This is a genomic window from Kocuria palustris, from assembly GCF_007666205.1.
GTDB classification, from domain to species: Bacteria; Actinomycetota; Actinomycetes; order Actinomycetales; family Micrococcaceae; genus Kocuria; species Kocuria palustris_A.
This window is the reverse complement of record NZ_VDOR01000013.1, coordinates 1-57,328: the sequence shown is the minus strand read 5'-3', so window position 1 is coordinate 57,328 and position 57,328 is coordinate 1. Positions and strand designations below refer to the sequence as shown.

Sequence of the window (57,328 nt, the reverse complement as noted above, 5' to 3'; positions counted from 1 at the left end):
GGCACCGGCCACGACCCGGTTCCGCACCGACAAGATCGACGCCACGGGCAAAGTCACGCTGCGCTACGACGGCCAGCTCTTCCACATCGGCATCGGCCGAGCCCACGCCCGAACCCACGTCGTTCTGATCGTTGAGGACCGCGAGATCACCATCGTGGCCAAGGCCACCGGAGAGATCCTCCGCGAGCTCACCCTGGACCCCACGCGGAAGTACCAGCCACAACGAAAAACACCCCGAACCTGAGGGTTCGGGGTGTTTCCGATGTACTGAGACATCACAATGGTGGGCCCTGTGGGGATCGAACCCACGACCCATGGATTAAAAGTCCACTGCTCTGCCAGCTGAGCTAAGGGCCCGTCGTCGCTCGCAGGCGGCCCGGGCGGCGCCGTGCCCCCTGCCGCGAGAGCGACGGCCACCATCGTAGACCAGGCCGTCGCGACGCCTCTCTCCGCGTCGTCGTCGCCCGGGGGCCGCTGCACCGGACTTCGGCAACCGGGGTCCGCCCCGGTACGGTCGTCGTCGTGACCTCCCAAGAAGCTCAGCAGCGCCAGCATGCCGTCCCGCAGCCCGATGACACCGACTCCGCCTACGAGGTGGACGAGAACGGCGACCCGCTCGGGTGGGCCGACACCCAGCGCCCGAGCCCCGAGTGGTCAGAATCCGAGAAGCTCTTCGGCCCCTCCCCCATCGAGGGCGCGCTGGCGGCCGTGCTGGACGAGGTCCGCGAGCTCACGGACGGCGAGCCGTCGTCGTCCATCCCGGCCCTGGCGAATGCGGATCCGGAGAAGCTGTCCGTCGTGGTGGCCACCGCGGACGGGCACATCTACGAGGCCGGCGACAGCCGCGACCCGTTCTCCATCCAGTCCCTGTCCAAGGCCTTCGTGTACGGCCTGGCCATCGAGGACCGCGGCTTCGAGGGCGTGGACGCCAAGATCGACGTCGAGCCCAGCGGCGAGTCCTTCAACCGCATCTCCCTCAACCCGGACACCAATCGCCCGGCCAACGCCATGATCAATGCCGGCGCCATCACGGCCTCGTGGCTCGTCGACCCGCACCGCGGGCAGTCGCGCCGCGAGCGCGTGCGCCGCCTGTTCTCCGACTTCGCGGGGCGCGATCTGGAGATGAACGCGGACATCTACGCCCAGGAGCACCAGAACGGGGACCGCAACCGCGCCCTGGGCTGGATGCTCAGCTCGGTCGGCATCATCGAGGGGGATCCCACCCAGGCGCTGGAGGACTACTTCGCCCAGTGCTCGGTCATGATCGACACGCGCGATCTGGCGATCATGGGCGCGACGCTGGCGGCCGGCGGGCTCAATCCGTTCACCGAGCAGCGGGTCATGGACGCGGTCACGGTCGAGCGCGTGCTCTCCGTGATGAACTCCTGCGGCATGTACGACGACGCCGGCGAGTGGTTCGTGCGCGTCGGCCTGCCCGGCAAGTCGGGCGTGGGCGGCGGGATCATCGCGGTCGTGCCGGGCCAGCTGGCCGTGGCCACCTTCGCCCCTCCCCTGGACCGGCACGGCAACAGCGTCCGCGGCACGGCCGCCTGCCAGCGGATCTCCCAGGCCATGGATCTGCACTTCGCCCGCGGCCCGCGCCCGTCCAAGCGCACCGTGCGCTCGATCCACTCCCTGGCCGACGCCCGCTCGCTGACCCACCGCGACGAGGACTCGCGCCGGGCCCTGAGCGAGCTCGCCGCCGACGTGGCCGTGATCGAGATCCAGGGCAACCTGCTCTTCCCGGGCACCGAGGAGACGGTGCGCGCGCTGCGCCAGTCCGCGCAGACGGCGAGCTCCGTGGTCCTGGATCTCAGCGACGTCGACCAGATCGCCGGGTTCGGCCGGCACCTGATCGCCGTGACGGCCACCGAGCTGTGCGCGGCCGGGCGGGACGTGGCGCTGGTCGTGGGCGATCCCTGGACCGGGGACTGGCACGACGCGTGGGACACCGTCTGGGAGGACATCTGGGAGGACGAGTCCGACGACGACGCCGATCCCGACGCCGACGGCGGCCCGTCGAACCCCTACACCGACTCCCTGCCGGCGATCTCCGCGGCGCGCAAGATCACCTCGACGACGAAGCCCGACAACCTGACCGTTTTCGGCACCCGCGAGGAGGCCCTGGCCCACGTCGAGGACCAGCTGATCGAGCAGCTGCGCAGCCAGGAGGACGGCTCGACCTCGGTCGCCGCCGACGAGCTGCCCGATCTGGACGCCGCCTCCACGGTCGAGGCCGCGAAGGCCACCGACCTGCTGCGCGATGCCGCCGACGATCTCGCCGAGACCATCTGGTCCAATGCCGAGCGCCTGCGGGTGCGCAAGGGCGAGCCCGTCCTGGACCCCGACAAGGAGGGCGCGGCCGTGGTCCTGGTGGTCGAGGGCATCGTGGAGATGGTGCCGCACGGGGTCGAGGAGACCGGCACGGTCGTGCGGCGCATGCGCCCGGGCACGGTCTTCCGCTCCTCCGGCGTGACCGACGAGCGCCTGAGCGTCCAGGCCGTGGCCGGGACCGACCTGGTGGTCCGCGCGCTGGATGCCCCGGCGCTGCGCCGGCTCGAGCAGGAGCATCCCGATGCAGCCCTGGAGCTGTGGCGCTCGATGGCCCGAGCGGCCTCCGAGGACCTGGAGACCGCCCTGTGCGCCAACATCGGCTGGGAGCCCGGCGACCACTGGAACGACGAGCCGATCGAGGACTGAGCATCCCCGCTCCGCCGAGCGCTGAGCGCCCCCGCCCGGGCTGATGCCGGGCGGGGGCGCGGCCGTACCCTGGGGGCATGTCTCCCGCACGCGATCATCACCGCCCGGTGAAGTTCGACCCCGCGGCCTTCGAGCAGAGGGTCGGAGGGGTCGATCCCGCCGTGCTGGCCGAGGCCGCCCACGTGACCGCGGCTGCCGTGCTGCATCGCGGCCGCGGGCACGAGGACCCGGAGGTGCGCCGCCGGCTCGTCGAGTTCACCGACACCGAAGGGCTCGACGGCCTGGCGGCCCTGTGGTCGGAGGCCCCGGCCGTGAGCCTGCCCGGCGCCCTGTGGCGGCTCTACGCCCTGCGCTCGGCGGTCCAGGCCGATCCGGTGCGCCTGAGCCGCTGGTTCGACGCGGGCCGGCACACCGCCCAGGTCTCCTACGTCGTGGCCGGCGTCGCCGATCCGCCCCGGGCCGCCGAGATCCGGGCCATGGCCGATGCGATCCTCTCCGGCGCCTGGAGCGGCGACTTCGACGTCGCCCTGGAGCGCTTCGCGGCGTTCTGCCGGGTGACGGCCCTGGGCCGGGTCCGCCTGGGCGACCCGTGGACGCCGCGCAGCGGCCGCGATCGGCTCCCGGACAGCCCCGCCGCCGGCGAGCTCGGAGTCGAGGCCGCCGCACTGGCCCACGACGGCGAGCGCGCGGCCCGCGCCGAGATCACCGGCGCGCAGCGCCTCGAGCGCACCGCCGAGGACCTCGAGGCCGCGGCTCGGGCGTGGCGCGCCGGGACCCTGGACTGAGCCGCCGGACCCGCCCGCCCGGCTGCGATCAGCGGCTTTGACCCATCTGAGGGGGCGGCTCGTACAATGGGTGGCAGGTGCCGGGCTGCGGCAGCCCCGGGCTCCATCTTGAAGCCGCTGCGAGCGGCCACACGCCGAGAGGCGCTCCCGGTCCGGCACCCCAGACCACTGACCGGCCCGACGGCCGGTCCGATCACAGCATCGCGCCCGCAGCAGAGCCGCTGCGGGCTCTTCATCTCCGGCGACCGAAGGCGTGGGCTCGATGGCACTGCGGGTCTTCCCCGAGGACAGCGGGGTGCTGCACACCCTGGCGCAACTGGTCGATCAGGTGCAGGAGGCCGTGCGCTGCTGCTCCGAGCTGCTCGGCGCGGACGAGGACCGGCTCGGCGAGCTCACCGGCCTGGCCGAGTCCATCGGGACGCGCACCGCTGATCTGCACTTCGGAGCCATGACCTCCGCCCGCACGACGTACGCGCTGCCCCTGCCGCGCTCGGACATCTACATCCTGAGCAGCCACCTGGCCCGCGCGACCGAGCACCTGCTGCTGGCCGCCGATGCCCTGGCGGCGTCACCGCACCGGACGGCGCAGACCCGGTACATCACCGAGCAGCTCGCGACCATCAGCCACATGGCCTCCCTCTCGCGCACGGCCGTGCTCCGGCTGTCCTCGCTCAAGGGGCTCGACGCGTACTGGTTCGACCTCCATCGCCTGCGGAAGCAGACCGAGCGCACCTATCTGGTGCACCGGCAGCAGCTCTTCGGCGACCTCGACGCCGCGGAGGCCTTCCAGGCCCTGCAGATCGCCGATCAGCTGCATGACGCGGCCCGCTCCATGGCCTCCCTCTCCCACGAGATCGGGCGCATCAGCGTCTCCGAGGCCTGATCCGTGCTCCTCGCCGCCACGGTCGTCGCGCTGCTCCTGGCCGTCGCCTTCGCCGTCATCAGCTCGGGGCACGACGTCTCCAACGCGATCGCGGTCCCCGTGCGCCACCGTGCCCTGGGCCCCCGCACCGCCCTGTGGCTGGCCGCCGCGCTGAACGCCGTGGGCGTCGGGCTGGCCATGCTGCTCATGCCCGTCCACGAGCTGACCGCGCGCGGCGCGCAGCTGATGCCCGCCCGGGGGCCGGGGCTGCTGATCGTCTGCTCCGCCCTCGTGGTGAGCATCGGGTGGGCCCTGGAGACGTGGCGCCGCGGCATGCCGGTGTCCATGGGCGCCACCCTGACCAGCGCTCTGCTGGGGGCCTCCGCCGCCTCGGCCGCGATCGGGCTCGCACCGGCCGGCGTCGATTCCGCGCAGCTGCTGCTCAGGCTCTTCATCCCCGTGCTCGTCGGCCCGCTGGCCGCCTTCGCGCTGGCGTGGCTGGTGCTCATCCCGGTGGTCCACGTGGCCAGCCGGTTCGAGGCGGATCAGGTCACCATGGGGGCGCGCGCGGCCCTGGCCATCGGCTCGACCGCCGTGAACCTGAGCCACGGGGCGCTCCACGGGCCCCGCATGATCGCTCTGATCACCGCCATCGTGCTCAGCACCGGGGCGGTGGCGGCCGAGGCCCCGGCCCTGCCGATCTCCGTGGCGCTGGCGGTCGCCCTGGCCCTGGCCGGGGGCAGCCTCCTGGGCGGCTGGCACATCGCCCGCACGATCTCCTCCCGGATGGTCCGCCCCGACGCCGTCCGGGGCGCCACCGCGCAGCTGGTCGCCGGCGCCCTGGTGCTTCCCGTGGCCCTGGGCTCCGACCTCGAGCTGTCGACCTCGCAGACCACGTCCTCGGCGGTGCTCGGCGCCGGCATCAACCAGCGGTTCCGCTCCACGCATCACGTCGTCGTCGTCAGGATCCTGCTGTGCTGGCTCCTCACGGTGCCCGTCTGCGCGCTCGCCAGCGCGGTCCTGGTCACCGCCGCCTCGCCGCTCCTCGCGGGCTGACCACGCCCGCGCCGCGGACCGCAGATCCCGGCCCGGGCCCCACGGCTGCGCCTGCCTCGGGACGATCGTTCCTGCCCCGCACCGCAGACCTCCGACGACGAAGCCCCCGCCCGGATGATCCGAGCGGGGGCTTCGCGTGGCTGCGTCGACGTGCGACCCAGCGGAGGCCGATCAGCCGAAGCGGCCGGAGACGTAGTCCTCGGTGGCCTTCTCCTGCGGGTTCTGGAAGATGTTCGTGGTGTCGTTGTACTCCACGAGACGACCAGGCTTGCCCGTGGCCTCCAGGTTGTAGAACGCAGTGCGATCGGCCACGCGCTGCGCCTGCTGCATGTTGTGCGTGACGATGACGACCGTGAAGTCCTTCTTCAGGTCGTGGATCAGGTCCTCGATCGCGATCGTCGAGATCGGGTCCAGAGCCGAGCAGGGCTCGTCCATGAGGATGATGTCCGGCTTCACGGCGATCGCGCGGGCGATGCACAGACGCTGCTGCTGGCCGCCCGACAGGCCCGAGCCCGGGCGGTCCAGGCGGTCCTTGACCTCGTTCCACAGGTTCGAGCCGCGCAGCGAGGTCTCGACCAGCTCGTCGGCGTCCTTCTTGGAGATCGACTTGTTGTTCAGCTTCACGCCGGCCAGCACGTTGTCGCGGATGGACATCGTGGGGAACGGGTTCGGGCGCTGGAACACCATCCCGATCATCGAGCGCACCGTCACGGGGTCCACGCCGCGGCCGTAGATGTCCTCGCCGTCGATGAGGACCTTGCCGGTCGTGTAGGCACCCGGGATGACCTCGTGCATGCGGTTCAGCGAGCGCAGCACGGTCGACTTGCCGCAGCCGGACGGGCCGATGAAGGCGGTCACGGTGTTGGGGTCGATATCGATGTTCACGCCCTCGACGGCGCGGAAATCTCCGTAGTAGACATCGAGGTTCTCGACGTCGATTCGCTTCGACATGATCTCAGAGCTTCTTTCTCGGTCGTCGGCTGGCTCAGCGGCCGGCGGTCTTGGGTGCGAAGGCGCTGGCGATGAGCCGGGCGGCCAGGTTCAGCAGCATCACGAACACGATCAGCACCAGTGCGGCGGCCCAGGCGCGGTCCGTGGACGGATCCGGCGTGGTCGGCGAGATCGGTCGCATGAGCTGCTGGTAGATGAAGGTCGGCAGCGAGGACATCCAGTCGTTGAACGGGTTGAAGTTCATCTCGTCCAGGAAGCCGATGGTGACCATCAGCGGGGCCGTCTCGCCCACGACTCGTGCGATCGCCAGGGTGACGCCCGAGGCGATGCCCGAGATCGCGGTGGGGATGACCACCTTGAGAATGGTACGCCACTTGCGCACGCCCAGGGCGTACGAGGCCTCGCGCAGCTCCATGGGCACGACCTTCAGCATCTCCTCCGTGGACTTCACCACGGTGGGGATCATCAGGACGGTCAGGGCGACGGCGCCGATGATGCCCATGCGCACGCCCTCGTCGCCGAGGATCAGCACGAACAGGGCGGAGGCGAACAGGCCGGCCACGATCGACGGGATGCCCGTCATGACGTCCACCAGGAACGTGATGATGCGCGAGAGGAGATTGCCGTTGGAGTACTCGACCTGGTAGATCGCGGTGAGCAGGCCGATCGGCACGGAGATGATCGTGGCGCACAGGGTGACGATGATCGAGCCGACGATCGCGTGCAGGATGCCGCCGGGGACGGAGCCCTCCTCAGCAGCCTGCTGGTCCTGGTAGCCGGTGATGCCGTCCATGGTGGTGGTCAGCAGCTCGACCGACATGGTGGGGATGCCGCGAGCGAGCACCGTCCACACCACGGAGATCAGCGGGATGACCGCCAGGATGAATGCCGCGTAGACGAGGTAGGTCATGGCCGCGTTCTTGCCCTGACGGCCGCCCTCGATGGCCCCCACGGCGATCGGAGCGGCGATCAGGAAGATGACGGCGGCGAGGATCGCCCACAGGGCGATGTTGAACGAGATCAGGGCGGCCAGCGCGGCGCCGATCACGATCGCGGCGACCATGATCGCCGGCACGAGCCACTTCGGGCGCTGGCCCGAGGTGAGGGAGTTCTGCTTCGAGCTCTTGACGCTCGACTGTGCGATGTTGGTGGACATCAGTTGGCCCCCGAGAAGTCCTTGTAGCGGGACGTGATGGCACGCGCCGCGAGGTTCACGATCAGAGTGATGATGAACAGCATGAAGCCGGCGGCGATCAGCTCGATGAAGCGGGTGCCGAAGGCCTCCGGGTAGTTGAGCGCGATCTCGGCGGCGATCGTGTTGTTGCCCGTCTTGATGAGCGAGGCCTGCAGGCCGCCGGTGGACAGGACCATGGCCACGGCCATCGTCTCGCCGAGGGCGCGGCCCAGGGCCAGCATGACGGAGGAGATGATGCCGGCGCGCGCGAAGGGCATGACGGCCTGGCCGATCATCTCCAGGCGGGTCGCGCCCAGGGCCAGGGAGGCCTCCTCGTGCAGTTTGGGCGTCTGGACGAAGAGCTCGCGCGACATCGAGGTGATGATCGGCAGGATCATGATCGACAGCACGATGCCGGCGGTGAGCATGGTGCGCCCGGTGCCGGAGGCGGGACCCTCGAAGAGGGGGATCCAGCCGAAGTGCTCGGCGAGCCAGTTGTAGAAGGGCACCAGCGCGGGCGCGAGCACCGTCATGCCCCAGGCGCCGTAGACGACCGAGGGGATGGCCGCGAGCAGGTCGATCACGTAGCCGACGGGCTTGGCGACCTTTGCCGGGGCGAAGTGCGAGATGTACAGCGCGACCAGGATGCCGAGCGGCGTGGCGATCAGCAGCGCGATGATCGCCGCCATGACCGTGCCGATGATCAGCGGCATCACATAGCTCAGGAAGCCCTCGCCGCCGCTGATGGCGGACTCGGGGATCTGCAGGATCTGGAGGGACTCGAATCCGAGGAACGCGAAGACGGCCAGCAGGATGACGAAGATCAGGAGGCCGGCCGCGAGGCTCAGGCCGGAGAAGAGCTGATCGCCGAAGCGGCCCGAGGCAGAGCTCGACGAGGCGAAGGAGCTGCCGCCCCCGGGCTGCTTCTCCTGCGGTCTCTTCTCAGAGACATTGGTGGACATGGTCGACCCCTTCAGGTTCAGGTCCTGTGGACGTGGTGCGGCTGCCGTGCGCGGCGGCCGAAGCCGCGCTCATGGCAAGGGGCTCGCTCTCCGCCGGATCGTGGATCCGGGGGAGCGCGAGCCCGGGGGTGCGCCCGGCTGCCCGTGCTGGCGGCCGGGCGCACACGAGGTCACTCGCCGGAGGTGATCCCGTCGAGAGCGGTCTCGGCCTCCTGGCGCATGGACTCGGACAGGGGCGCGGAGCCCGCGGCCTCGGCGGCGGTGTTCTGGCCGTCCTCCGAGACGACGTACTTGCCGAAGGTCTTGGCGGCCTCGGCGGTGTCCGCGTTGTCGTACTGGTTGCAGTAGATGTGGTACGACACGAGCACAATCGGGTAGGCGCCCTCGGCGTCCGTCTCGCGGTCCAGCTCGAGCGCCATCTCGGCCTCCGAGCGGCCCTCGATCGGGTGGGACGCCTCGACCGCGGTCGCGGCGGCCTCGGGCGAGTACTCGACGTACTCGTCGCCCACGCCGACGGCCACGGTGCCGAGGTCGCCGATCGCGGAGGCGTCCGCGTAGGTGATGGCGCCGTCGGTCTCGGACGCGGTGGAGACCACGCCGGAGGTGCCCTGCGCGTTCTCCTGGCCGGAGATCGGCCAGGACTCGGCGGCCTCATCGGTCCAGGTGTCCGGGGCGGCGGCGTTGAGGTACTCGGTGAAGTTCTCGGTGGTGCCGGACTCGTCCGAGCGGTGCACGACCGTGATGTTGGTGTCGGGCAGATCGACGTCCGGGTTCTGCTCGGCGATGGCCGGGTCGTTCCAGGTGGTGATCTCGCCGCTGAAGATGCCCGCGAGGGTCTCGGCATCGAGGTTCAGGGAGTCGACGCCCTCGAGGTTGAAGCCGACGGCGATCGGGGAGATGTAGGCCGGGATGTGGAAGGCGCCGTCCGGGCCGCACTGCTCCTTCGAGGACTCGTACTCCTCGTCGTCCATCACGGCGTCGGAGCCGGCGAAGTCGGCACCGCCGGCCAGGAAGGCCTCGCGGCCCGCACCGGAGCCGTCCGGGGAGTAGCGGACCTGGACACCGGAGTCCTGCTCCTCGATGCCGGAGGTCCAGGAGTTCATGGCGGCCTCCTGGGAGGACGCGCCGGCACCGGTCAGCGTGGTGGTGCCGCCGCCCCCGCCGCCCTCACCGCCGCCTCCGCCGCAGGCGGTCAGTGCGATGGCGCCGATCGAGAGAAGTGCGGCGCTCTGGCCGATGCGTGAAGCCTTCACGTTTGCCCCTGTTCCAGTTGAAGCTGCTGCGCCGTCCCGCAGACCGGTCCGGCGTCGAGCGCCGGTGAGGTCCGGCGCGTCAGGATGTCGGAAGCTGCTCACCAGCCCCGTCCACGGTCGATGACTCTAGGATCGCGACGTAGCCGGACAGCGCTCACTCCGTGAACGCGAGGTGAACTTCCGCGGCTCGATGACGGTTCTCATGCGTTTCGCCGCACATAGCAGGGGCGCTCCCAGGGCCCCTGCGTCCCCCGCCGAGCCGGGCCGCCCCTGCTGGCGGGCGGGCGCCGCCGCCTAGGATGTCCGGCATGAGCGACGCGAGCGAGGGCCCCGGACTGCTGCGCCGCGTCGGCACGGATCTGTCCGAGCGCGTGCGGAAGGGCTGGATCCGCGCCCGCGGCGACGTCCTGCAGTCGCTGCAGCTCACCGCCGCCGCGATCGGCGCGTTCGTCTTCGCCGAGGCGGTCCTGGGGCACACGGGCCCCATCTTCGCCGCCACCGCCGCCACCGTGGCTCTGGGCTTCTCCAAGGGGGGCCGGCGCTATCGACGCGTCCTCGAGGTCGGCATCGGCTGCACGCTGGGCATCGCCCTGGCCGAGGTCCTGATCCACCTCATCGGCACCGGCACCTGGCAGGCGGCCGTCGTGATGCTGACGTCGATCCTGCTGGCCCGGTTCCTGGACAGCGGAGTCCTGTTCACGACGCAGATGGCCCTGCAGTCGCTGCTCGTGGTCGTGCTGCCCCCGTCCGGCGACGGCGCCTTCGCCCGGTCGACCGATGCCATGGTCGGCGGGATCTTCGCCCTGATCATGGTCTACCTGGTGCCGTCGGATCCGCGCCGCGCGCCGCGCACCCACGTCCGGCGGCTGACGACGGAGATCTCCGGGGTCCTGCGCGAGGCCGCCGAGGCGATCGTCCAGGACGACGCCACGAGCGCCTGGCACTGCCTGGTGCGGGCCCGGCGCACGCAGTCCGAGATCGACTCGGTGAACACGTCGCTGGAGGCGTCGCAGGAGATCGCCTCGGCCTCCCCCGTCCATCGCCGGCATCGCTCGGAGGTGGATCAGATCGCCTCCTCGATCCGCTACCTGGATCTCGCGGCCCGGGACAGCCGGGTCCTCGTGCGGCGGCTGGCCGGGGTCATCAACCACGTCACGCTGGCCCCGGAGGCGATCACCTCGATCTCCGAGTGCCTCGTGGACATGGCGGACTCCGTGTCCACGGTGGGCAGCGCGCTGGCGGTCCCGCAGCGCGAGTCGCGGGAGTCCTACCTGCGCCAGGCCCGCAACGAGCTGATCACCGTGGCCCAGCGGCTGCACCCGCAGGATCTGGGCGTGCGGACCCTGGAGGGCCAGGCGCTCGTGCTGCTCATGCGCCCGCTGGTCGTCGACCTGCTGGAGGCCACCAACATGGAGCACGAGGACGCGACGGCCCACCTCCCGGCCCTCGACGACTGGGACCGCATGTGAGCTGCGCGGAGCCGCTGTGCTGTCGTACCGGCTCCCTAGCGTGAGGCCCATGAGGTCGAACGCATGAGCACCAGGTCCAAGCGCAGCTCCCCCGGCTACCGCTGTGCGGAGTGCGGCTGGACGACCGCCAAATGGGTCGGACGCTGCGGCCAGTGCCAGGCCTGGGGCACCGTGGAGGAGATCGGCGAGCACCGCGCCCGGACCACTCCGGCCCGCTCGATCGCCGAGCCGGCTCGGCCCATCGCCGAGGTGGACGCCACCCAGGCCGCCTTCGTCCCCACGGGCGTCGGCGAGCTCGATCGCGTCCTCGGCGGCGGCCTGGTCCCCGGCGCCGTCATCCTGCTGGCCGGCGAGCCCGGGGTCGGGAAGTCCACCCTGCTGCTGGACGCCGCCGCCCGTGTGGCCGAGGGCACCGCGCCGCGCGGGCCGCGCTCCGTGCTCTACGTGACCGGGGAGGAGTCCGCCGCCCAGGTGAAGATGCGCGCGGATCGCGTGGGAGCCCTGGCCGAGACCCTCTTCCTCACCGCGGAGACCGATCTGTCCACGGCGCTCGGTCAGGTCGAGGCCGTCTCCCCCGAGGTCCTCGTGGTCGACTCCGTGCAGACCCTGGCCAGTGCTGAGGTCGACGGCTCCGCCGGGGGCGTGACGCAGGTCCGGGAGGTCGCCGCCTCGATCATCGCCGCGGCCAAGGCCCGGAACATGACCGTGCTGCTCGTGGGGCACGTGACCAAGGAGGGCGCGATCGCAGGCCCCCGGCTGCTCGAGCACCTGGTGGACGTGGTCTGCCAGTTCGAGGGCCAGAAGCACTCCAGCATCCGGCTGCTGCGCGCCGTGAAGAACCGCTACGGCCCCACCGACGAGGTCGGCTGCTTCGAGCTCGTCGACACCGGTATCCGCTCGGTCTCGGATCCCTCCGGCCTCTTCGTCTCGCGCACCGCGCACCCGGTGTCGGGGACCTGTCTCACCGTGACCATGGAGGGCCGCCGCCCCCTGCTGGCCGAGGTGCAGGCGCTGCTCGATCAGTCGTCCACCGCGCAGCCGCGACGCGCCACCTCCGGGCTGGACAGCTCCCGCGTGGCCATGCTCCTGGCCGTGCTGCAGCGCCGCGCCGGGGTGGGCCTGGCCGCCATGGACGCCTACGTCTCCACGGTCGGCGGCGTCCGCCTGGCCGAGCCCGCGGCCGATCTGGCGACCGCTCTGGCCCTGGCCTCGGCCGCGCAGGACAAGCCGCTGGCCCAGCGCCTCGTGTGCTTCGGCGAGGTCGGGCTCGCCGGGGAGGTCCGGCCCGTGCCGGGGATCGAGCAGCGGATCCGCGAGGTCGCGCGGCTGGGCTTCACCCACGCCGTGGTCCCGGCGAGCCCGCAGGGGCTGTCGAGCATCCCCGACGGCTTCCGCGTCCGCGAGGTCACCAGCCTCCTGGAGGCGCTGCAGATCTTCTTCCCGCCCTCGCAGGGCTGACCCGCCCGGACGCAGCCCGCAGGACCCGAGCGCGGAGGTCAGGGCCCCGGCCCCGGGGTTCGCCCACGGGGCACGGGATTCGGGCCGACGGCCCGGACTCAGGCCTCGGGAGACCCGCCGGGCTCCTCGGCGGAGCCGTCATCGGCGCCGTCCTCCAGCGTGAACTCGACGGGCGCGGCAGAGGCCTCCCCCAGCGAGACCTCCAGCTCGTAGCCGCCCGCAGCGGCCGGCTCGGGCTCTCCCGAGCAGCCCGGGGCCGAGCGCTGCCGATCCCACTGCATGCGCGCCGACTGCGTCTCCCCGGGCTCGAGCTCGATCGGGCGGTCCTGGCCCTCGATCTGGCAGTGCTGCGAGTCGAAGACCGTGTCGGAGCCGGACACCACCCGGAAGTCCATCCGCGCCGTCCCGGCATTGACCATGCAGGGGTCCTCGCCCGTGTTCTCCAGCGTCATGATCAGGACGGGATCCTGGTCCTCCGGATAGCTCTGCTCGTCCGTCGAGGCCTCGAGCGACAGCGCGTCACCGCAGGCGCGCGCGGCGGGACCGCTGGCGCCGTCGGTCGTCTCGTCCTCGGGACGGGCGGAGAAGCCGTCGAACGGGTCCTCCGAGGACTCGGCGACGGCCGCGGGCTCGTCAGCGCCCTGCTCCTCCTCGCCGCCCCCGGTCAGCGCGTTCAGGATCCAGATGAGCAGCGCGATCACGAGCAGCAGGATGGCCGCGGGGATCAGGATGCGGGTGAGCCGGCCCGGATCGTCCAGCAGGCGGCGCCACAGCGGGGCCGGGGCGACCTCGTCCTCGTCCGCCGCCCAGCGGTCGTCCCAGCCGTCCCGATCATCCCAGGAGTCCCGATCGTCCTGATCCCTCCGACCGCCCCGATGGTCCTGGGCGTCCGGCTCGCTCCGGTGACGACGGGCGCCTCCGCCGGGTCGAGCTCCCTGGGCGGGGGCCGAGTCGGGGTCGTCGAGGAAGGCGCCGCGGCCGGCATCCCCCGCCGCAGCGGGTCCGGATCGGCCCTGGCCGCCCGGCGTCCCGGCGGTGCTCCGCGCGCGGCGCCGGACGGATCGGCCGGTGGCCCAGGACGGCAGGAGGTCGTCATCGGGAGCGGTGGGCCGACGCCGGGGGCTGTCGCCGCCGGGTCGCCCGGGGGCGTCGCGGTCGTCGGGCACCTCGTCCGGCAGAGTCGGGCCGGAGGCGCCGGGGCCGTGCGTGGAGAGGTCGTCCGCGGACGGCGGGACGAGCTGATCGTCGCCCTGATCGACGGGCTCGGCGTCGAGGGCCTCGATATCCAGCGGCTCATCCGCCAGGCGCCGCCCGCCCGCGGGGCCGGGCGTCCCGGAGGACGAGGCGGAGGCCCGGGTGCGCGGACGGCCGCGGCGATGGTGCTCGGGGGTCGTCGAGGCTCCGAGATCCGGCAGATCGAAGTCCCAGGGGGCGTCCCCGCGCCCCTCGCCTGCGTCGTCCCGTGCCATGGGCTCCAGGCTACAGTGGCGCGATGCCCCGCTCGCACACCGCTGATCCCAGCGCCGCGGATCCGCAGCGCCTGGCCGAGATCCGGGACCGGATCGCGTCCTGGTACGCCGAGGCCGGCCGCGACCTGCCCTGGCGCGCGCCCGACCGCTCGGCCTGGGGCGTGCTCGTCTCGGAGATCATGCTCCAGCAGACGCCCGTGGTCCGCGTGCTGCCGAGGTGGCTCGACTGGCTGCGGCGCTGGCCGTCGCCGGCCGATCTCGCCGAGGCCGACACCGCCGACGTGCTGCGCGCCTGGGACCGCCTGGGCTACCCCCGCCGCGCGCTGCGGCTGCAGGCCGCCGCGCAGGCGATCGTCGCCGAGCACGACGGGCAGGTCCCCCGGGACCACGCGGCGCTGCTGAAGCTGCCCGGCATCGGGTCCTACACGGCAGCCGCCGTGTCCGCCTTCGCCTTCGCCGACCGGCAGACGGTGATCGACACCAACATCCGGCGCGTGCACGCGCGCCTGTTCTCGGGCCGGGCCCTGCCCAGCCGGGCACTCACGGCCGCGGAGACCCGCCTTGCCGACTCCCTGCTGCCCGAGGATCGGGCGCAGTCGGTGACCTGGAACCAGTCGGTCATGGAGCTGGGCGCGCTGGTGTGCACCGCCCGCGCGCCGTCGTGCGGCGCCTGCCCGGTCAGCGAGGCATGCGCCTGGGTCGCGGCGGGACGCCCCGAGCCGGACGAGGCCCCGCGGGGGCAGTCGTGGAAGGGCACCGACCGCCAGGTGCGCGGCGCGGTCATGGCGGTCCTGCGGGCAGCCCGGCACCCGGTCCCCGAGTCCTGGCTCACGCGGGACCAGGAGGTCGCCCTCCCACGCGGGAGCTCCCCGGACCTGGCCCGCCCGCTCGAGGCGCTGCTGCGGCTCGAATCGCCGCACGAGCAGCGTCGGCGCGCGGTCGACGGGCTCGTGGCCGACGGCCTGGCCGATCGCTCCCCCGAGGGCATCGCCCTGCCCGGACGCCGCTGAGCAGGGCCGGCACCCCCGGGCTTCGGGTCGCCGGCAGCCGGGCGGTCCCGGCACGGGAGTCCTCGGTCTCGCGGCTCCGCAGCGAGACGCTCAGAGCGTCAGGATCATCCGGGTGTTGCCGAGGGTGTTGGGCTTCACGCGGGCCAGGTCCAGGAACTCGGCCACGCCCTCGTCGTGCGAGCGCAGCAGCTCGGCGAAGACATCGGGGTCGATGGGGCGCTGATCCGCCATGACGTCGAAGCCCTGGCGCCGGAAGAACTCGACCTCGAAGGTCAGGCAGAAGACGCGCTCCACGCCGAGGCCCCGAGCGCGCTCGAGCAGCTCCGCCACGAGCCGCCCGCCGATCCCGCGTCCCCGCACCCGCGGGTCGGCGGCCAGCGTGCGGATCTCGGCGAGGTCCTGCCACATCACGTGCAGGGCCCCGCAGCCGACGATCCGCGCCGAGGGTCCGGACGACGACGGGTGGCCCAGGACCTCTCCGTCGGCGCCGGTCAGCCCCGCGCCCGCGGGATCGTCGTCGACGAGCTCGGCGACCAGGAACTCCTGGATGCCCTCGTAGTAGGCCACCGTCTCCTTGATGACGAGCACGCCCTCCTGCGCCAGCGGGCTCACCAGGGCCTTGATGGCCTGGACGTCACCGGTGGTCGCGGGGCGCAGCCGCATCTCGACAGTCATCCCGGAAGTCTACGACCGCCCCCTGCCGCACCGGCTCCGGCAGGGCTTCGCCGCCCCTGCCCCGATGCCCGATGGTCCGGACAGGGCTGGGCCCCCGCGGAAGGATCCGCGGGGGCCCAGTTGGATCGTGCTCCGGCCGTCGCCGCTCAGGCGGTCGCGGGGCCGGAGTCCGGTCCGTGGCCGGGCTCGGGGGCCTCGGCGCCGGCCGAGCCGGTGTCGCCGTCGACGCTGTGCGGGACGTTGCCCCCGGAGGGGACCTCGCCCGGCACCAGGTCCGGGTCCTGGGCCGACTCGTCCTTGTCGTCGTCGAAATCGGTGTCGGGCAGCTCGGACATGGGCACCGACGAGAACGTCAGCCGGGCGTCCTCGCCCTCGCCGTCCACGTCCACCGTGACCCGCTCCCCGGCCTTGACCTCGGAGAACAGGATCTTCTCCGACAGCGCGTCCTCGATCTCGCGCTGGATCGTGCGGCGCAGCGGGCGCGCACCCATGGTCGGGTCGTAGCCGCGGTGGGCCAGGACCTTCTTGGCCGCATCCGAGACCACGATCGACATGTCCTGCTCGCGCAGGCGCTCCTGGAGACGGGCCACGAACAGATCCACGATCTGCACGATCTCCTTCTCCTCGAGCTGCGGGAAGACCACGATCTCGTCCACGCGGTTGAGGAACTCGGGGCGGAAGTGCTCCTTGAGCTCGTCGTTGACGCGCTGCTGCATCCGCTCGTAGTTCGTGGTGGAGTCGTTGCCGGCCTGGAAGCCCATGGGCACGCTGCGGGAGATGTCCTTGGTGCCCAGGTTGGTCGTCATGATGATGATCGTGTTCTTGAAGTCGACCACGCGGCCCTGCGAGTCGGTCAGGCGACCGTCCTCGAGGATCTGCAGCAGCGAGTTGAACAGATCCTGGTGGGCCTTCTCGACCTCGTCGAAGAGCACGACGGAGAACGGCTTGCGGCGGACCTTCTCGGTCAGCTGGCCGCCCTCCTCGAAGCCGACGTAGCCGGGAGGGGCGCCGAAGAGCCGGGAGACGGTGTGCTTCTCCTGGTACTCGGACATGTCCAGCGTGATGAGCGAGTCCTCGTCGCCGAACAGGAACTCCGCCAGCGACTTGGCCAGCTCCGTCTTGCCGACGCCCGTGGGCCCGGCGAAGATGAACGACCCGCCGGGGCGCTTGGGGTCCTTGAGACCGGCGCGCGTGCGTCGGATGGAGCGGGACAGGGCCTTGATGGCCTCCTCCTGGCCGACCACGCGCTTGTGCAGCTCGTCCTCCATGCGCAGGAGGCGGTCCGACTCCTCGTCGGTGAGCCGGTACAGCGGCACGCCGGTGGCCGCGGAGAGCACCTCGGAGATGACCTCGGGCGTGACCTCGGCGACCTGGTCGCCGCCCTCGCGCCAGTCCTTGTCCTTCTCGTCGCGCTCGGTGAGCAGCTTCTGCTCCTGATCGCGCAGGGAGGCGGCCTTCTCGTAGTCCTGGCCCTCGATCGCCTCCTCCTTGGCCCGCTTGAGCTCGGTGATCCGCTCCTCGAGCTCCTTGATCTCCGGCGGCGCCGTCATGCGCTTGATGCGCAGCCGCGCGCCGGCCTCGTCGATCAGATCGATCGCCTTGTCCGGCAGGAAGCGGTCCGAGACGTAGCGCGCGGACTGGTGCACGGCCGCCTCGAGGGCCTCGTCCGAGATCGAGACGCGGTGGTGCGCCTCGTACTTGTCGCGCAGGCCCTTGAGGATCTCGACCGAGTGGGCCTCGGAGGGCTCGTCGACCTGGATCGGCTGGAAGCGGCGCTCGAGCGCGGCGTCCTTCTCGATGTGCTTGCGGTACTCGTCCAGCGTGGTCGCGCCGATGGTCTGCAGCTCGCCGCGGGCCAGCATGGGCTTGAGGATCGAGGCGGCGTCGATCGCGCCCTCCGCGGCGCCGGCGCCGACGAGCGTGTGGATCTCGTCGATGAACAGGATGATGTCGCCGCGGGACTTGATCTCCTTGAGCACCTTCTTGAGCCGCTCCTCGAAGTCGCCGCGGTAGCGCGAGCCCGCCACCAGGGAGCCGAGGTCCAGGGTGTAGAGGTGCTTGTCCTTGAGCGTCTCGGGGACGTCGCCGCGCACGATCGACTGGGCCAGGCCCTCGACGACCGCGGTCTTGCCGACGCCCGGCTCGCCGATCAGCACGGGGTTGTTCTTGGTGCGCCGCGACAGGACCTGCATGACGCGCTCCATCTCGCGGGCGCGCCCGATGACGGGATCCAGCTGGCCCTCGCGGGCCGCGGCGGTCAGGTTGCGCCCGAACTGATCCAGCACGGCCGAGCCCGCGGGGGTGCCCTCGCCGGAGGAGCGCCCGCCGGTGCCGGCCGTCTCCTTCTCCTCGCCCGAGCCGGACTGATAGCCCGAGATCAGGTCCAGCACGGTCGAGCGCACCTTCTGGGGATCGGTGCCGAGCTTGGTCAGCACCTGGGCGGCCACGCCCTCGCCGGCGCGGATGATGCCCAGCAGGATGTGCTCGGTGCCGATGTAGTTGTGCCCCAGCTGGAGCGCCTCGCGCAGCGAGAGCTCCAGGACCTTCTTGGCGCGCGGCGTGAACGGGATGTGCCCGGAGGGGGCCTGCTGGCCCGGGCCGATGATGTCCTGGACCTGCTCGCGGGCGCCGTTGAGCGTGATGCCCAGCGAGTCCAGGGCCTTGGCGGCCACGCCCTCGTTCTCGTGGATGAGGCCGAGCAGCAGGTGCTCCGTGCCGATGTAGTTGTGGTTGAGCATCCTGGCCTCTTCCTGGGCCAGGACCACGACCCGTCGGGCCCGGTCGGTGAAGCGTTCGAACATGGATACTCCTCAGTCGATGTTTGGCACCGATGCTACGCAGGTCGAACGGGGTCGCCGCCATTGTTCGCCACAGGCGAGACGTGCCCGCCCGAGCCCCCGGGGCATGATCGGACGGCGCACGGGAGGGGCGGACCGAGCGGATTCCGGGGATATTCCGAGGATTCTCGAACGGACGCGACGCGCGTCTCGGATCCCTCGGGAAGATTCACGACACCTGCGCATCGAAGAATCCTTCGCCCCCTTTCGGGAGGCATTCCCCGGGGGACATGGAGAATCCCCGCACGTCGTCCGACATGCGGGGATTCCCGGGGTGCATCAATGTGCGGCAGCCGCCCTCCAGCCGCGCCGCCGATCCTGCGGCGCTCGCAGCCTCGGGCCTGCGCCGATCACTTGTGGGCTTCGTAGTACGCATCCTGGATCTCCTGGTGGATCCGGCCGCGATCGGAGACGTTGTAGTTGTTCTGCTTGGCCCACTCCCGGATCTTGGGCGTGTCCGGGTTGCCGCGGCTGCCCGACGAGGACTTGGCGCTCGGGCGGCCGCCGGCCTGCTTGGACTGGGCGCGGCGGGCCTTGCCGACGAACGGGCGGATCGCAGCGCGCAGCTTGTCCGCATTGTCGGTCGAGAGGTCGATCTCGTACTGCGCGCCGTCGAGGCCGAAGCGGACGGTCTCGTCGGCGGGCCCGCCGTCGAGGTCGTCCTCGAGAATGATCTTCACGGTCTGTGCCATGGAAGGAGGCTCCTTGGATGCCGATGCAATGATGGTCGCAATCACGGGGCCCGCGAGATATCCGTGCATCCCCGCGGACCGGCGAATGCCGATCACAGCGGCCCCTATTGACCGCCAATATAATGCCCTTGTCCCGGGAAAGGCAATTCCCCGGCCGCAAAGGGCCGGGGAATCGGAGGGGAATCACTTCTGCGGCGGATCCGGAATCCTCCGCGGGCGCTCTTCCGAGGACTCCCCGGAAGCGCCCTCCCGCTCCTTGAGCTCCTGATACCACCTCTCGGCATCGGCCTGATCCCGCTGCACGGCCTCCTGGGCGCGGCGCTCCCCCCGGTCCGCCCGGAAGAGCGCCCGCATGACGAACCAGAAGATCAGCCCCACGCCGATCGACGGCAGGAGCACGGCGATGTACTCACCCATGGCGGTCAGTCCTTCTCGGGCTTCATCAGGGGGAAGAGGATGGTCTCGCGGATGCCCAGGTCCGTGAAGAGCATGATGAGCCGGTCCAGGCCCAGTCCGAGTCCGCCCATGGGCGGGGCGCCGTGCTCGAGCGCGCGCAGGAAGTCCTCGTCGAGCTGCATGGCCTCGTCGTCGCCGGCCGCGGCCATGCGGGACTGCTCGGTGAGCCGCTCGCGCTGCACGACGGGGTCGATCAGCTCCGAGAACGCCGTGCCGCGCTCCATGCCGCCGATGATCAGGTCCCAGGCCTCGATGACCCCGGGCTTCTCCCGGTGCGGACGCGCCAGCGGCTGGGCGGCCGGCGGGTAGTCGCACACGAACGTCGGCTGGATCAGCGTGGGCTCCACGATCTCGCCGAAGAGCTCGATCACGAGCTTCTGGGCATCCCATGCAGGGTCCACGGAGACGTCGTGCTCCGCCGCGATCGAGCGCAGGGTCTCGGCGGGGGTCTGCGGGGTGATCTCCTGCCCCACGGCCTCCGAGAGCCCGGGGTAGACGCCCAGCCAGGCCCATTCGCCGCGCAGGTCGATCTCGCCCTTCGCGGTCTGCAGCGGCCCGTCGATGCCCAGGGCGTCGGCGCAGGCCACGATCACGCGCTGGATCAGCTCGGCCATGGTGTGCTGATCGCCCCAGGCCTGGTAGGCCTCGAGGGTCGTGAACTCCGGGGAGTGCGTGGAGTCCACGCCCTCGTTGCGGAACACCCGGCCGATCTCGAAGACCCGCTCGACCCCGCCGACCACGGCGCGCTTGAGGTAGAGCTCGGTCGCGATGCGCAGGGTCATGTCCTGGTCGAACGCGTTCAGATGGGTGCTGAACGGCCGCGCGGCGGCGCCGCCGTGCACGAGCTGCAGCATCGGCGTCTCGATCTCGACGTAGTCCTCGTCCTCGAGGGCCCGGCGCACGGTCGAGATGATCTTCGCGCGCGTGCGGACGACGTCGCGCGCCTCCTGGCGCACGAGCAGATCGAGGTACCGCTGCCGGACGCGGGTCTCCTCGCTGAGCTCGGAGCCCTCGTAGAGGTTGGGCAGCGGACGCAGGGCCTTGGAGGCCATGGTCCACGACCGGACCATGACCGAGAGCTCGCCGCGGCGCGAGCGGATGACGGTGCCGGTCGCGGAGACGAAGTCGCCCAGATCCACCAGGGACTTCCACTGCGCCAGCGCGTCCTCGCCGACGACGGCCTTGGAGAGCATGAGCTGCAGCTGGACGCCGTGGCCGTCCTGCAGCGCCGCGAAGCAGAGCTTGCCGGTGTTGCGCACGAACACCACGCGACCGGCCACCGAGACGACGTCCTCGGTCTCCTCGCCGGTCTCCAGATGCTTCCAGCCCTCGCGGATCTCGGGGAGGGTGTGGCTCCGCTCGACCGCCACGGGGTAGGCCTCGCGGCCGGAGTCCATCAGGGACGCGCGCTTGTCCAGGCGGAACCGCCTCTGCTCGTCCTTCTGCTCGGCACCAGCCGCTGCGGACGAGGAGTCGGGGTCGGGGCTGGCTGCGGGATCGCGCGTCTCAGGAGTGGTCACGGGTCACCAGGATAGCCATCGGCCCGGGTGTCGTCGCCTCGGGAGGCCGCCCGCCATCGTCGGTGAGAGCCGCCTCACGCGCCGTCCGGAACCTCGATCATGCGGTTGTCGATCAGCCGGGTGGTCCCCACCCGGGCCGCCGTCAGCGCCAGGGCCCCGCGCCGCGGCGGGACCTCCGCCAGGGTCTGCGGATCCACGACCACGAGGTAGTCCAGCTCGACGGTGCGCCGCCCGGCGATGACCTGCGCGTCGATCCGGCGCCGCGCCTCCGGGAGGTCGATCTCGCCCCGGGCCAGCTCGCCCAGGGTGCGGGAGAGGACCGGGGCGGCGCGGCGCTCGTCCTCGTCCAGGTAGGCATTGCGCGACGACAGCGCCAGGCCGTCGTCGGCGCGCACGATCGGCACCGGACGGACCTCGACGTCCAGGTTCGTGTCGCGGACCATGCGCTGGACGACGAGCAGCTGCTGGGCGTCCTTCTGCCCGAAGTACGCCCGCAGGGGCTGATCGGTGTGCCCGGAGGCCAGGGTCATCAGCTTGTTGACGACGGTCAGCACGCCGTCGAAGTGCCCGGGGCGCGAGGCGCCGTCCAGGACGGTCCCGAGCCGCCCGGAGCTGACGGTCACGAGCGGACCCCCGCCGGGGTACATCGCCTCGACCGTCGGGGCGAAGACGAGGTCGACGTCCAGCCCGGCCAGCAGCTCCAGATCCGCCGGCAGGTCGGAGGGATAGCGCTCGAAGTCCTCGTTCGGGCCGAACTGCAGCGGGTTCACGAAGATCGACACCGCGACGACGTCGTTCTCATCCCGGGCCCGGCGCACCAGGTGGGCGTGGCCCTCGTGCAGGGCCCCCATGGTGGGCACGAGCCCGATCGAGGCGCCCGGCCCCTTCCGCCGGGCGGCCGCCCGCAGCGCTGCGCGCAGCTCGGCGGGCTCCCGGATCACCTGCGGGCCGTCGGCCCGGGCGGCGGGCGCGGACGCCGGCTCGGCCTCCTGGTCTGCGGCCCCGGCCTCGGCCTCCGATGCTCCCGGGCCGTCCGCGCTCCGACGTCCCAGGGCCTCGAGGATCCCGGCGTGCTGCGCGTCGTCGAGCATCCCGCGGCTCCTCGCCCGGTCCGCCGTGAGACGGGCCAGCGCGAGATAGGCCTCGGAGATGTCCTGCTCCTGCGTCCCCAGGGCGTGCTCGGCCAGCGTCAGCCGGTGCTCGCGGACGGTGCTCGCATCCCCGCGGGCCACCGGGCCGGTGAGCGCGGACTCCCCGGAGGCCAGCGCGTTGTCCAGGCTCGCGCGCACGAGGGGGCCGAGCACGCGCTCCGGGTGCTCGAGCCCCAGCTCGCCGAGCAGCTGGAGGGCCTGTCCCACGATCGTCGTGAGGTGATTGGCCCCGTGGGCCAGGGCCGCGTGGTAGAGCGGCCGGTCCGCCTCGGCGATGACGACGGGCTCGCCGCCCATCTCCATGACCAGCGCCTGCGCGATCGGCAGGACGGCGGCCGGGGCGGTGATCCCGAAGGCGCAGTCCGTCAGCCGGGGCAGGTCGAGGCTCAGGCCCGTGAAGGTCATGGACGGGTGGATGGCCAGCCCGATGGCCCCGGCCTGCCGCGCCGGCTCGAGGACCTCGACCCCCCACCGCCCTGCGGTGTGCGCCACGAGCTGCCCCGCCTGCCAATGGCCCGTGTCGGCCAGGCCCTGCACGAGGCCCGGCAGCTGGTCGTCCGGCACGGCCAGCAGCACGAGCTCGGCGCGCTCCACGATCTCCTGCGGAGCGAGGACCGGGACCTCGGGCAGCAGCAGCTCGGCGCGCTCGCGCGAGGCCTCCGAGACGGCCGCGACGCCGACCACGGCATGCCCGGCCGCGCGCAGCGCAGCACCCAGCACCGCGCCCACGCGTCCGGCGCCGATGACGCCCACGCCGAGTCGTCCGGGGCGGTTCGAGGCTTCGGTCACGGTCAGCTCCTGCATGGTCCTGGGGTCCGGGTGGCTGCGGCCCGTCGAGGCCCCGGGCTGCGCAGCGGCACCAGCCTATGCGCCGGGCCGCACACGCTCCGCCCGGACGGCCGCGTCCGTCGGCGGAGGCGGGCCACCCGGACGGGCGGGCCGGCTCAGGCGGCGTCGGAGACCAGGGTGCATGCCTGCCGCGAGCGCACGGTCTGCTCCCGCACGAACCGCTCGGCGGTCTCGCGGTCCATGTGCCCGATCACGGGGCTGACCGGCCCGGGGATGGAGTGCAGGCTGACGTCGGACAGCCCCAGCCACCGGGCCAGGGGCCCGCGGGTGACGCCCATCGACTGGATCTTGCCGTGCGGGACGACCGTGCACTCCCGCGCCAGCCGGCCGTCGACCGTGACCACCTCGTGCGCCGTCACGGCGAAGCCCCGGCGGCGGCGCACGATCCAGGAGAGCCGAGCGGCGCGCCGCGGCGAGATCGTGAACGGCGTCTGCGGGTCCTGCACGAGATCGCCCGTCAGGCCGTGGAGCACCGTGCCGGCGACGGCCTCGGCGTCGGAGTCGCCCAGGGCCTCGGCCAGCACCAGCCGCAGGTGCTCGTCGGTGGCCACGGGGATCAGCGTCGTGCGGGAGGTGGCCTGGCCGGTCTCCGCCAGACCGCCGTAGCCGGCCACGTTGATCGCCACCTCGCTCCAGCCGGCCGGGCGCCACAGCAGCGGCCGGCGCACCCGCACCGCCTGGATCCGCCCGAGCGGGACGGTCTGCGAGGTGGCGTTGAGCAGGCCGTAGCTCAGCCGCAGCCCCTTGGACGTGCGATGCGCCCGGAAGCCCCAGCTGCCCTCGAGGCGGCGGAACAGCGCCGTTCCCAGGCCGATCAGCGCCGGGATCCAGCCCGCGAAGGCCGCGGCCATGAACGCCGGGGCCACGACGAGCAGGACCCCCGCGGCGACCGCGAAGATCACGAGCCATACCATCGACGGGCTCAGCAGCCAGGACAGCAGCACCCGGGAGGTGGGCACCCGCAGGACGAACTCGCCGTCCTCCTCCGCCGAGCCGTCGGGGGCGGGGAGGGGGTTCTGCGCCCAGGGGGCGACGGGGGCGTCGGCGGGGCGGTCCCCCGCGGGGCCCTGCGCGGCTGCCGGGGACCCGCCCCGGTCGCGGATCGCGGCGAGCAGCTGGGAGCGCAGCTGCCGCGCCGCGCCGTGGCGCAGGTAGCGCAGCACGACGGAGGTCTCGCCGGCGTCGGCCACCTCGAAGTGCAGCTCCGCGAGCCCGACGATCCGCGGGACGAGCGGCCGCTTGATGTCGATGGCCTGGACCCGGTCCAGGCGGGTCTGGCGCTCCTGCCGGAACAGGGCGCCCGTGCGCAGCCGCACGTGCGTGGCCGTGATCTGGTAGCGCGTGAACCACCAGACGAACAGGGAGAACAGGGCCACCGCGACGGCCGCGACGACGGCCGCGGCCGCCGTGACGACCAGCAGCGCGGCCCACATGGCCGCGCCCTCGAGCAGGGAGGCCCAGCCGGGCAGCCCTTCGAGGTGGTCGTTCAGCCCGGGCCCCTCGTCGCCGCCGCCGAAGAAGGAGTCCACGACGTTCGAGAGCAGCACGCCCAGGATGGCCAGCACCACGACCCAGCCGCGGATGAGCGGGGAGAGCGGGTGGACCCGGTGCCATTCGTCGCCGCCGTCCAGCGGCCCGCGAGCGCGGAGGTCGCGGTCGTCCACGGGCCGGCTCACAGCTCGATCAGGCGGGCTTCGCCGCGCTCCGTGAGGCGCTCGCGCAGCCGGTTCGCCTCCTGGGCACTCACCCCCGGCAGCTCGGTGTCGGTGTCGGCCGAGGCCGTGTGGAGGGTGATCGAGGCGAGACCGAACGCGCGCAGCAGCGGCCCGGAGTTCACGTCGACGTACTGCATGCGGCCGTAGGGCACCACCACGAGCGAGCGGAAGAGCAGGCCCTTGCGCACGGCGAAGTCGTCGGCGTCCTCGCGGTAGCCGTAGGCGCGCACGCGCCGCGGCGTCAGCGCGAGCTGCACCAGGCCGAGCACGAGCGCTGCGGTCGGCCAGGGCAGCACGGCCCACCAGCTCGCCCCGTCCCACGGCCCGGCGAGCTTGAGGATCAGCGGCCACACCGTCGCGGCGAGGAGCACCGCATAGCCGATGGCCTCGGAGAGGAGCCGCACGATCAGGTAGCGGGGGTGCAACCCCTGCCACGGCCCGTCCTCGGGACCCGACGGCGGCAGGGTGGCGGGATCCTCCGAGCTCAGCCTCGGGGCGCCGGCGGGCTCGTGGCTCATGATCGCGATGCTCCTCTGCGGGCGGGGGCGCGGGGCGGATCGGACCCCGGCCGGGGGACGGCGACGGCCGGGACCGGTGACGGTCGGGCTCCCACAGTAGGGAGGCGAGGGCCGCCCGCGCATCCGTCGTCAGGGGGATCCTGCAGCGGGCGGTCCGGCATCCGCGCTCCGGAAGGACGAGCCGCTCAGCCGCCGCCCCGGGCCAGGCCGCCCTCGGGGGCGGTGCCCGGGCGGGTCTGCCCCGCCTCCTCGGCCTCGGGGTCATCGGGCGGGATGCGGCAGAACCGCTCGACGATCCAGCCGATCACGATCAGGACGGCGCCCACCCCGACCTGGAAGAGGCACCCCCACAGCGGGCCCTGATCCGAGCGGAGGGGCACGAGCACGGCCTGGTCCACCACGAGCATCGCGTGCCATCCCAGGGTGAGACCGCCCAGGATCGCCGCGGCCTGGGCCAGCGCGGCCGTGATGGTCCCCCAGCTGCGGTCCATGCTCAGCTCGCGGTCGCCGTCGCGCAGCCGTCGCACTCGCAGCCCCATGATCAGCAGGACGCCGGCGAACACGAGCAGCCCGACGCCCGAGAGCACCGGCAGCGCCAGCAGCGGCCCGCCCAGTCGCCCCGAGAGCAGATCGGCCGCCCAGGCGGCCACGAAGGCCAGCGCGGCGACGGTCGCGAGCACCCGGACGGTCAGTCCCCTCATGATCGGGCTCCTCCCCCGGTCTCGGCCCCGAGGTCCTCGAGACGCAGGGCTCGCGGGTCGAGGCCCCCGAGGTCCTCGGCCTCCCGAGCCAGCTCGCTCACCCGGCGCCCCGCGAGCACGGCCTCGGGCTCGAGCATGGCCCAGGGCGCCAGCACGAAGGCCCGGCCCGCCGCGCGCGGGTGCGGCAGCGTCAGGGCCGGATCGTCCAGGACGATCCCGTCGTAGTCGATGATGTCGAGATCCAGGGTGCGCGGCCCCCAGCGCTCGAGGCGCACGCGGTCGTGCTCGGCCTCGATCCGCTGGCACAGCTCGAGCAGGCCCTGCGGCGGCAGCGAGGTGCGGATCCGGACGACGCCGTTGAGGAAGTCGGGCTGCCCGTCCGGCCCGCCCACTGCCTGCGTGACGACGACGGGCGAGACCCCCTCCACGACGACCTGCTCCTCGGCCCGCAGCGCCTCGACGGCCGAGCGCAGCAGCCGCCCGCGGTCGCCGAGGTTCGAGCCCAGGGCGAGCAGCGCGCGCGGCATCAGGGCCGCCTCCGCACGACGGTGACGGCGACGTCGTCGAAGGCGACCGCGATGGGCGCGTGCGGCTTGTGCACGGTGACCTCGACCGCCTCCACGAGCTCGTGCTCGGCGAGCAGTCGCCGCGCGATCCGCTGCGCCAGGGCCTCGATGAGCTCCAGCGGCTCCCCGCCGATCTCCTGGTGGACGGCCTCGGCGACCTCCCCGTAGTGCACGGTGCGGGTCAGGTCGTCGGAAGAGCCGGCCGGCTCGAGATCGAGGTGCAGCACCAGATCGACGGCGAACTCCTGGCCCTCGCGCCGTTCATGCTCGAGGACCCCGTGCCGGCCGAAGGCGGTGAGCCCGCGCAGCGCGATGCGATCGCCCCCGGCGGCAGGCTGCTCGAGGCCGGCCCCGGCGCTCACGCCGACCCCGGCCGCAGCAGCGGCGGATGGATGCCGTTCCAGGCATGCACGGCGGCCACGGCATCGACGGTCGAGGGGACGTCGTGCACCCGCACGGCCCACGCGCCCCGATCGGCCGACATCGCGGAGATCGCGGCCGTGGCCGTGTCCCGCCCCGAGGCGGGCCGCGGGCCGGACCCGTCCCCGAGCAGGTGGCCGATGAAGCGCTTGCGGGAGGCCGCCACGAGGATCGGGTAGCCGGTCTCGACGAAGCGCGGCAGCGCCCGCAGCAGCTCCCAGTCCTGCTGCCCGCCCTTGGCGAAGCCGAGGCCCGGGTCCAGCACGAGCTGCCCGGGATCCGCCCCGGCGTCGAGGAAGCGCTGCGCCACCTCGTCCAGCTCGCGCAGCACGTCTCCCACGAGGTCGTCGTAGACGGCCAGGGAGTCCATGGTCCCGGGGGTGCCGCGGGAGTGCATGAGGATGTAGGGCGCCCGGCGCTCGACCACGAGCGGGATCATGCCCTCGCGCACGGCGACCCCGGAGACGTCGTTGACGCAGTGGGCGCCCGCGTCCAGGGCGGCCTCCGCGGTCGAGGGGTTGAACGTGTCGACCGACAGCACGATCCCCGCCTGCGACAGCTCGCGGATCACCGGGAGGATCCGGCGCCGCTCCTCCTGCGGGTCGACGCGCTGCGAGCCGGGGCGGGTGGACTCGCCGCCGACGTCGATGATGTCCGCGCCCTGCGAGGCCAGCAGCAGCCCGTGCTCGATCGCGGCCGCGTGCGAGTCGTGCCGGCCGCCGTCGGAGAAGGAGTCCGGCGTGACGTTGAGGATGCCCATGACGAGCGTGCGTCGCGAGGGCAGGTCCTCCCAGCCGCCCCAGCCGGGTGCCCGGCCCGGGGGCCGGGCGGTCGCGTGCTCGGTGCTGTCCGTCATGCTCCGCTCACCTCCCCAGGATCAGGCTCATGGCCTCGGCGCGCGTGGCCGGCTCGCGCAGCTGCCCGCGCACGGCCGAGGTGACGGTCATGGTCCCGGGCTTGCGCACGCCGCGCATGGACATGCACAGGTGCTCGCACTCGACGACGACGATCGCGCCGGCCGCCTCGAGCTCGCCCATGATGGCTTCGACGATCTGCGTGGTCAGCCGCTCCTGCACCTGGGGGCGCCGGGCGTAGACCTCCACGAGGCGCGCGACCTTGGACAGCCCCGTGACCCGGCCCGAGGGCCCCGGGATGTATCCGATGTGGGCGCTGCCGTGGAAGGGCACCAGATGGTGCTCGCAGGTCGAGTAGAAGGAGATGTCCTTGACCAGGACCATCTCGGAGTGGCCGATGTCGAAGGTCGCGCTGAGGACCTCGGAGGGGTCCTTCGCCACGCCCGAGAAGATCTCGCTGCAGGCCCTGGCCACGCGATCGGGCGTCTCCTGCAGCCCCTCGCGCTCGGGGTCCTCCCCGATCGCCGCCAGGATCTCGCGCACCGCGGCCCGGATCCTGGGCTGATCGACGGCCGCGCGGTCGCCGGGGCCGCCGGCCGTCGCGTCGCGGACGGGCCCGGTCACATCCGAGGCTCCCGCCGGATCACCCGTGCCGCGGAGGCTGTGCTGCGGATCCGCCATGCTCAGCCCCGCCCCTCGGGCCGCTCCTGGTCCCACGGCGCGTCGCCGTCCCCGGTGCGGCGGCGGTCCTCCGGCGCGCGGCGGCCGGGGCCGGTCCCGGCCGCGTGGGATCCGCCCCGTCCGGCGGGACGCCGGTCGGCGGGCTCGTCATCGTGGCGCTGACCGGCCGCACGCTGCTCGGGGTCCTCGCCCTCGCCGGGCATCGACTCGAAGCGCTCGCGCTCCTCGGGCGACGCCTCGGCGAGCTCCTCCTTCTCGCGGGAGGTCGTCACAGGAGGCAGCTCCGACTGCGGGCGGCCCTCGGCGGAGATCCACTGCTCGCGCTCGGGCTGGACCACGAGCTGCGCGAAGATCTCGGCGATCTCGGCCTCGTTCAGGGTCTCCCGCTCGAGCAGCTCGAGGGCCAGGCGGTCCAGGATCTCGCGGTTCTGGACCAGGATCCGGTGCGCCTCGTCCTGGGCGTTCTCGAGCAGGGCGCGGACCTCGGCGTCGACGATCGCCGCCGTGGCCTCCGAGTAGCCGCGCTCCTCGGAGCCGCCGCGGCCCATGAACGGCTGGGAGTCGTCGCCGCCGAGCTTCATGGAGCCCACGCGCGAGCTCATGCCGTACTGCGTGACCATCTTGCGGGCGGTGTCCGTGGCCTTCTGGATGTCGTTGGCCGCGCCGGAGGACGGGTCCTTGAACACGACCTCCTCGGCCGCGCGCCCGCCCATGGCGTAGGCCATCTGATCGAGCAGCTCGTGGCGGGTCGTGGAGTACTTGTCGTCGGCCGGCATGACCATCGTGTAGCCCAGGGCGCGCCCGCGCGGCAGGATCGTGATCTTGGTGACGGGATCGGTGTTGCGCAGCGCCGCGGCCACCAGGGCGTGCCCGCCCTCGTGGTAGGCGGTCACCTTGCGCTCGTGCTCCTTCATGAGGCGCGAGTGCTTCTGCGGGCCGGCGATCACGCGGTCGATGGCCTCGTCGACCGCGCGGTCGTCGATCAGCTGGGCGTGCGAGCGGGCGGTGAGCAGCGCGGCCTCGTTCATGACGTTGGCCAGCTCCGCGCCCGTGAAGCCCGGGGTCCGCTTGGCCACCGAGTGCAGGTCGACCGACTCGTGCAGCGGCTTGCCCTCGGAGTGCACGCGCAGGATCTGCTCGCGGCCCTTCATGTCGGGCGCGTCGACGCCGATCTGGCGGTCGAAGCGGCCGGGCCGCAGCAGCGCGGGGTCCAGGACGTCGGGGCGGTTGGTCGCGGCGATCAGGATGACGTTGGTCCCGGCCTCGAAGCCGTCCATCTCCACGAGCAGCTGGTTCAGCGTCTGCTCGCGCTCGTCGTTGCCGCCGCCCATGCCGGCGCCGCGCTGGCGTCCCACGGCGTCGATCTCGTCCACGAAGATGATCGCCGGGGCCGACTCCTTGGCCGTCTGGAAGAGGTCGCGCACGCGGGAGGCGCCCACGCCCACGAACATCTCCACGAAGTCGGAGCCGGAGATCGAGAAGAACGGGACGCTGGCCTCGCCGGCGACGGCCTTGGCCAGCAGGGTCTTGCCCGTGCCGGGAGGGCCGTAGAGCAGCACGCCCTTGGGGACCTTGGCCCCCAGCGCGGTGTAGCGGTCGCGGTCGACCAGGAACTGCTTGATCTCGTCCAGCTCCTGCACGGCCTCGTCCGCGCCGGCTACGTCCTTGAACGTGACCTGCGGGTTGTCCATGTCGAACTTCTTGGCCTTGGAGCGGCCGAACTTCATGACCTGGGAGCCGCCGCCCTGCATCCGCGAGAAGATGAACCAGAAGATGGCCAGGATGATCAGGAACGGCAGCAGGAACTGGAGCAGGGAGAGGAACCAGTTGGTCTGCACGGGCTGATCCGTGTAGCCCTCGAGACCGGCGTCGGCGATCGCCTGGACCACCTGGTCGCCGCGCGGCTCGACGTAGTAGAACTCGACGCTGCGCCCGTAGTCCCGGCCGTCCGCGGAGTAGTCCTCGGCCAGCGTCAGCTCGACCCTCTGGTCGCCGTCGTAGATCTTGGCCTCGGTCGCGTCGCCGTCCTGCAGCAGCTGCAGGCCCACGTTCGTGTCCACGCGGCTGCCCCCGCCGGAGGTCAGGGTGGACAGGACGGGGATCAGCACGAGCAGCGCGAGCAGGACCCAGATGAAGGGTCCCCCCAGGAAGCTCTTCTTCTTCTTCGCAGTGGCCAAGGCCGTGGGTCCTCTCTTCGCATTTCCCTGCGCGATGCGTCGCGAGGCCGCCGGGCGGGCCGGAGCCTGATGTGCAAGGGTATCGCCCGGTCCGGACGCGCCGCGCACCCGGACCGGGTCTTCACCCGTCGGCGGACAGGTCCGCGGACCGACCCGGGCGGGAAGCCCTGCTTCAGGAGTAGACCGACGGGGAGAGCACCGCGATGCAGTCCAGGTTGCGGTACTTCTCGTTCCAGTCCAGGCCGTAGCCGACCACGAACTCGTTGGGGATGTCCCAGCCGACGTAGCGGACGTCGATCTCGACCTTGGCGGCCTCGGGCTTGCGCAGCAGCGTGCAGATCTCGACCGAGGCGGCGCCGCGCGACCTCAGGTTGGCCAGCAGCCACGACAGCGTGAGGCCCGAGTCGATGACGTCCTCCACGATCAGCACGTGCCGGTCCGTGAGGTCGGTGTCGAGGTCCTTCAGGATCCGCACGACGCCGGAGGACTTCGTGCCGGAGCCGTAGGACGAGACGGCCATCCAGTCCATGGGGTACTGCCCGGCCAGGGCGCGGGACAGGTCGGCCATGATCATCACGGCGCCCTTGAGGACGCCCACGAGCAGGACGTCCCTGTCGCCGTAGTCGGCATCGATCTCGGCGGCCAGCTCGGCCACCCGCTGCTCGATCTCCTCCTTGGTGTGCAGGACCTCGGAGAGGTCCCCCTCCACATGCTCGGACTTCACAGCTCTCCTTGGTCCGCTGCCGTGCCCGCGCGGTGCGCGCGGGTCGCGCCGGGGCCGTCGTCGCGACGACGGCGGCCGTCCGGACGTCCTCGCAGCGCGGCGGACGAGGGGCCGCTCAGCGCTGCAGGATCAGCTCGAGCGTGCCTGCACCGCGGCCGCCGCGACGGGGCCGGCGCCTGTACGCGGCCACCTTACCCGCCATCTGCACGGGCCCGGCCTCCCCTCGCCCGCGGGCCAGCTCGGCCAGAGCGCTCAGGCGCTCGAACGTGGGGCGCTCCGCGCCCAGGTCCGTGCAGGCCCGCGCCAGGGCGCGGCGCACCAGGGGCGCGGGCTCGGACTGCAGGACCTCCAGCGACAGGACGAGGACCGGGTCCGCCGGCGCACCCTCGCCGGGATCCGGGCCGGGAGCAGCTGCGAGCGCCCGCTCGAGCACGGACCGGGACTGCTGCTCGAGCAGCTCGGCATCGGGGCCGAGGATCTCGGCCGTGCGGGCCAGCGCCTCCGCGACCCCGGGGCCCAGCTGCCGCTCGAGCTCCGGCAGGACGGTGCGGCGCACACGGGCGCGCAGCATCGACTCGTCGGCGTTCGCGGGGTCGTGCCACGGCTCGAGCTGCTCGGCCGCGCACACGGCCTCGGTCTGGCGGCGGCGCAGCCCGAGCAGCGGACGCAGCACGGGCACGGGGCCCTGGCTGCGCTGCCGGGGCATGCCCGACAGCGATCGGGTGCCGGAGCCGCGGGCCAGCCCGAGCAGCACCGACTCCGCCTGATCGTCCAGTGTGTGCCCGAGCAGGACGGCCCGTGCACCGTGCTCCGCGGCAGCGGCATGCAGGGCCGCGAAGCGCGCCGCCCGGGCGGCGGCCTCCGGGCCCTCGCCGCGGTCCCGGACCTCGACGGGGCGGATCTCGACGGGATCCAGCCCCAGGTCCCGGGCCTGCTCGGCCGCGCGGGCGGCCACCCGGTCCGAGCCGGGCTGCAGCCCGTGGTCCACGACGACCGCGCCCACGCGCAGCTCCCCGCGGCGCGCCCAGTGGGCTGCGGCCGCCGCGAGGGCCAGGGAGTCGGGGCCGCCGGAGAGGCCCACGAGCAGCGGACCGTCGTCTGCGGCGGGGTCGTGGCCGAGGGCGCGGACGGCGCTGAGCACCTCTCTCCGCGCGCGGGCCACGTCCGGTGACAGGCGGCCGCGTCGTCCGTGCTGGGTCAGCTCAGCCCTGCCGCGGAGTCGTGGTGCCGGGCCTCGCGCGCGGCGAGCTCGATCACCTTGGACAGGGTCGGCGTCTGCGCGCCGAGGGATTCGAGGGCGGCCTCGAGCTCGGCCAGGGGGACCACGGAGGCCAGTGCGGACACGGCGTTGGACTCGCCGTGGATGCCGGTCTGGATCTGGGTGGTGGTCAGCACCGGCTGCGACTGCTCGACCTCGGTGAGGACCTTCTCGATGTCCGAGGTGCCGGCGCGCTGCTCGAGCATCACGAGGCGCTCGTAGACGGCGGGATTGCCGATCTTGATCCGGCGGCCGGAGTTCAGCTGCGAGAGCATGGGCGCGGACAGCCCCAGGACCTCCGCGAGGCGTCGCTGGGTGATGCCGTAGGCCCCCACGACGGCCCCGAAGCGCTCGGAGAGGGGCTGGCCGTACAGCTTGATCTGCTGGTCGATGTTCTCGGTGCTCACTTTTGCAATCATGTCACAGAAAGGTCACGACGTGCGACGGCCGCCCCGTCCTCTCATGTGGCCGCGACCCGCTCGACCCATTCCCGGGGGTGGGCGATCTCCCTGGCCGTGGGCAGGTTCCGGGGTGAGTCCCACACGAGGTTGAACCCCTCTCGGCCCGCGGCCTCGACGACCTCCGAGACGAAGCGCTGGCCCTGAACGTACTGCGCGGCCTTGGCCTCGAGGCCCAGGAGGCGGCGGATCGCACGATCGACCGGGCCCCGCAGATCGGCCCGGCGCTCGAAGCGCCGGCGGATCGTCTTGACGGACGGGACGATCGAGGCGTCCACGCCGTCCATGACCCAGTTGGCATGGCCCTCCAGCAGGCTCATGACCGCGGTCGTGCGCTCGAGCATCTCCCGTTCGCGCTCGTCCAGGGCCGCCCCGAGCGGTCCCAGCAGCGAGGTGCCGGTCTCGCGCGGCTCCTCCTGCCCGCTGCGCATGCGCCTGACCGCCCGGCCCGCGGCGGAGCCCGCGGCGGAGCCCGCGGCCGAGAGCCGCTTCCGGAAGGCGTCGGGGCTGCCGGACAGCGAGACCGTCAGCTCCCGCATGTCCCGGATCATGTGATCGCGCAGCCACGGCGCGGCCGCGAACTGCACCCGATGGGTCTGCTCGTGCAGGCAGACCCACAGCCGGAAGTCCTCGGGCTCGACGTTAAGCTCCTGCTCGACCTGCAGGATGTTCGGGGCGACCACCATGAGCCTCCCTCCCGGGAAGCGCTGCGCGCTGCGCTCGGAGACCAGCCCGGCATAGGGGTCGTACTGGCCGAGGACCTTGGTCGAGAGGTAGGCCATGAGCCCGCCGGCCTCGGCCGCTGCCGCGCGGGCGCCGACCGCCTGGACGAGCTCGGCGTTCATGCCGCGGCCCATCCGGTCCCCCCGGAGGCGGCGCAGCTCGGTGAGCGCCGGCTCCAGCAGCAGCTCGAACGTCGCGGTGTTGGCCGTCGCCCAGCCGGCCCGGTCCACGACCACCACGGGGGCGTCATCGAGGCCGCGGGCGGCCTCCAGCCCGGAGATGCCGTGGACATGGTGCACCGCGTCCTCCGCATGGCGGCGGATGGAGGCGACGGCCTCCCGCAGCTGCGCCGGTTCCGGGGTGGGGCCCGGCGGTGCGGTGCGCGCGGCGATCCGCGCGGCCGCCGGCCAGTCGATCAGGCCGGAGCGCGGGGAGCTCGTGGGCTTGTCAGGGGTGCTCATGCGGCCATGTCATCACACCCGTGCGACAGCGCAGCGGGAGGCTCAGGCGCCGTCGGAGGCCACGAGCGCATGGATGCGGTCGGCGGCATCGCGGGCCGCGTCGGCGTCCTCGACGTCGTCGAGGAGGACCACCACGACCGCCGGGGCCCCGCTGCCACGGATGGTCTGCCCGGACAGGGCGGCGACCACGTTGAGGGTGCCCGTCTTGGCGCGGGTCACTCCGCGCCCGTCGGCCTCCTCGGGGTCGTCGAAGCGCTCGGAGAGGGTCCCGGAGATCCCGCCCACCGGGAAGGCCTCGATCATGGGGGCGTACCGGCCCGACTCGTCGGCGGCGGCCTTCTGGAGCAGCCCGCCCAGGACCTCCGCGCTCACGCGGTCGTCCATGGTCATGCCGGAGGCGTCCGCGATCTCGAGTCCGTCGGCGGCCCCCTGGCCCAGGGTCGCGGCGACGGCCTCGTGCGCGGCCTGTCGGGAGCCCTCGATGCTGCCGTCGTGCCCGGCCGAGCGGGCGGCCACGCGGCCCAGCGCCTCGGCCAGGCGGTTGTCGGACTCGCGCATCATCCGCCCGGCCTGCTCCTGGACGGGGGCCGACTCCACCCGCGCGAGCTCCGCGACGCCCTCCTGCTGATCCGCGGGCCGCAGCGGATCGGCGGCGGTGTCGACGTCGTCGCCGGGCTCCACCTGCACGTCCCGGCCCGTCCGCTCTGCGAGCTCGCGCTCGAGCTCGTCCTCGAAGGCCCCGGCCACGGAGCCGACCGGATCGGGGTCGTAGGCGCCCTCCTGCCCCGGCACGTGGTGCGACCCGAAGGCCATCGGGCTGATCTCCCCGATCTCCTGCGCCTCGATGTCGCCGGGCGCCCAGGCGGGATTCAGCGCCGGGCCCGAGAAGATGCTCGTGTCCCTCGACACGCGCACGGGCCGGCCGGGGTCGAGGTCCTCGCCCATGGCATCGGCGGTCGAGGCCGCCAGATCGGCGATCCCCGCCCGTCCCGTGACGGCGCCGGGATCGCCCTCGCCCGGGGCCAGCAGCGTGTCGCCGCCGGCCACCAGCACGACGTCGTTCGGGCTCTGCCCGGCCACCGTCGTCGTGGCCAGGCGCTGATCCGGACCCGTGTGCTGCAGCAGCGAGAAGTGGGTCAGGATCTTCTGGTTGGAGGCCGGGACCAGGGCCTCCCCCTCCCCCTCGGAGAAGAGCACCTCGCCCGAGGCCGGATCCAGCACCAGGACCCCTGAGGCGCCGGAGCTCGAGCCGTCGATCGCAGCGCGGATCCCGTCCTGCGTCTGCTGCGACAGCGGGCCGCCGGGCGCGTCCTGGGCGGGGACCGCGACCGGGGGCGGGTCGACGGCCGCCTCGTCGTCCGGCCCGCCGAAGGCGGCTGGGACCGAGATGATGAGCGAGGCGGAGATCGCGAGCACGAGCAGCGCGGCGACGACCGCCGCGCCCGTGCTGCGCCGGGAGCGCCTCGGCGCGTCGGGGCGATCCGGGGCCTGGGGGCGCTCCGGGCCGGAACCGGCGCGCCGGTCGTCGCGGGGACTCTGCGGGGTGCTCACGCCCCCATTGTGCCGATCCGGCCCGCGCGCCGCCGCCCGCGACCTGCGCCCGGACGGCGCCGGCCGCTATTCTGAGATGCGAACGGAGCAGCAGCACCCACGGAGCACGAGGAGCAGCAATGGAGCTGGACGTCACCATCGAGATCCCCAAGGGATCCCGCGTGAAGTACGAGATCGACCACGAGACCGGGCGCATCCGCCTGGACCGCGTGCTGTTCACCTCGATGGGCTACCCCGCCCACTACGGCTATTTCGAGGACACCCTGGGCGAGGACGGCGATCCGCTGGACGCCATGGTCCTGCTCGATGTCGAGATCATGCCCGGCGTGATCGTCGAGGCCCGCCCAGTGGCCGTGTTCAACATGACCGACGAGGCCGGCGGCGACGCCAAGATCCTGTGCGTGTCCACGGACAAGCGCTACGACCACATCCAGGGTCTCGACGACATCATGGATTACAAGCAGAAGGAGATCCAGCACTTCTTCGAGCGCTACAAGGACCTCGAGGCCAACAAGTGGGTCAAGGGCGAGGGCTGGGACGGCAAGGACGAGGCCGAGCGCCTGGTCCGCGAGGCGCAGGAGCGCTTCGAGAAGTCGCACTACGACTCCGCCGCGGAGGCCGAGCAGAAGGACTGAGCCCCTCTCGCCCGGATCCGCGCACGGGCCCGCATCCCCGACGGGGATGCGGGCCCGTCGTCGTCCGCGGGGCCGGGCCGCCGCGGCCGCTCGGCGGAGGCTGCGCAGCCTCCGCGCGGCGCGTGAGGGCGGCGATCGCCGCCCCTTGTGCTGTCGGTCCGCTGTGGTTGCATGTGCCGTGTGATGAGCCGATCGGACGAGGTCCCGCAGCGCGTGCCCTATGTGCTCGAGCACCAGGGCGCCACGGTCGTGCTCGGCGAGCCGCTGCATCTGGCGGAGATCGACCGCATGCTGCATCGGATGCGGGTCCAGACCGCCACGACCGTGGCCGCAACCGGCGGCATGCGCCTGGACGGCGTCCTGCTCAACAGCGTGGGCGCGGATCTGCCGCTGCCCCGGTTCTGGGAGACCCTGCATCTGGCCGCCTTCGACGACGACTCCGCGGACTGGCGGGAGCCGGACGCGGACGTCCTGGTGCCGGAGCCCCCGCAGTGGCTGCGGGAGGCCCGCTGCTGGGAGTACGACCCCATCGCGCCCCTCCTGGGAGGCGCGGCGCGGGACGCAGACCCCGCGCAGGGGCACTCCGGCGGCTGGGTGGTCCGGCCGTCCTTCGCCGGTGCGGACACCGCCCGCGCCGGCGGCGCCGTCGGGCTGTTCCAGCTGATGGACCGGGAGACCTTCTGGGTGCTGGCCGGCCAGGAGGCGCTGCTCGAGATCGTCGACATGGTCCGGGACCTGCAGCGCTACCGCCGGGGGTTCGCGGACATGCGCGTGTGCTTCGACGAGACCGACCGGATCGGCTCCCTGCGCTTGCCGCTGATCTGCCGGGAGGTGCTCGAGGACGAGCTGATTGCCCGCTCGATCGACATCGAGCCGCGCTTCTGGCCGCCCGAGGACTGACCGGGCCCTCCCCGGCGCGCCTCAGCCGGCGGCGGGCTCCGCGATGAAGCCCTCCTCGACCATCCAGTCGTAGGCCACGTCCACCGGCTCGCGCCCCTCCACGTCCACCTGTGCGTTGAGCTCCTGGAGCGTCTCGTTGTCGAGCCGGGGCATGATCTGGTCCATGATCCCCGCCAGCTCGGGCGATTCCTCGAGCGTCTGCCCGTTGTAGACCGCCGACCCGTTGTAAGCCGGGAAGTACTGCCGGTCGTCCTCGAGGACCGTGAGATCCAGGGACAGGATGCGACCGTCGGTCGCGAAGACCTCGCCCACGGTGCAGTCGCCGTTGTCGGTGGCGGTGTAGATCGCACCGGTGTCGTAGATGCCGATGTTGTCGTCGGGCATCTCGGGGCCGTCGCGGTCCAGGCCGTAGTGCTCCAGCAGGGGGTTCAGGCCGTCGGCGCGGGAGTTGAACTCGGCCTCCACGCACAGCGTGCGCTCCTCGACCGGCAGGTCGTGCAGGTCGGAGATCGTGCTCAGGCCGTGCTCCTGGGCGTACTCCGAGCGCACGGCCAGGGCGTAGGTGTTGTTGAACGTGGCCGGCGGACCCCACACGAGGTCGTTGGCCTCGTCCTCCTCGGCCACGGCCTCCCACTGCTCGTGCGGATCGGGGATGCCCTCCTCGTGCCCCATGTAGGTGATCCACGCGGTGCCGGTGTACTCGATCGTGAGATCGCCCTCCCCCTCGACCATCATCTTCCGCACGGGCTGCGAGCCGGGGACGTTCGTCTGATCGGTGACGTCGTACCCGCCGGCCTCGGCCGCCAGGACCAGGATCTTGCCCAGGATGAGCTGCTCGGTGAAGTTCTTGGACACCACGTTGACCGAGACGTCCTCGGCTCCGTCGACGGGCTCGATCGAGCCGGGCTCGAACTGCGGGACGTAGGAGGCCGACGGCGAGAGCCCGCAGCCGCTGAGCCCGAGGACCGCCACGAGGCCCAGCGAGGCGGCGGGCAGGGCCCTTCGGCGTCGCCCGGCTCGGCGGCTGTCCGCCCTGGCGGGTGCGATGGTGCTGGTCATGCGTCCCTCCGCTGTCGCGGTCCGGTTCCGGTGCTGTCGTGCGGCATCCACGGCCGCCTCACAGGCCCTTGGGGCGTGCGACGTGCTCGACGACCCGGCCCAGCCAGTCGATGGCCAGGGCGAGCAGCGAGACCAGGATCGATCCGGTGATCAGCACGCGCGGGAGATCGAGGTTCACCCCGGTCGTGATGGCCACGCCGAGCCCGCCGGCGCTGACGAAGGTCGCCAGGGTCGCCGTGCCGACGACCAGGACGAGCGCGGTGCGGATGCCCGCGAGCATCAGCGGGACGGCAAGCGGCAGCTCGATGCGCCACAGCACGGACAGCGCCGACATCCCCATGCCGCGCCCGGCCTCCACCAGGGAGCGGTCCACGGAGTCCAGACCGACCATCGTGTTGCGCAGCACCGGCAGGACGGCGTAGACCACCAGCGCCACGATCGCGGCCGTCGAGCCGAAGCCCATCCACATCGCGAACAGCACGATCAGGCCGACTGCCGGCGCCGCCTGGCCGATGTTGGCGATCGCCAGGATGATCCCGGTCCAGCGGCGCATGGGCGCGCGGGTGAGCAGGATGCCCAGGGGGATCGCGATCACCAGGACGATCACCGTGGCGATCGCGGTCAGGCGCAGGTGCTCGAGCGTCGCGGCGAGCAGGGGCCCCGGGGCCAGCGTGACCAGCTCGGTCTCGGTGAGATCCGCCTGGCCGAGCCACAGCAGCAGGATGCCCAGCAGCGCCAGCAGGACGATCGGGTAGATGATCAGCGAGCGCCGCCCGCCCCGATCGGCCTCGACCCCGGCCGCGGTGCCGACGGGTGCCGCGCTCATCGCCGTGCCCCCTGCGGCTCGGCGGCGCTTGAGCCGGAGCCCCCGGTGCTCTCGGCGGCCATGACGCGGATCTCGCCGGTGTCCTCGTCGCGCTCCACGCGGGCCTCGGCGGCATTGGTGCCCACCGGGGCCGCCCCGGCCCGGGCCGCGGTGCGCTGGCCCTGGAGGGACTCCATGACCGCGTCGAGGTCGACGACGCCCTCGAACCTCCCGCGGGCCCCGACGACCAGCCCTGCGCCCAGCCGCGAGACGAGCATCGTGTTGAGGGCGTCCTCGAGGGTCGCGTCCTCGCCGACGAGCGGCAGCTGCGGGTCGAAGCGCTCCGGCAGCCGCTCGGCCCTCGCGAGCTGCTCGACCGAGGGCCAGGCCAGGGGGCGCCCGGAGTCGTCGACCACCACGACGTGCCGGTGCTCCGCGGCGCGCGCCCGCTCGAGCGCCGCCCGCGGGGTGTCCTGGGCTCGCACCACGACGGCCTCGCGGCGCGGCATGTCGCGCACGCGCGAGAGCCCGAGCGCCTTGAGCCCGGCGCCCGACCCCACGAAGTCCGCGACGAAGTCGTTGGCCGGCTCGGAGAGCAGCTTCTCCGGGCGGTCGTACTGCTGGATCCGAGCGCCCTCGTCGAAGACGACGACCCAGTCGCCGAGCTTGACTGCCTCGTCGATGTCGTGGGTGACGATCACGATGGTCTTCTGCAGCTCGCGCTGGATGGAGATCATCTCCTCCTGGAGGCGAGCGCGCGTGATGGGATCGACGGCGCCGAAGGGCTCGTCCATGAGCAGCACGGGCGGGTCGGCCGCCAGGGCCCGGGCCACGCCCACGCGCTGCTGCTGGCCGCCCGAGAGCTGCTTGGGATAGCGGTCGCGGTACAGCTCCGGGTCCAGGGAGACCAGGTCCAGAAGCTCGTCGACGCGCTGCGCGATGCGCCCGCGGTCCCAGCCGAGCAACTTCGGGACCAGGCCGATGTTGGCGGCCACGCTCATGTGCGGGAAGAGCCCGCCCGCCTGGATGACGTAGCCCATGCGACGCCGCAGCTGGTCGCCGTTCATCGTCGTGACGTCCTCGCCGTCGATCACGATCCGGCCCTCGGTGGGCTCGATGAGGCGGTTGATCATCTTCAGGGTCGTCGTCTTGCCGCAGCCGGACGGGCCCACGAACATGACGGTCGAGCCCGCGGGGATCTCGAGGGTCAGGTGATCGACGGCCGGGTTCGAGCGGGGCCCGTACTGCTTGGTGACCCCGTCGAGCAGGATCGGGACGCCGGTGACCTCGGAGCGGCCGTCGGGGCCCCGTCCGCCGGACGGGGCGTTCTCTGCAGTGCTGCGCTGTTCAGACACGAAGACCTCTCGAGGTGGTGAGGCGCCCGAGCAGGGCGAGCAGGAGATCGAGGACGAGGGCCACGACGACCACGGCGATCACGCCGGTGAGCACCGAGGCCAGGGCGTTGGCGCCGCCGAGGCGGGACAGCCCGGAGAAGATGAAACCGCCCAGGCCGGGGCCCAGGACCCACGCGGCGATCGCCGCGACGCCCATGACCATCTGCCCCGAGACCCGCATGCCGGTGAGGATCACGGGCCAGGCCATCGGCAGCTCGACGCGCAGCAGGGTGGACAGGCGGCTCATGCCGATGCCGCGGGCCGACTCGACCGTCGTGGCCGGGACGCCGGCGAGGCCCACGACGGCGTTGCGCAGGATCGGCAGCGCGGCGTAGAAGGTGATCACCACGATGGCCGGGGCGATGCCGAAGCCCAGCGGCGTGACCAGGAGCCCGATGAGCGCGAACGACGGGATGGTCAGGCCGATCGCGGTGACGCTGTTGGCCAGGCTGCTCAGGCGCTGCGAGCGATAGCACAGCAGGGCCAGGCCCACGCCGATCACGGTGGCCAGCGCGAGGCACTGCACCACGAGCCACAGGTGCTGCCAGCTGGAGAACAGGATCACCTGCCAGCGCTCAGCGAGATAGTCGAACACGCGATGCCTTCCCGGCAGATCGGGGACTGCCGAGATCGGAGCGGATCCGAGCAGCGGGGCCGGTCGGCCCGCCCGCCCACGTTAGGCCCGCCGCGCGCTCAGCCCCAGAAATGCCGAATCGGCATATTCACATGCAGACACATACCCGCATTGCGGCTAGATGCACTATAGAATGCATCGATTCTGCCCAGAAGCTGGAACCGCCCCTCTGCGCCCCACCGGCCCGCGTTCAGTCGGCCGGAACCAGCGAGCGCAGGATGCGGGCGGCACCGTCCTGGTAGACGCTCGTCGTGACCTCCCGGGCCACGGCCACGACCTCGTCGGGAGCCTGGCCCATGGCCACCCCGCGGGCGGCCCAGTCGAGCATCTCGATGTCGTTGTGGCCGTCGCCGATCGCCACGGTGTGGGCGGGGTCGACCTCCAAGCTGCGGCGCACCTGCTCCAGCGCGCTGGCCTTGGAGACGCCGTTGGCCGCGACGTCCAGCCACGAGGTCCAGCCCACCGAGTAGGCCACGCCGTGCAGCCCGGCGCGGTCGATGGCCTCGGCGAAGTCCTCGGGCTCGTCCTGCGAGCTGTAGACGACCAGGCGCACGGCGTCGAGCTCGGCCAGCCCCTGCAGATCCGTGGGGACGGCCTCGATCCCGAAGGAGCGGTCCTGGAAGCGCTCCGTCGAGTAGAAGCTGCCGTCGGCCGTCTCGATCGCGTACTTGGCCGCGGGCAGAGCCTTGCCCAGGGCGTCGAGCGCGGGCCCCGGGTTGAAGGTCACCGCGTCGATCACGCGGTGGTAGTCCTCGTGCTCGCTCGACAGGTGCATCGTGATGCCCCCGTTGGAGGAGACCGCGTACCCGGTGGCCAGCCCGAGCTTCTCGCACACGGGCAGGGTCGCCCCGCGCGAGCGCCCCGTGGCGATCACCAGGTGGTGCCCGGCCGCCGCGGCCGCCCGCGCAGCGTCCAGGACCTCCTGGGACATGCGCCCGTCGTGGTCCACGAGCGTGCCGTCCACGTCCAGGCACACGAGGTAGCGCACCCCCGGCTCGAGCTCCCAGTCGCTGCCGACCGGCTCGCGCTCGGGCTCGGGGAACGGCGGGGTGGACGTGTCCGGGGCGTGCGGCGGATCCTGCTGGGGGTCCTGCGGCTGGGGCTTCCGATCGTCGATGCCGGAGTGCTGGGTCTGCGTCATGCCCCGCACTCTGCCACAGCGCTGCGACGGGCCGCCGTGGCCGTCGCCACGACGACCGCCGCTTCACAGGACGTTCACCGCACGAACGCCGGCCGGCGCTCGACGCCGGGCCGGATGCCGGTCCCCGTCCGAGGGTCCGAGGCCTCAGCGGACCTCGATGACCTCCTGGCCGCGCATGTACGGGCGCAGCGCCTCCGGGATCACGACGGAGCCGTCGGCCCGCTGGTGGGTCTCCAGGATCGCGACGAGCCAGCGGGTCGTGGCCAGGGTGCCGTTGAGGGTGGCGACCGTCCGGGTGCCGCCCTTCCTGGCCTTGCCGTCCTCTGCCGCGGTGTCCGCCAGGCGCTCGCGGATGCCGAGGCGGCGGGCCTGGTAGGTCGTGCAGTTCGAGGTCGATGTGAGCTCGCGGTAGCGGCCCTGGGTGGGGATCCACGCCTCGCAGTCGAACTTGCGGGCCGCGGACGTGCCCAGATCGCCGGCCGCGGTGTCGATCACGCGGTAGGACAGCCCGCAGGCCTGCAGCATCTGCTCCTCCCACTCGAGCAGCCGCTCGTGCTCGGCCTCGGCCTGGTCCTGCGCGCAGTAGACGAACATCTCCAGCTTGTTGAACTGGTGCACGCGGATGATGCCCCGGGTGTCCTTGCCCGCGGAGCCGGCCTCTCGGCGATAGCAGGTCGACCACCCGGCGTAGCGCAGCGGGCCCTCGGACAGGTCCAGGATCTCGTCCGCGTGGTAGCCGGCGATCGCCACCTCGGAGGTGCCGACCAGGTACAGGTCGTCCTTCTCCAGGCGGTAGATCTCGTCGTCGTGCTCGACGTCGAAGCCCGTGCCCGCCATGATCTCCGGGCGCACCAGGGTGGGAGTGGTCAGGGCGATGAAGTCGTTGTCCATGGCCAGGTCCTGGCCCATGCGCAGCAGCGCGGTCTCCAGGCGGGCGATGTCGCGCTTGAGGAAGTAGAAGCGGGAGCCGCCGACCTTGGCGCCGCGGGCCATGTCCAGGCCGTCCACGAGCTCGCCGATCTCCAGGTGGTCGCGGGGCTCGAAGCCCTCGGCCTCGAAGTCGCGCGGCTCCCCGACGTGCTTGAGGACGGTGAAGTCGTCCTCGCCGCCGGACGGGATGCCCTCGATGATCAGGTTCGGCAGCGCCTGGAGCAGCTCGTCGATGCTGCGCTGGGCGGCGTCGGCCCGAGCGTCGGCGTCCTTGACGCGATCGGCGAGCTCCTTGACCTCCGCCAGCAGCCGCTGCTTCTCCTCGCCCTGGGCCTGGGCCACCTTCTTGCCGAAGGACTTCTGCTCGGCGCGCAGGGTCTCGTACTCGGTGATGGCGGAGCGGCGGGCGGCATCGGCCTCCAGCACGCGGTCCACCACGGACTCGTCGGCCCCGCGGGCGGCCTGCGAGGCGCGGAACTGGTCGGGATTCTCACGGAGCATGTTGATATCGATCACCGGGCCAGGGTAGCGGAGCGGGCATCCTCCGGGCCCGCTCTCATGGGCGCGCGGTACGGTGGGCTCGCCGCGTCTGGGCACCCGCCCGGTCCGCACGATCCCGTGCCCTTCCCGCGACCCCTTCCCAGGAGCCCGCCCGTGCCCGAATCCCTGGACCAGCCCCGCGTCCAGCATGTGGCCGTCATCGTGAACCCGTCCAAGGACGGCTCCGACGACGCCATCAACCACACGACGCTCGCCTGCCGGAAGGCCGGGTGGCCCGAGCCGCGCTTCTTCGAGACGAAGATCGAGGATCCCGGGACCTCCATGACCCGCGACGCCCTCGACTGGGGCGCGGACGTCGTGCTGGCCGCCGGCGGCGACGGCACCGTGCGCACCGTCGCCGAGGTGCTCGCCGGCACCGGGACCCCCCTGGGGCTGATCCCCATGGGCACCGGCAATCTGCTGGCCCGGAACCTCGGCGCTCATCTCGACGACATCCACCACTCCGTCGACGTCGCGCTGTTCGGCGAGAACAAGCTCATCGACATGGTCTCGTTCCGCACCGAGTCCGACGACGGCGCCGTCGATCAGAAGATGCTGTGCGTCATGGGCGGCGTCGGCTTCGACGCCGAGATCATGGAGCACACGAGCGACCGGCTCAAGAAGCGCATCGGGTGGATGGCCTACGGCGAGGCCGGGATGCGCCGCGTCCTGATGGCCCCGGTCTGGGCCCGCTTCAGCCTCGACGACGGGCCGTGGCAGTCGCGCCGCCTCCGTTCGATCATGGCCGCGAACTGCGGGACGCTGACGGGCGGGCTGGTGCTGGTCCCCGGCGCCAAGCTGGACGACGGCAGCATGGACGTCGTCGTGATCGCTCCGCGCAACCTTCTCGGTTGGATGCGGCTGGCCGGCAAGGTCATCACCCAGCACCGCCACGAGCTGCCCGAGCTGGACCACTACGAGTGCCGGAAGCTGCGCGCCGAGTTCGCCCAGCCCACGAGCGGCGAGCTCGACGGCGACCCGGTGGGGCACGTGGTCGCCTTCGAGGCCGAGATCATGCCGAAGTCCCTCGAGCTGCGCGTGCCGCCCACGATGGTCCGCGGCTCGCTCGATCTGATCGACGAGGACACGCAGCAGCGCCATCCGGACAGCGAGCCGGCGATCCAGGCGGACTTCCACCTCCACCGCCGCGACCACGAGCACGACGACAAGGACTGACCCCTCCGCCGCGAGCGGCCGCTTCCTCACCGCACCAACGCGCCCCTCCCGCGACCGGCCGATTCCTCACCGTTTCGAGCGTGAAACGGTGAGGAATCGGCCGGTCGCGGAAGGAGAGGTGACTCTTCGGCCGCTCGCGGGAGGAGAAGTGGATTATCGGCCGCTCGCGATGGGTGGGGTGAGGAATCGGCCGGTCGCGGGAGTCGCAGGAGACGACGGAGACGCGGGTGACGCCGTCGCTACAGGAGGCTCGCCAGCGCGAAGACGATGAGGGCGGCGAGGAAGCCGACCACCGCGATGATCGTCTCGAGCACCGTCCACGTCTTGAACGTGGTGCGCACGTCCATCTCCAGGAACCGGCCGACGAGCCAGAAGCCGGAGTCGTTGACGTGCGACAGCGCCACCGAGCCGGCGGCCACCGCGATCACGAGGGCGGCCAGCTGCAGGCCGTTGAAGTCGCCCGCCATCACGGCGGGCGCGATCAGGCCGGCGGCGGTCGTCAGCGCGACGGTCGCGGAGCCCTGGGCCACGCGCATGATCACCGCGATGATGAAGCCCGCGAGGATGACGGAGATGCCGAGGTCCGTGAGCACCTGCGCCAGTGCATCGCCGATGCCCGAGCTGCGCAGGACTCCGCCGAACATGCCGCCCGCACCGGTGATGAGGATGACCGAGCAGACGGGGCCGAGAGCGGACTCGAAGGTCTTCTCGATCGCGCTGCCGCTCACGCCCCGGGCCCGGCCGATCAGCAGCGCGGCGGCCAGCAGCGAGATGGTCAGCGCGACCGGCGTGGCGCCGAGGGACACGAGCAGCTGGAACCAGGCCTGCGAGCCCACCTCCTCGGGAATGGCCCCGGACTCCACCAGCGTGGACAGACCGGTGTTGAGGAAGATCAGCAGCATCGGCAGCAGGAGGATGAGCACGACGGTGCCGGTCCGCGGCGGGTTCTCCACCGCCTCGGCCTCGCCCAGGATCGTGGGCACCGGAAGGTCGATCCGGCGCCCCGCGATCCTCCCGAACAGGTACGACGACAGGTACCAGGCCGGCAGCGCCGCCACGAGGCCCACGAGCAGGACGAGCCCGACGTTCGCCTCGAAGAAGGTAGCGGCCGTGACCGGGCCGGGGTGCGGCGGCAGGAAGACGTGCATGACCGAGAACGCGCCCACCGATGGCAGCGCGTAGAGCAGCACGGACCCGCCCAGGCGCCGAGCGACCGCGAAGACGACGGGGAGCATGACGACCAGGCCGGCGTCGAAGAAGATCGGGAAGCCGAAGAGCAGCGAGGCGACGCCGAGCGCCAGCGGCGCGCGCTTCTCCCCGAAGATCGAGATCAGCCTCTCGGCGAGCACCTGCGCGCCGCCGGAGGTCTCGATCAGCCGCCCGAGCATGGCGCCCAGGCCCACGAGCAGCGCGACGCTGGCGAGGGTGCTCCCGAAGCCGTCGAGCATCACGGGCACGACCGCCTCGAACGGGATGCCCGCAGCCACCGCCGTCAGGAAGCTGATCACGATCAGCGCCACGAAGGCATGCATCTTGAACCTGATGATCAGCAGCAGCAGGACCGCGATCGCGGCGGCCGCGATCAGCAGCAGCGGTCCTGCGGTGAGGGTCTGCTCCCAGCCCTCGAGCTCTTCGACCATCTCGCGGCTCCTTCGCCCTCCGGGCGCCCGTGGTCGAGCGCCGTCGGGGACACCGTAGCGGTCTGCCCGGCACCGGAGGGGCATGTCGGCTCAGCGGCCGGCGCGCAGCTCCTGGACCCAGTCCCGGGCCTGGCGGAAGGCGCCGTCGGTGTGGCGGCTCTCCACGTCGGCGAGCCCGGTCTCGGCCTTGGGGTACGAGCCGAGGAAGCGGGTGGTGGGGCAGATGCGGCGCAGGCCCATGACGGCCTCCGCCACGCGCTCGTCCAGGATGTGCCCGTCGAGATCGACCGAGAAGAAGTACTCCCCCAGCGAGTTGCCCGTGGGGCGCGACTCGATGCGCGAGAGGTTCACGCCCCGGGTGGCGAACTGCTCGAGGATCTCCAGCAGCGCCCCGGCGCGGTCGGTCCACAGCGGGATGACGAGGGTGGTGCGGTCCGATCCGGTGCGCTCCGGCAGCGGGCTGCCCGGCTCCGCGACGTGGACGAACCGGGTCACGGCGGCGCGGTTGTCCCCGATGTCATCGGCCAGGACGGCCAGCTCGGGATGGGCGGCGACGATCGCGGGCGAGCAGATCGCGGCGTCGTACCCCGCCTGATCGCCCGAGGCCAGCAGCCCCAGGGCGCCGGCGGCGGTCGAGGAGGCCGGGATGTATTCGACCTCCCGCATGTTCTCGTCCACCCAGCCCCTGACCTGGGCCCAGGCATGCGAATGGGTGGAGACGGCGCGGACCTCGGAGAGCTCCTTGGGCCGCAGCGACACCAGGGCGAACCGGATCGGCACGAGCATCTCGGCCCGGATCCGCAGCTCCGCACCCGCGGCCAGGGCGTCCAGCGTGGCCGTCACCCCGCCCTCGACGGAGTTCTCGATCGGCACGACGGCGGATTCGGCCCTGCCGCCGCGCACGGCGGACAGTGCCGCCGGGACCGAGGCCACCGGCTGATGCCGGGCGGCATCGGGCTCGATCTGGCGCAGGGCGGATTCGGTGAAGGTCCCCGCGGGACCCAGATAGGCGATCGTCATGAAGCGCGGGCGGTCACTTCACCGTGGGGGCGTCATCGGTCTCCGAGACCATGGGCTTGTCGGCATCGGCCCATGCGCCCATGCCGCCGAGCACGTTGATGGGGTCGAAGCCGCTCTGGGCCAGGAACGACGTGGCGCGCAGGGACCGGCCCCCGGAGCGGCAGATCACGTAGACGTCCTCGTCCACGGGGACCTCGCCGTAGCGGGCGGAGAGCTCCCCCAGGGGGATGTGCTGAGCGCCGTCGATGTGCCCGGCCTCCCACTCGAAGTCCTCGCGGACGTCGAGGATCCTGGCGTCCTCGGGGATCTCGCTGACGTCGGCGTTGGGCAGGTTGTCCACGTTGTCCATGAGGAGCCTCCAGTTCGTTCGGCACCGGGGCGCGGGGCCCTGCGGCGCAGGATTCGCGGGCGACGGGCGGGGCCGTCGTCGTCCCTCCAGCCTAATCCGCCGCCCCGACGGCACAGGGCGCCCGGTCCTGCGGCGCCCGACCGCGGACGGGCCCGGCCCCGGTCCTGAGCAGGACCGGGGCCGGGAGGGGCGGACGGGCGCTCACGCCGTGGGCGTGTGCACCAGCTTGACGTTGGCGAACTCGCGCATGCCCCAGGGGCCGAGCTCACGGCCCACGCCGGAGCGCTTGACGCCGCCGAAGGGCAGGTCGGGGACGGTCTCCGCCTGGCCGTTGATGTAGACCATGCCGGTGTCGATCTGCTCGGCGACCTCCGTGGCCTTCTCGACGTCGGAGCCGAAGACGATCCCGCCGAGGCCGAACGGGGAGTCGTTGGCCAGCTCGATCGCCGCGGCGGCGTCGGGGACCTTGTAGACCACGCCGATCGGGCCGAAGAGCTCCTCGGAGTAGGCGCGCATGTCCGGGGTGACACCGGTCAGCACGGTGGCCTCGATCCAGGCGCCGTCGCGGTCCGGGACATGGCCGCCGGCCTCGACGGTCGCGCCCTTGTCCACGGCGTCCTTCAGCTGCTCGGCGAGCTCGTCGCGGTGGGAGGTGGTCACCAGCGGGCCGAGGAACGTGCCCTCGTCCTGCGGATCGCCGAACTCGATGTCGGCCATCTTCTGGGCGAAGGCCTTCACGAAGGCGTCGTAGGCCTCCTCCACCACGATGAAGCGCTTGGAGTTCGTGCAGGCCTGGCCGTTGTTGCCCACGCGAGCCGCGACGGCCTGCTTGGCCACGCGCTCGATGTCCTGGTCGTCCAGCACGATGAAGGCGTCGGAGCCGCCCAGCTCGAGCACGACCTTCTTGAGGTTCGCGCCCGCGGTCGCGGCCACGGACTTGCCCGCCCGCTCCGAGCCGGTCACGGAGACGCCCTGGACCACCGGCGACGGGATCACGATCTCGGAGATCTGCTCGTTCGAGGCGAACAGGTTCTGGTAGACGCCCTCCGGGAACCCGGCCTCGCGCATGAGGTCCTCCTGGGCCTGCGCCGACTCGGGGACCATCGCGGCGTGCTTGAGCAGGATCGTGTTGCCCAGCATCAGGTTCGGCGCGGCCAGGCGGGCCACCTGGTAGTGCGGGTAGTTCCACGGCATGATGCCGAGGATCGTGCCGGTGGGCTGCAGCTCCACGCGCGCCATGCCGCCGGTGCTGGCCTCGTACTCCTCGGGCTTCGTGAACGACTCCGCGTTCTGCGCGTAGTAGTCGTAGATGCTGGCCACGAGCTCCATCTCGGCCATGCCCTGGCTCAGCGGCTTGCCCATCTCGCGGGCCTGGGTCGAGGCCAGGTCCCGGCTGCGGCTGCGGTAGAGCGAGGCCAGTGCGGCCATCGACTCGGCGCGCTCGCGCATGGGGGTCTCGGCCCAGCCGCGCTGGGCCTCCTGCGCGCGGTCGAGCATCTGGCGGATCTGATCATCGGTGTGCGCCTCGAAGTCGCGCACCTTCTGGTTGTCGGCGGGATTCACGACGGCGTAATCAGTCATGGTGCTCACGCTAGGGAGCGCAGCCGGAGGAGTCCATGGGAGCGGCGGCCGCTTCACTCTCGGCGGACTGGGTAATGTGCGTGATCTCACACCCGCCCGAGCTCCAGGAGACAGCCGTGACCCAGACCCCGGAGACGACCTCCGAGCACGAGAGCCCCTTCGTCAAGGCCCTCGGCTCCCTGGACGCGCTCTTCATCGGCTTCGGCGCCATGATCGGCTTCGGCTGGATCACCCTGACCGGCGGCTGGATCGAGGGCGCAGGAACCCTCGGCGCCGTGCTGGCCATGATCGCCGGCGGCATCCTGATGGCGCTCGTCGGCCTGGTGTACTCGGAGCTGGTGGCGGCCATGCCGCAGGCCGGCGGCGAGCACAACTACCTGCTGCGCGGGATGGGGCCCCGGATCTCGATGCTCGGCTCGTGGGCCATCACGGGCGGCTACATCGCCGTGGTGCTCTTCGAGGCGGTCTCGACCCCCACCACCGCGGCCTACATCTTCCCGCAGCTGGAGCAGATCCGGCTGTGGAGCATCGCAGGCTTCGACGTCCATCTGACCTGGGCGCTCGTCGGATCGATCGCGGCGCTGCTGATCATGTGGATCAACATCCGCGGGGTGAAGCTCGCCGGCATGGTCCAGACCTGGGTCGTGTCCTTCCTCCTGCTCATGGCGGTCCTGCTGCTGGGCGGCAGCGCGATCGGCGGGGACCTCGCCAACACGCAGCCGCTGTTCACCGGCGGCGCCGTCGGCTTCGTGGCCGTGCTGGGCGCGGTGCCGTTCCTGTTCGTGGGCTTCGACGTCATCCCCCAGTCCGCCGAGGAGATCGACATCCCGCCTCGCAGGATCGGGCGGCTGGTCGTGGTCTCGGTCCTCATGGCCGTGGCCTTCTACGTCGTCATCATCTTCAGCACGTCCATGGCGCTGCCCGCCTCCGAGCTCGGCGGGCTCCAGCTGGTCACCGCCGATGCGTTCGCCGCGCTGACGGGAAGCGCCGTATGGGGCAAGGTCGTGATCGCCGGCGGGCTGGCCGGGATCATCACGTCCTGGATCGCCTTCCTCATGGGGGCCTCGCGGCTGATGTGGGCGATGGCGAACTCCGGGATGCTCCCCGCGTGGTTCGGGAGGATGCACCCCCGGCACCGGACCCCGGTCAACGCGCTGCTGTTCATCGGGATCCTCTCGGCCCTCGCGCCCTTCTTCGGCGCCCCCATGCTCGAGTGGGCGGTCGATGCCAGCTCCCCCATGATCGTGCTCACCTACGGCCTCGTGGCGGTCACGTTCGTGCTCCTGCGCCGGAACCAGCCGCACATGGACCGGCCGCTGCGCATCGGCGGCCAGGGGCGCGGCGGCGTCGTGATCGGCTCCGTGGCCGCCGTCCTCTGCGCGATCCTGCTCGTGCTGTACGTCCCCGGCCTCACTCCCATCTCCGTGACCCTGGCCTGGCAGTCCTACGTCATGCTCGGTCTGTGGATCGCCGCGGGCGTGATCCTCATGCTGCGCATCCCCCGCGGCATCCGGCCCGGCCCCGAGGCGGAGGAGCAGCTCCAGGCCGCCCTGCGGGCCCGGAGCCGGGACCGGAATCGGCCCGGGAATCGGGGCTGACGCCGGGATCGGAGCTGTCCCTAGAGTGGGCTGCGGACCGACTCGACGAGAGGACCGCATCGACCATGAGGCTCTACCTGATCCGCCACGGCCAGACGCCGTCGAACGTCGAGCGGCTGCTCGACACCGCCGAGCCCGGCCCTGGTCTGACCGAGCTGGGCCGGGAGCAGGCCGAGGCGCTGCCGGAGGCCCTGTCGGGGGCCGGGATCGAATCGCTCTGGGTCTCGAACCTCATCCGCACGCAGCTCACGGCTCAGCCGCTGGCCGACGCCCTGGGACTCGAGCCGAGCATCCGCCCCGGCCTCCGGGAGATCCGGGCCGGGGATCTGGAGATGGCCGGCGACGACGAGTCCGCGCAGCTGTACCTGAGCACCGTGTTCGGGTGGTCGAGCGGCGGGATGGATCAGAGCGTCCCCGGCTCCGGGGAGAACGGCCACGACGTGCTCCGCCGCTTCGACGAGGTCGTCCAGGAGGTCCTGTCCTCCGGGGTGCGCACCGCGGCCCTGTTCTCGCACGGGGCCATGATCCGCGCGTGGGCGGCAGCGCGCTGCGGCAATCTCAGCGCGGCCTACGTGGCCCGCGAGGGCCTGGGCAACACCGGGGTGGTCGTGGTCGAGGGCGACGGGGACTCGTGGACGGCGCTGAGCTGGCAGAACGCGTCGCTCGGCCCGGAGGACGTGGACTCGGACGCCGACGGCCCCGCCGCCGAGCCCATCGATCCCTCCGAGATCAGGGGATGACCGCCGCGCTCGTCGGCCCTTGCGATGTCGGCCCGACTTCCTAGGCTGAGACCGGGAACACACCAGAAGACCCCACCGCGCAGAGCCCCGTCCCGGCACGTCCGTCGGATCGCGCGCTCGGCCGTCTCCGAAAGGCAGCTCTTCCATGACCGCTTCGCAGTCCTCCTTCACCGACGCCTCTCCCGAGCAGCGCAAGGAGATCGTGCGCGACCTGCTCGAGCGCACCCCCAAGGGGATCCTGATCGACGGCACCTGGCGCGATGCCTCCGGCGGGGAGACCTTCGACGTCGAGAACCCGGCCACCTGCCAGACGCTCGCCGCCGTGGCCTCCGGGACGGAGCAGGACGCCGTCGCCGCGCTGGATGCGGCGTCGGCCGCCCAGGAGGAGTGGGCGCGGACCCCCGCCCGCGAGCGCGCCGAGATCCTGCGCCGCGCCTTCGACCTCGTCCAGGAGCGCAAGGAGGACCTCGCGCTGCTGATGACCCTGGAGATGGGCAAGCCGTTCGCCGAGGCCCTGGGCGAGGTCGCCTACGGCGGCGAGTTCCTGCGCTGGTTCTCCGAGGAGGCCCCGCGCCACTACGGCCGCTACGCCGACACCCCGGAGGGCAGCCTGCGCATGATCGTGCGCCACAAGCCCGTGGGCCCGGCCCTGCTGATCACCCCGTGGAACTTCCCGCTGGCCATGGCCACGCGGAAGATCGCCCCGGCCGTCGCCGCCGGCTGCACCATGGTGCTCAAGCCTGCCCGGCTCACCCCGCTGACCTCGCTGCATTTCGCGCAGATCATGCTCGACGCCGGCCTGCCCGCGGGCGTGCTCAGCGTCGTGCCCTCGGCCTCGGCGTCGTCGATCTCCGAGCCGCTGATGAAGGACGACCGCCTGCGCAAGGTGTCCTTCACCGGCTCGACCGGCGTGGGCAAGAACCTGCTGGCCGCGGCCTCGGAGAACGTGCTGCGGACCTCCATGGAGCTCGGCGGCAACGGCCCGTTCGTGGTCTTCGAGGACGCCGATCTGGACAAGGCCGTGGCCGGGGCGCTGGCCGCCAAGATGCGCAACATGGGCGAGGCCTGCACCTCCGCCAATCGCATCCTGGTCCACAGCTCGATCGCCGACGAGTTCGGCCGCCGGCTGGCCGAGGCCATCGGGGCCAAGAAGGTCGGCAACGGCCTCGAGGACGGCTCGGAGGTCGGGCCCATGATCGAGAAGAAGGCCCTCGAGTCCGTCGCCGCCTTCGTGGACGACGCCGTCGAGCGCGGCGCCAAGGTGCTCACCGGAGGCGAGCGCGTGGGAGAGGAGGGCTACTTCTACGCGCCCACCGTCCTGGCAGACGTCCCCCGCGACGCCCGCGCAGCCTGCGAGGAGATCTTCGGCCCCGTCGCGCCCATCCTCACGTTCGAGGACGAGGACGACGCCGTCCGGCTCGCGAACTCGACCGAGTACGGCCTGGCCTCCTACGTCTTCACCGAGGACCTCAAGCGCGCCCACCGCATCGGCGATCGCCTGGACTTCGGCCTGCTCGGCCTCAACGTCGGCGTGATCTCCAACGCGGCCACCCCGTTCGGCGGCATCAAGCAGTCCGGCATGGGCCGCGAGGGCGGCGCCGAGGGCATCGAGGAGTACACCGAGGTCCAGTACATCGGCATGGAGAGCCCGTGGAGCTGAGCGCTGCGCTGACCGATGCGGCCGCGCTGCAGGAGGATCTGCGGCGCGGCCGCGTCGCGGCACGCCAGGTCGCCGTCCGGGCCCTCGCACGCGCCCGCGCCGCCGAGTCCCCGGAGGAGGGCCCGGCCCTGGGCGCCTTCGTGCACCTGGAGCCCGAGGACCGGGTCGCAGACCGGGCAGCGCAGCTCGACGCGCTGCCCGCCTCGGAGCGAGCCCGATGGCACGGTCTGCCCATGCCGCTCAAGGACCTCCACGACGTCCAGGGGCAGCCCACGACCTCCGGTTCGCGCGCGCTGGCCCCGGAGGGCCCCGCCTCGGCCGCGATCGCCGAGGCCGATGACGACGTCGCCGCGCTGCATCGCGGCCTCGGCGCCCAGCTGCTGGGCAAGACCCAGGTCCCCGAGTTCGGGCTCAACTGCTACAGCGAGAACCTGCTGGGCCCCTCCACCCGCAATCCCTGGGATCCCTCGGCCGGGCCGGGCGGCTCATCGGGCGGTCAGGCGGCCGCGGTGGCGGCGGGCATCGTCCCGGCCCTCGTGGGCTCCGACGGCGGCGGCTCGATCCGCATCCCCGCGGCGGCCTGCGGGCTGATCGGGCTCAAGCCGGGGCGGGGGACCGTGCCCACCGGGGACGGCCTGCGCGATCACGGGATGCTGGCCGTGACCGGTCCGATCGCCCGCAGCGCTGTCGATGCTGCTCTGCTCTACGACGGCCTCACCCAGCCGGCTCCTTCAGTCCCCGGGGACAACCGCTCCTACCGGCCCGTCGTCTCCCCCGGCGCCGCCGCGGCCCGGGACCTGTGGGGCACGCCCTCGGCGGACGACGCCGCGCCCGGGCCGGCCCTCGACGCAGTGCGTCGGGGCCGCGAGGGCGAGCGCCCCTGGGGCGCCCGTGCGCTGTCCATCGGCGTGAGCACGGCCTCGGCCTTCGAGGCCGCTCATCCCACCCCGGTGTCGCCGCAGGCCCGGGAGGCGCTGGGCGTCGGCGTCGACGTGCTCCGGGCGGCCGGGCACCGGGCCCAGGACGCCGACGTCCGCCACGACCCCGCCTATCCCGACGCCTTCTTCCAGCTGTGGACCACCTCCGTGGGCGCCGCCCCGCTGTCGCCCGAGCAGGAGCCGCTGCTCACGGGACTGGCGCAGGAGTACCGCCGACGCGCCTCGCAGCGCACGGCCACGCAGCTGGCCACCGCGATCCGCACCCTGCGGGACATGGAGCGCCGCCTGCTGCAGGACTGGGACCGCTGGGACGTGCTGATGACCCCGGCCCTGGCCCAGACCCCCAGACCGCTGGGCTGGTGGTGGGAAGGGTACGACCCCTCGGATCCGGCCTCTGCCGATCAGGACTACGAGCGGCAGTGCCGGTACACCCCGTGGACCTCGCTGATCAACGTGATCGGGCTGCCCGCCGTCGTGGTGCCCACCGCGATCGTCCGCTCCGAGGTCTCGGGGGCGGAGGTGCCCATGGGCATCCAGCTCATCGGCCGCCCAGGCTCCGAGATCGGCCTGCTCGTGCTCGCGGACCAGGTCATGGCCGGGATCGACCCCTCGGTGCGCGATCGGCTGAGCATGCCGCCGACAGAGCCGTCCGGGCGCGATAGCGTGACCCGCTGACTCATCCCCCATCGATCGAGAAGGAGACTCCCCATGATCTTCATCGTCGTGAAGTTCCCCGTGAAGCCCGAGCACTCCGCGCAGTGGACGGAGATCTCCCGTGAGTTCACCGAGGCCACACGTGCCGAGCCCGGCAACAAGTTCTTCGACTGGTCGCGCTCCGTGGACGACGTCAACGACTTCGTCCTGGTCGAGGGCTTCGACGACGACGCCGCGGAGGCCCACGTCGAGTCCGAGCACTTCAAGAAGATGCAGCAGGAGTTCCCGCAGTATCTGCGCGCGACTCCGCAGATCATCTCCGAGCAGATCGGCGCCTCCGACTGGGGCGAGATGGCCGAGGTCAAGGTCGACTGAGCTGCGGCCGCTTGCGGGCGGCCGACGCGAGCTTCCCGCTGCATCGCGTCATAGGACATGCTCTGTATCACTCGGCCGTACGCTGAGGGTGCCGCGCTTCGGCGGCCCCGATCGGAGGAGTCGCCGTGCACAGCTCGCGCCGCCCGTCAGCCGGATGGTTCGGGCCGCCGCCCGCACTGCTCATCGGCCTCGGCGTCGCCGTAGCCGGCCTCGTGTTCAGCCTGGAGCTCTCCTCGAGCCGGAGCGAGAACGGCGGGGCCTGCTGATCAGCCCCGCCGACGCAGCCGTCGTGCGCCCCCGGGAATCGGCGAGCGCCGCGGAATATCGCCGCCCCGGGCCCCGGTTCCCGTGAGCACCAGCATCCCGAGGAGGAGCCATGTCGAAGATCGTCATCCTGGGCGGCCACGGCGCCGTCGCCATGATCGCCGAGCGCAAGCTGACCGACGCCGGGCACCAGGTCACCGCCGTGATCCGCTCGGCCGAGCAGAAGGGCGAGATCGAGGCGACCGGTGCGACCCCGCTCGTCCTGGACCTTCAGGACGCGAGCACCGAGCAGATCGATGCCGCCGTCGACGGCCACGACGCGGTCGTGTGGGCCGCCGGTGCAGGCGGGGCCGGGGCTGAGACGACCTTCGCCGTGGATCGCGACGCCGCCCAGCGCTCCGTCGATGCCGCCCAGCGAGCCGACGTGAAGCGCTACGTCATGGTGTCCTACCAGGGCTCCGCCCTCGAGCACGGCCTGTCCGAGGACGACAGCTTCTACCCCTACGTCCAGGCGAAGGCCGAGGCGGACGAGATGCTGCGGCGCTCCGATCTGGACTGGACCATCCTGGGCCCCGGCTACCTCACGGACGACGAGCCGGCCGGCACGATCGGCCTCGGGCCCATCGAGGAGTTCGGCGGCGACCGCGAGTCGCCCGGTCCGGACGGGGAGCGCAATGTCTCCCGCAGCGATGTCGCCCAGACCATCGTCGACGCCCTCGACATGCCGGAGACCATCGGGAAGTTCATCGAGTTCGGCCGCGGGGACACTCCGATCCGCGAGGCGCTGGCCCGCTGATCGGGGCGGGCCGCCTCGACATGGGACAGTGACGACATGAGAATCCTGTCGACCGTCATCACCGTCATCGTCACCCTGGTGGTGGCCAACCTCCTGCTCGGCGGGGTGCAGAGCCCGATCCTGCGCATCGCGGCCGTCGTCGTGATCGCCATGATCGTGGGCGCGATCGTCAACCGCCTGGTGCCCAGCGACCCGGGCCGCAGCCCGGAGCGCCGCGACTGACCGCTGCGTCGCGGGAGGGGGGGGACACCACGACGCCCTCCTCACCCCCCCCGTTTCCCCGCGAGCGGCCGCTGATGGCCCTCCCACCCCACGAGCGGCCGATTGCTCACCGTTTCAGCGCTGAAACGGTGAGCAATCGGC

52 protein-coding genes and 1 tRNA gene (1 of these 53 cut by a window edge) are annotated in these 57,328 nt (G+C 72.2%); 18 read left to right on the top strand and 35 right to left on the bottom strand.

The features are described 5' to 3' along the window. Positions 1-244, top strand: partial view of an integrase core domain-containing protein gene (locus tag FSY66_RS10915; protein WP_006214729.1) — the end only. It extends 326 nt beyond the left edge of the window; only the last 244 of its 570 coding nucleotides appear in the window; its start codon lies off the left edge, out of view; it ends in the stop codon at positions 242-244. Positions 245-281: 37 nt separating this feature from the next. On the opposite strand, the gene FSY66_RS10910 is transcribed toward FSY66_RS10915, so the two are convergent. Then, a tRNA-Lys gene (locus FSY66_RS10910) sits at positions 282-357 on the bottom strand. Between the two features lie 165 nt (positions 358-522). Here FSY66_RS10910 and glsA point away from each other — a divergent pair. The 4 genes from glsA to FSY66_RS10890 all read left to right on the top strand — a co-directional run bounded on the left by glsA (position 523) and on the right by FSY66_RS10890 (position 5,403). Further along, positions 523-2,700: a glutaminase A gene (gene glsA / locus FSY66_RS10905; protein ID WP_144794848.1), complete on the top strand. Its 2,178-nt coding sequence runs from the start codon at positions 523-525 to the stop codon at positions 2,698-2,700. A gap of 77 nt (positions 2,701-2,777) precedes the next feature. Then, positions 2,778-3,485: a hypothetical protein gene (locus FSY66_RS10900; protein WP_144794845.1), complete on the top strand. Its 708-nt coding sequence runs from the start codon at positions 2,778-2,780 to the stop codon at positions 3,483-3,485. Positions 3,486-3,747: 262 nt separating this feature from the next. Further along, positions 3,748-4,368, top strand: a complete 621-nt coding sequence (locus FSY66_RS10895; protein WP_144794843.1) for a hypothetical protein — start codon at positions 3,748-3,750, stop codon at positions 4,366-4,368. Positions 4,369-4,371: 3 nt separating this feature from the next. After that, entirely contained in the window at positions 4,372-5,403 is a 1,032-nt protein-coding gene (locus FSY66_RS10890; protein WP_144794841.1) for an inorganic phosphate transporter, read from the top strand. Positions 5,404-5,574: 171 nt separating this feature from the next. On the opposite strand, the gene pstB is transcribed toward FSY66_RS10890, so the two are convergent. The 4 genes from pstB to pstS form a co-directional block, all read right to left on the bottom strand. After that, positions 5,575-6,354, bottom strand: coding sequence for a phosphate ABC transporter ATP-binding protein PstB (pstB, locus tag FSY66_RS10885; RefSeq protein WP_144794839.1), 780 nt, complete (start codon positions 6,352-6,354; stop codon positions 5,575-5,577). Positions 6,355-6,388: 34 nt separating this feature from the next. Continuing rightward, on the bottom strand, positions 6,389-7,510 hold the full coding sequence (pstA, locus tag FSY66_RS10880; RefSeq protein ID WP_144794836.1) for a phosphate ABC transporter permease PstA: 1,122 nt from the start codon (positions 7,508-7,510) through the stop codon (positions 6,389-6,391). Then, positions 7,510-8,490, bottom strand: a complete 981-nt coding sequence (gene pstC, locus FSY66_RS10875; protein ID WP_144794834.1) for a phosphate ABC transporter permease subunit PstC — start codon at positions 8,488-8,490, stop codon at positions 7,510-7,512. Before pstC ends, pstA begins: the two co-directional genes overlap by 1 nt. A 170-nt stretch (positions 8,491-8,660) precedes the next feature. Beyond that, the gene (gene pstS, locus FSY66_RS10870) at positions 8,661-9,743 is read right to left on the bottom strand and encodes a phosphate ABC transporter substrate-binding protein PstS (protein WP_144794832.1); all 1,083 of its coding nucleotides are present in this window, start codon (positions 9,741-9,743) and stop codon (positions 8,661-8,663) included. A gap of 308 nt (positions 9,744-10,051) precedes the next feature. On the opposite strand from pstS, the gene FSY66_RS10865 reads away from it, so the two are divergent. Then, entirely contained in the window at positions 10,052-11,212 is a 1,161-nt protein-coding gene (locus FSY66_RS10865; protein WP_144794830.1) for an FUSC family protein, read from the top strand. 63 nt (positions 11,213-11,275) lie between these two features. After that, positions 11,276-12,670, top strand: coding sequence for a DNA repair protein RadA (radA, locus tag FSY66_RS10860; protein WP_144794828.1), 1,395 nt, complete (start codon positions 11,276-11,278; stop codon positions 12,668-12,670). Positions 12,671-12,768: 98 nt separating this feature from the next. On the opposite strand, the gene FSY66_RS10855 is transcribed toward radA, so the two are convergent. After that, positions 12,769-14,139: a hypothetical protein gene (locus FSY66_RS10855; protein ID WP_144794826.1), complete on the bottom strand. Its 1,371-nt coding sequence runs from the start codon at positions 14,137-14,139 to the stop codon at positions 12,769-12,771. A 23-nt stretch (positions 14,140-14,162) separates the two neighbouring features. On the opposite strand from FSY66_RS10855, the gene FSY66_RS10850 reads away from it, so the two are divergent. Next, positions 14,163-15,149: an HhH-GPD family protein gene (locus tag FSY66_RS10850; RefSeq protein ID WP_144794824.1), complete on the top strand. Its 987-nt coding sequence runs from the start codon at positions 14,163-14,165 to the stop codon at positions 15,147-15,149. A gap of 90 nt (positions 15,150-15,239) precedes the next feature. On the opposite strand, the gene FSY66_RS10845 is transcribed toward FSY66_RS10850, so the two are convergent. The 19 genes from FSY66_RS10845 to FSY66_RS10755 form a co-directional block, all read right to left on the bottom strand. Then, positions 15,240-15,824 (bottom strand): amino-acid N-acetyltransferase, encoded by a 585-nt coding sequence (locus tag FSY66_RS10845; RefSeq protein ID WP_144794822.1) that lies wholly within the window; start codon positions 15,822-15,824, stop codon positions 15,240-15,242. A 146-nt stretch (positions 15,825-15,970) separates the two neighbouring features. Next, entirely contained in the window at positions 15,971-18,625 is a 2,655-nt protein-coding gene (locus FSY66_RS10840; protein ID WP_144794820.1) for an ATP-dependent Clp protease ATP-binding subunit, read from the bottom strand. Positions 18,626-19,011: 386 nt separating this feature from the next. After that, positions 19,012-19,353: a histone-like nucleoid-structuring protein Lsr2 gene (locus FSY66_RS10835; protein ID WP_144794818.1), complete on the bottom strand. Its 342-nt coding sequence runs from the start codon at positions 19,351-19,353 to the stop codon at positions 19,012-19,014. Positions 19,354-19,536: 183 nt separating this feature from the next. Beyond that, positions 19,537-19,770: a hypothetical protein gene (locus FSY66_RS10830; RefSeq protein ID WP_144794816.1), complete on the bottom strand. Its 234-nt coding sequence runs from the start codon at positions 19,768-19,770 to the stop codon at positions 19,537-19,539. A 5-nt stretch (positions 19,771-19,775) separates the two neighbouring features. Further along, positions 19,776-21,329, bottom strand: a complete 1,554-nt coding sequence (gene lysS / locus FSY66_RS10825; RefSeq protein ID WP_144794814.1) for a lysine--tRNA ligase — start codon at positions 21,327-21,329, stop codon at positions 19,776-19,778. Positions 21,330-21,403: 74 nt separating this feature from the next. Next, positions 21,404-23,284, bottom strand: a complete 1,881-nt coding sequence (gene panC, locus FSY66_RS13145; protein ID WP_396350901.1) for a pantoate--beta-alanine ligase — start codon at positions 23,282-23,284, stop codon at positions 21,404-21,406. 140 nt (positions 23,285-23,424) lie between these two features. Next, positions 23,425-25,005, bottom strand: a complete 1,581-nt coding sequence (locus FSY66_RS13055; RefSeq protein WP_144794812.1) for a PH domain-containing protein — start codon at positions 25,003-25,005, stop codon at positions 23,425-23,427. Next, positions 25,002-25,562, bottom strand: coding sequence for a PH domain-containing protein (locus FSY66_RS10810; protein WP_144794810.1), 561 nt, complete (start codon positions 25,560-25,562; stop codon positions 25,002-25,004). The genes FSY66_RS13055 and FSY66_RS10810 overlap by 4 nt, the downstream gene beginning before the upstream one ends. Positions 25,563-25,747: 185 nt before the next feature. Further along, positions 25,748-26,263 carry a DUF3180 domain-containing protein gene (locus FSY66_RS10805; RefSeq protein WP_144794808.1) on the bottom strand — a complete coding sequence of 172 codons (516 nt, stop codon included), beginning with the start codon at positions 26,261-26,263 and terminating at the stop codon, positions 25,748-25,750. After that, entirely contained in the window at positions 26,260-26,790 is a 531-nt protein-coding gene (gene folK, locus FSY66_RS10800) for a 2-amino-4-hydroxy-6-hydroxymethyldihydropteridine diphosphokinase (RefSeq protein WP_144794806.1), read from the bottom strand. The genes FSY66_RS10805 and folK overlap by 4 nt, the downstream gene beginning before the upstream one ends. After that, positions 26,790-27,191, bottom strand: coding sequence for a dihydroneopterin aldolase (gene folB, locus FSY66_RS10795; protein ID WP_144794804.1), 402 nt, complete (start codon positions 27,189-27,191; stop codon positions 26,790-26,792). The genes folK and folB overlap by 1 nt, the downstream gene beginning before the upstream one ends. Then, positions 27,188-28,105 (bottom strand): dihydropteroate synthase, encoded by a 918-nt coding sequence (gene folP / locus FSY66_RS10790; protein WP_144794802.1) that lies wholly within the window; start codon positions 28,103-28,105, stop codon positions 27,188-27,190. The genes folB and folP overlap by 4 nt, the downstream gene beginning before the upstream one ends. A gap of 7 nt (positions 28,106-28,112) precedes the next feature. After that, complete coding sequence (folE, locus tag FSY66_RS10785) at positions 28,113-28,784, bottom strand: GTP cyclohydrolase I FolE (protein ID WP_144794800.1); 672 nt, start codon at positions 28,782-28,784, stop codon at positions 28,113-28,115. Positions 28,785-28,786: 2 nt separating this feature from the next. Further along, positions 28,787-30,961 carry an ATP-dependent zinc metalloprotease FtsH gene (ftsH, locus tag FSY66_RS10780; protein WP_260853655.1) on the bottom strand — a complete coding sequence of 725 codons (2,175 nt, stop codon included), beginning with the start codon at positions 30,959-30,961 and terminating at the stop codon, positions 28,787-28,789. A gap of 172 nt (positions 30,962-31,133) precedes the next feature. Further along, complete coding sequence (hpt, locus tag FSY66_RS10775) at positions 31,134-31,685, bottom strand: hypoxanthine phosphoribosyltransferase (protein ID WP_144794798.1); 552 nt, start codon at positions 31,683-31,685, stop codon at positions 31,134-31,136. A 115-nt stretch (positions 31,686-31,800) separates the two neighbouring features. Then, positions 31,801-32,826: a tRNA lysidine(34) synthetase TilS gene (gene tilS / locus FSY66_RS10770; RefSeq protein WP_260853654.1), complete on the bottom strand. Its 1,026-nt coding sequence runs from the start codon at positions 32,824-32,826 to the stop codon at positions 31,801-31,803. Between the two features lie 56 nt (positions 32,827-32,882). Then, on the bottom strand, positions 32,883-33,350 hold the full coding sequence (locus FSY66_RS10765) for a DNA-binding protein (RefSeq protein WP_144794794.1): 468 nt from the start codon (positions 33,348-33,350) through the stop codon (positions 32,883-32,885). Between the two features lie 53 nt (positions 33,351-33,403). Beyond that, complete coding sequence (locus tag FSY66_RS10760; RefSeq protein ID WP_144794792.1) at positions 33,404-34,585, bottom strand: zinc-dependent metalloprotease; 1,182 nt, start codon at positions 34,583-34,585, stop codon at positions 33,404-33,406. Between the two features lie 42 nt (positions 34,586-34,627). After that, positions 34,628-36,136 carry a D-alanyl-D-alanine carboxypeptidase gene (locus FSY66_RS10755; RefSeq protein WP_144794790.1) on the bottom strand — a complete coding sequence of 503 codons (1,509 nt, stop codon included), beginning with the start codon at positions 36,134-36,136 and terminating at the stop codon, positions 34,628-34,630. 119 nt (positions 36,137-36,255) lie between these two features. Between FSY66_RS10755 and FSY66_RS10750 the strand changes: the two genes are divergently transcribed. Together FSY66_RS10750 and FSY66_RS10745 are read left to right on the top strand one after the other, a co-directional pair. Then, positions 36,256-36,771, top strand: coding sequence for an inorganic diphosphatase (locus tag FSY66_RS10750; protein WP_144794788.1), 516 nt, complete (start codon positions 36,256-36,258; stop codon positions 36,769-36,771). A gap of 183 nt (positions 36,772-36,954) precedes the next feature. Then, positions 36,955-37,671, top strand: coding sequence for a hypothetical protein (locus tag FSY66_RS10745; protein WP_144794786.1), 717 nt, complete (start codon positions 36,955-36,957; stop codon positions 37,669-37,671). 21 nt (positions 37,672-37,692) lie between these two features. Here FSY66_RS10745 and FSY66_RS10740 read toward each other — a convergent pair whose 3' ends face one another. The 6 genes from FSY66_RS10740 to serS form a co-directional block, all read right to left on the bottom strand. Next, the gene (locus FSY66_RS10740; protein WP_144794784.1) at positions 37,693-38,730 is read right to left on the bottom strand and encodes a glycine betaine ABC transporter substrate-binding protein; all 1,038 of its coding nucleotides are present in this window, start codon (positions 38,728-38,730) and stop codon (positions 37,693-37,695) included. Positions 38,731-38,788: 58 nt separating this feature from the next. Beyond that, the gene (locus tag FSY66_RS10735; protein ID WP_144794782.1) at positions 38,789-39,556 is read right to left on the bottom strand and encodes an ABC transporter permease; all 768 of its coding nucleotides are present in this window, start codon (positions 39,554-39,556) and stop codon (positions 38,789-38,791) included. Further along, positions 39,553-40,890: an ABC transporter ATP-binding protein gene (locus FSY66_RS10730; protein ID WP_144794780.1), complete on the bottom strand. Its 1,338-nt coding sequence runs from the start codon at positions 40,888-40,890 to the stop codon at positions 39,553-39,555. The genes FSY66_RS10735 and FSY66_RS10730 overlap by 4 nt, the downstream gene beginning before the upstream one ends. Continuing rightward, on the bottom strand, positions 40,883-41,524 hold the full coding sequence (locus FSY66_RS10725; RefSeq protein WP_144794778.1) for an ABC transporter permease: 642 nt from the start codon (positions 41,522-41,524) through the stop codon (positions 40,883-40,885). Before FSY66_RS10725 ends, FSY66_RS10730 begins: the two co-directional genes overlap by 8 nt. A 229-nt stretch (positions 41,525-41,753) precedes the next feature. Then, positions 41,754-42,704, bottom strand: a complete 951-nt coding sequence (locus tag FSY66_RS10720) for an HAD family hydrolase (RefSeq protein ID WP_144794776.1) — start codon at positions 42,702-42,704, stop codon at positions 41,754-41,756. Between the two features lie 144 nt (positions 42,705-42,848). Further along, complete coding sequence (gene serS, locus FSY66_RS10715) at positions 42,849-44,150, bottom strand: serine--tRNA ligase (RefSeq protein ID WP_144794774.1); 1,302 nt, start codon at positions 44,148-44,150, stop codon at positions 42,849-42,851. A 138-nt stretch (positions 44,151-44,288) separates the two neighbouring features. On the opposite strand from serS, the gene FSY66_RS10710 reads away from it, so the two are divergent. Next, a complete protein-coding gene (locus FSY66_RS10710; RefSeq protein WP_144794771.1) occupies positions 44,289-45,350 on the top strand; it encodes a diacylglycerol/lipid kinase family protein in 1,062 nt (353 codons plus the stop codon). A gap of 239 nt (positions 45,351-45,589) precedes the next feature. On the opposite strand, the gene FSY66_RS10705 is transcribed toward FSY66_RS10710, so the two are convergent. The 4 genes from FSY66_RS10705 to FSY66_RS10690 form a co-directional block, all read right to left on the bottom strand. Continuing rightward, positions 45,590-46,990 (bottom strand): GntP family permease, encoded by a 1,401-nt coding sequence (locus tag FSY66_RS10705; protein WP_144794769.1) that lies wholly within the window; start codon positions 46,988-46,990, stop codon positions 45,590-45,592. 90 nt (positions 46,991-47,080) lie between these two features. After that, positions 47,081-48,010, bottom strand: coding sequence for a prephenate dehydratase (gene pheA, locus FSY66_RS10700; protein WP_144794767.1), 930 nt, complete (start codon positions 48,008-48,010; stop codon positions 47,081-47,083). A 13-nt stretch (positions 48,011-48,023) separates the two neighbouring features. After that, positions 48,024-48,359: a rhodanese-like domain-containing protein gene (locus FSY66_RS10695; RefSeq protein WP_144794765.1), complete on the bottom strand. Its 336-nt coding sequence runs from the start codon at positions 48,357-48,359 to the stop codon at positions 48,024-48,026. A gap of 201 nt (positions 48,360-48,560) precedes the next feature. Then, the gene (locus FSY66_RS10690; protein ID WP_144794763.1) at positions 48,561-49,940 is read right to left on the bottom strand and encodes an NAD-dependent succinate-semialdehyde dehydrogenase; all 1,380 of its coding nucleotides are present in this window, start codon (positions 49,938-49,940) and stop codon (positions 48,561-48,563) included. Positions 49,941-50,056: 116 nt separating this feature from the next. On the opposite strand from FSY66_RS10690, the gene FSY66_RS10685 reads away from it, so the two are divergent. The 7 genes from FSY66_RS10685 (at position 50,057) to FSY66_RS10655 (ending at position 57,187) form a co-directional block, all read left to right on the top strand. Further along, positions 50,057-51,538, top strand: a complete 1,482-nt coding sequence (locus FSY66_RS10685) for an APC family permease (protein WP_260853653.1) — start codon at positions 50,057-50,059, stop codon at positions 51,536-51,538. A gap of 65 nt (positions 51,539-51,603) precedes the next feature. Then, complete coding sequence (locus FSY66_RS10680) at positions 51,604-52,278, top strand: histidine phosphatase family protein (protein WP_144794759.1); 675 nt, start codon at positions 51,604-51,606, stop codon at positions 52,276-52,278. Between the two features lie 145 nt (positions 52,279-52,423). Further along, a complete protein-coding gene (locus FSY66_RS10675; RefSeq protein WP_186304547.1) occupies positions 52,424-53,938 on the top strand; it encodes an NAD-dependent succinate-semialdehyde dehydrogenase in 1,515 nt (504 codons plus the stop codon). Beyond that, the gene (locus FSY66_RS10670) at positions 53,929-55,551 is read left to right on the top strand and encodes an amidase (RefSeq protein ID WP_144794757.1); all 1,623 of its coding nucleotides are present in this window, start codon (positions 53,929-53,931) and stop codon (positions 55,549-55,551) included. The genes FSY66_RS10675 and FSY66_RS10670 overlap by 10 nt, the downstream gene beginning before the upstream one ends. A 33-nt stretch (positions 55,552-55,584) precedes the next feature. Further along, a complete protein-coding gene (locus FSY66_RS10665) occupies positions 55,585-55,905 on the top strand; it encodes a putative quinol monooxygenase (protein WP_144794755.1) in 321 nt (106 codons plus the stop codon). A 376-nt stretch (positions 55,906-56,281) separates the two neighbouring features. Further along, a complete protein-coding gene (locus tag FSY66_RS10660) occupies positions 56,282-56,965 on the top strand; it encodes an SDR family oxidoreductase (RefSeq protein ID WP_144794752.1) in 684 nt (227 codons plus the stop codon). Between the two features lie 36 nt (positions 56,966-57,001). Then, positions 57,002-57,187, top strand: a complete 186-nt coding sequence (locus tag FSY66_RS10655) for a hypothetical protein (RefSeq protein ID WP_144794750.1) — start codon at positions 57,002-57,004, stop codon at positions 57,185-57,187. Positions 57,188-57,328: the final 141 nt, after the last annotated feature.

Coding starts and splice junctions, on each gene's coding strand:
- FSY66_RS10900 (WP_144794845.1), top strand. CDS start 2,778: ATGTCTCCCGCACGCGATCATCACCGCCCGGTGAAGTTCGACCCCGCG.
- FSY66_RS10895 (WP_144794843.1), top strand. CDS start 3,748: ATGGCACTGCGGGTCTTCCCCGAGGACAGCGGGGTGCTGCACACCCTG.
- pstB (WP_144794839.1), bottom strand. CDS start 6,354: ATGTCGAAGCGAATCGACGTCGAGAACCTCGATGTCTACTACGGAGAT.
- pstA (WP_144794836.1), bottom strand. CDS start 7,510: ATGTCCACCAACATCGCACAGTCGAGCGTCAAGAGCTCGAAGCAGAAC.
- pstC (WP_144794834.1), bottom strand. CDS start 8,490: ATGTCCACCAATGTCTCTGAGAAGAGACCGCAGGAGAAGCAGCCCGGG.
- FSY66_RS10865 (WP_144794830.1), top strand. CDS start 10,052: ATGAGCGACGCGAGCGAGGGCCCCGGACTGCTGCGCCGCGTCGGCACG.
- radA (WP_144794828.1), top strand. CDS start 11,276: ATGAGCACCAGGTCCAAGCGCAGCTCCCCCGGCTACCGCTGTGCGGAG.
- FSY66_RS10855 (WP_144794826.1), bottom strand. CDS start 14,139: ATGGCACGGGACGACGCAGGCGAGGGGCGCGGGGACGCCCCCTGGGAC.
- FSY66_RS10850 (WP_144794824.1), top strand. CDS start 14,163: ATGCCCCGCTCGCACACCGCTGATCCCAGCGCCGCGGATCCGCAGCGC.
- FSY66_RS10845 (WP_144794822.1), bottom strand. CDS start 15,824: ATGACTGTCGAGATGCGGCTGCGCCCCGCGACCACCGGTGACGTCCAG.
- FSY66_RS10840 (WP_144794820.1), bottom strand. CDS start 18,625: ATGTTCGAACGCTTCACCGACCGGGCCCGACGGGTCGTGGTCCTGGCC.
- FSY66_RS10835 (WP_144794818.1), bottom strand. CDS start 19,353: ATGGCACAGACCGTGAAGATCATTCTCGAGGACGACCTCGACGGCGGG.
- FSY66_RS10830 (WP_144794816.1), bottom strand. CDS start 19,770: ATGGGTGAGTACATCGCCGTGCTCCTGCCGTCGATCGGCGTGGGGCTG.
- panC (WP_396350901.1), bottom strand. CDS start 23,284: ATGCAGGAGCTGACCGTGACCGAAGCCTCGAACCGCCCCGGACGACTC.
- FSY66_RS10810 (WP_144794810.1), bottom strand. CDS start 25,562: ATGAGCCACGAGCCCGCCGGCGCCCCGAGGCTGAGCTCGGAGGATCCC.
- FSY66_RS10805 (WP_144794808.1), bottom strand. CDS start 26,263: ATGAGGGGACTGACCGTCCGGGTGCTCGCGACCGTCGCCGCGCTGGCC.
- folK (WP_144794806.1), bottom strand. CDS start 26,790: ATGCCGCGCGCGCTGCTCGCCCTGGGCTCGAACCTCGGCGACCGCGGG.
- folP (WP_144794802.1), bottom strand. CDS start 28,105: ATGACGGACAGCACCGAGCACGCGACCGCCCGGCCCCCGGGCCGGGCA.
- folE (WP_144794800.1), bottom strand. CDS start 28,784: ATGGCGGATCCGCAGCACAGCCTCCGCGGCACGGGTGATCCGGCGGGA.
- FSY66_RS10760 (WP_144794792.1), bottom strand. CDS start 34,585: ATGAGCACCCCTGACAAGCCCACGAGCTCCCCGCGCTCCGGCCTGATC.
- FSY66_RS10750 (WP_144794788.1), top strand. CDS start 36,256: ATGGAGCTGGACGTCACCATCGAGATCCCCAAGGGATCCCGCGTGAAG.
- FSY66_RS10745 (WP_144794786.1), top strand. CDS start 36,955: ATGAGCCGATCGGACGAGGTCCCGCAGCGCGTGCCCTATGTGCTCGAG.
- FSY66_RS10740 (WP_144794784.1), bottom strand. CDS start 38,730: ATGACCAGCACCATCGCACCCGCCAGGGCGGACAGCCGCCGAGCCGGG.
- FSY66_RS10735 (WP_144794782.1), bottom strand. CDS start 39,556: ATGAGCGCGGCACCCGTCGGCACCGCGGCCGGGGTCGAGGCCGATCGG.
- FSY66_RS10720 (WP_144794776.1), bottom strand. CDS start 42,704: ATGACGCAGACCCAGCACTCCGGCATCGACGATCGGAAGCCCCAGCCG.
- FSY66_RS10705 (WP_144794769.1), bottom strand. CDS start 46,990: ATGGTCGAAGAGCTCGAGGGCTGGGAGCAGACCCTCACCGCAGGACCG.
- pheA (WP_144794767.1), bottom strand. CDS start 48,010: ATGACGATCGCCTATCTGGGTCCCGCGGGGACCTTCACCGAATCCGCC.
- FSY66_RS10695 (WP_144794765.1), bottom strand. CDS start 48,359: ATGGACAACGTGGACAACCTGCCCAACGCCGACGTCAGCGAGATCCCC.
- FSY66_RS10690 (WP_144794763.1), bottom strand. CDS start 49,940: ATGACTGATTACGCCGTCGTGAATCCCGCCGACAACCAGAAGGTGCGC.
- FSY66_RS10680 (WP_144794759.1), top strand. CDS start 51,604: ATGAGGCTCTACCTGATCCGCCACGGCCAGACGCCGTCGAACGTCGAG.
- FSY66_RS10675 (WP_186304547.1), top strand. CDS start 52,424: ATGACCGCTTCGCAGTCCTCCTTCACCGACGCCTCTCCCGAGCAGCGC.
- FSY66_RS10665 (WP_144794755.1), top strand. CDS start 55,585: ATGATCTTCATCGTCGTGAAGTTCCCCGTGAAGCCCGAGCACTCCGCG.
- FSY66_RS10660 (WP_144794752.1), top strand. CDS start 56,282: ATGTCGAAGATCGTCATCCTGGGCGGCCACGGCGCCGTCGCCATGATC.
- FSY66_RS10655 (WP_144794750.1), top strand. CDS start 57,002: ATGAGAATCCTGTCGACCGTCATCACCGTCATCGTCACCCTGGTGGTG.